The following is a 57,671-nucleotide window of genomic DNA, read 5'->3' as shown; positions in this document are numbered from 1 at the left end:
AACGCCTCCGGCGTGCGCCCGATCACCGCACCGCCGTCGTCGAGGAGCAGGATCGGCCGCTGGATCAGCTCCGGATGCTCGACCATCGCCGCGATCCAGCGCTCCACCGACGTGTCGTCGCGCGGCCAGTCGGCCAGGCCCAGTTCCGCCGCGACCGGCTCACCGAGCCGGCACGCCTCCCACGGCGCCATGCCGAGCCGCCGCAGCACGTCGACGAGCTCGGCGGCGGTGGGCGGCCGGTCGAGGTACGGGCGCAGCCGGTACGGCACCTGCGCCGCGTCGAGGGTCTCGCGGGCGGTGGCGCACTTGGAGCAGGCCGGATTGTTCCAGATCTCCACGCGTCCATCGTAGGTGCCGCGACTAGCTCCAGGGCGGGCCGAAGCCGTCCATGCGTTCGTAGAACGCCGATCCGGGGTCCACATCGGACGGAACCACCGGTCGCCCGCTGAACGCGGCCGCGTAGACGCCGGCGACGAGGCGCATCGTGCTCCGGGCGCCCGCCACGCCGACCGGTAGCGGCGTGCCCGCCCGCACGCCGGCCAGCACCTCGGCGAACTGCGCGCCGTGGCCGCCGCGCCGCCCGTGCTCGCCGGACCGCCACGCGTCGAGCACCGTCGACTCGTGGCCGGGCGCCGGCGTGACCCGCCAATCGTCGTCGCCGAAGCCGGCGCACGATGCGTCGCGCCCGCGCGTCACCTCGACCGTCGCCCGTTCGAAGTCGAACCGCAGCAGACTCTCCTCGCGCGGCGACAGCACGCTGCACACGACGCTCGCCACCGCCCCGCCGGCGAACGTCACGTGCGCGAGCGACACGTCCTCGGTCCGCCCGGGTCGGGCCAGCCGGTGGGCGGACGCCGAGACCTCGGTCCATTCCCCGAGGACGGACATCAGCAGGTCGATCTCGTGCATCCCCGGCCCGAGCATCAGTCCACCGTGCGCCCGGTACCACGTGGTGTGGCACAGGGCGAGGAGCGGCCGGCCGAGCACCCCCGCACCGGCGAGCGCACGCAACCGGCGCGCGCCGGATCCGAACCGGTGCGGGAAAACCGTTGCCACATAAGGGCCGCCGGGTGCCTGGGCGGCGTCGAGGTCGTCGAGTCCGCGCAACGACAGCGCCGGTGGCAGCTCAACGAGGACGTGCACCCCGCCGGCCAACGCGGTCGACGCCGGCGCGAGGCGGGCACCGGAACACACGTGCACCAACGCCGGCCGCGTGTCGACGAGCGCCCGCGCCAACGACGTCCCCGAATAGGGAATGCCGTGCGACGCGCAGAACGCCGCGGCGTGGCCGGCGTCGTCGTCGACGCCGGCCACGATCTCGACCGGTTCGTCGAGGGCACGGAGCGCCTCGACGTGGACGCGGGCAGCGGTGCCGGTTCCCACGACGGCGACGCGCACGGGAACCGGCACCGTTCTTACCGGGAGCGACCGAGCGCGAGCGTCTGCTGGAGGCCGCGGTAGGCCGGCTTCGGCTGCAGGTTGGCGTCGAGCGGCGTCGCCTCGCCCTGCCCGTCGAAGAAGCCCGGGACCCACGAGTACTTGTCGGTGAAGCCCCACACCGTGAACATGACGCACTTCGGGGTGAGCAGGCACGCCTGCAGCAGCACGTTGAAGCTGCCCACCTGGCCGGCGGTCTTGTAGGTGTCGCCGGGCAGGAAGTACCGGACGTCGACCTCGGTGAACGCCGTCTCCATGCCGAGCCGGTCGAAGCGGGCCAGGTTCTCGTTCGCGTCGATCGGAATCGGGTACTGCAGATCGAGGTGACCCTGGAAGCCCATCCCGTGCAGCGGCACCCGTTGGGCGCGCAGCGTCTTCGCGTACTCGAAGTAGGCGGTGCTCTTCGCGTTGACGTTGTCGATCGCGTAATCGTTGAGGAACAGCTTCGCCCGCGGGTCGGCCTGGTTCGCCCACCGCAGCGCGTCGGCGATGTAGTTCTCACCGAGATGCTGGCGGAAGATCGTGTCGCGCAGCACCGGGTTCGCGCCGTCGGTGAACGCCTCGTTGACGACGTCCCACGCGCGCACCTTGCCCTTGAAATGCCCGACCACCGTGCGAATGTGGTCGCGGACGATGTCGCGCAGCTCGGCCGAGTCGATCTCACCGCTGGCGACGCCCGAGGTGAGCCACTCGGGCAGCTGGTTGTGCCAGAGCAACGTGTGCCCGTGCACCTGCTGGCCGTTGCGGCGCGCCTCGGCCACCAACTGGTCGGCCGGGCCCCAGTTGAACTGGCCCCGGGTCGGTTCGAGCTCCGACCACTTCATGACATTCTCGGCGGTGACGGCCGAGAAGTCCGTGCGGACCCGCTCGCGGTACGGGGTGTCCTGGTTGTAGGCGCTCATGTCGACCGCGGTGCCGACGAGCAGGTCGCTGCGTGCGCCGAGCACGCGTAACGGAAGGTCGACGGTGGTCGGCTTGTCGGGACGGTCGGATCCGCCGGCAACTGCGCCCGACGGACCGATCCAGGTCAGTGTGCCGGCGGCGATGACGGCAGCCGCCATCATCAGGGATTTCTTCATGCGCTGGAACCTCTCGTCACAGGGTGGATGCAACGGGGTAGCTCTCGAAACGTTTCCGAAACACTATGCGAGCCGTCAACGCCGGTCAATCCCCGAACAACAAGCGATCAACCGCAGATTCTCCATCGAACGCATTCGAAACTTTCGAGATCGTTCCCAGGTCGCACTTGTCGAACACACGTCTCCGAAAGTTTCGATCCCCTTCGACGCCACCCGATCCCGAGGGCAGCATCGGGTCGCACCCGTCGGATGCAGGAGGAGTTGAGCCGCACGGTCGGCCGCTCCCGAGATCTTGGACTCCCCGCGGGCCTATGACACCGCCAGGAGTCCAAGATCCGCGAACCAGGCCTGCGTCAGCCGCGACAAAGCACGCACGCGGTCACCCGTCGGTCAACGGCAACGACGCCTCCACCCGCCAGCCGCCCGTGCCGTCCGGCCCCGCCACGAGCGTCCCGCCCAGCGCCTCGACCCGCTCCGCAAGCCCCGGCAACCCGAGCCCACCCCGCCGCCCACGACCAGCCCCCAGACCACGACCCGCAAACCGCCCGGAACCCGAATCAACAACGCCAACCACCACAGAAGACCCCCGAAGACCCACCCGCACAAGAACCCGCGACGCCCCCGGCGCATGCCGCCGCACGTTCGTCAGCGCCTCTACCACCACCCGGTACACCGTCGCCTCCACTTCGCGGGGCAACACGAGCTCCGGCGAAAGGTCCAGTTCGACGGACGAACCGAACCGGGCCACCAGCTCGGGCACGTCGGCCAGCCCCGCCGGCAGACCACCGGCACCGTCCAGCATGTGGACGGTCCGGTCGAGGGAGGCCAACGCCTGCAGGCCTGCCTGCTCGATGCGCCGGAACGCCGCGGCGGCGGCAGCCGGGTCGCGCGACGCGAGCAGTTGGCCGGCCTGGGCCTGTGCGAGCATCCCGCTGACATCGTGCGCGACGAAGTCGTGCAGGTCGCGGGCCAGTTGCAGGCGCTGGGCGTGCCGGGCCTCGGTCACCGAGCGCACCCGCGCGGCGTCGAGCCGCCGCAGGTACAGACCGACGGACACGGCGACCACCGCCACCAGCGTCCACGCGGCGAATCCGCCCAGCGCCGGCCCGGTCACCGGTACCCAGCCGTAGCGCAGCAGAAATGCCGGCACCGCGACCGCCGGCAGCACCGACAGGCGCAACCACCACCCGGCCGGCGCGACCCGCACGGCGACAGCCGCCAGCACCAGCAGCACACCGACCTCGGCCAGCACGAGCAGCGAGTCGTCGCCGTAGCGCGCCCCCACCAACGGGAACGCAACCGACACCGCGAGCGACACCGCGCCGGCGATCACCGCCGCCCACCTCACCACGCACCCGAGCGTAAACAGCCGAACGGCACCCTGCCGAACGGCAACTGCACAACGGATCCTGACGCCCGAAGCATGGAGGCATGTATCGAATCACCGCCGCCTTCTCGCTCCTCTACGGCCTCGCCGGCCTCTTCTGGACCTTTGGCGGCGCCGGCTTTCCGTTCGGCGTCGAGCACGATCCCGGCGCGCGGTGGGCGTCCCTTCTGGAGAACGCGCGGCCCGGCACCACCGGGCCGGCGATAGCGGTGGTCGGGCTTTTCGGCGCCGTCCTGGCCATCGTCATGAAAAGAATCGATGACGCACACCGCATGCTCGCCACGACCGCATGGACCCTGGCGTTCACGTTGACCGTGGTCATCCCCGACTACCGTCCGCTGCTCGCCGTGGTCCGGGCGCCGATGCTGCTGGCCGGCGCGCCGTTCGGCTGGCCGGAGGACGTAGGCCTGTCCGACTACCCGCGGCTGTTCCTGCCCTGGCCGGTCGCCAACCAGTTGCTGCTCATGCTCGGCGGGCTGCTCTGGGCCGCCACCGCCCTGGCCTACCAGCGCCGGGTCCGCGGTGCCTGCGGCGGGTGCGGGCGCACCGCGTCCACCAGCGAGGAGGAGACCCGCGCCGCCGCGCTGCGATGGGGCCGCCGGGCGGTCGCCGTCGCGGTGGCGGTTCCGGTCTTCTACGCCCTCACCCGGTGGGCGTTCGCGCTGGGGATCCCGCTCGGCGTCAGCCGGGAGGGCCTGCAGAAGGAGGCCCGGGAGAGCCCGGGCATCTGGCTCGCGGGCGCGATGCTGGCGACCATGGGTGCCGGTGGCGCCGTGCTCACGCTCGGCCTCGTGCAGCGGTGGGGTGAGGTGTACCCGCGGTGGATCCCGTTCCTGCGTGGGAAGCCCGTACGCCCGCGTACGGCGATCGTGCCGGCGTCGCTGGTGGCGATCCTGGTGACGTCGGCCGGGCTGATGTACCTACGGCTGCTGATCCTGGGCCAGTTCGAGATCGAGGCCCAGACGTGGGGGCTCTACGTGCCCGAGCTGTTCTGGCCGCTCTGGGGTGCCGCGCTCGGCGGCGCCGCCCTCGCCTACCACGTCCGCCGGCGCGGGCCCTGCCCGCACTGCGAGCGACCCGCCCTTATTCGCACCATTCGGTGACCTCGCGGCCGCGGAGCATCCGCAGCACGGCGACGTTCACCACCCCGGCCGTGATCGCCTGCGGGATCGCGCCGCTGACCAGCGACAGCACGGCACCCACCAGGTTGATCGAGCACACCACCGTGGCCACCGTGCGGGCCCACGACTTGCCCAGCCACACGAAGACGCCGCTGAGGATCTGCGTGCCGGACAGCACGAACTGGACGAAAACGAGCAGATACACCCAGCCGGGTAGGTCGCCCTCGTCGTTGACGGCGGACAGGAGCAGCATCGCCAGCATCAGGCCGAGTCCGCCGAACACGACCAGCAGGATCGCCGTCCACGTCACCTGACGTGGGCGTTCCCTGATCTGATCGGCCGGCTCGGCCACGGGGTCGGTCATGGCCCATACCTTATGTGGGCATCGTGAGTTGTGCGGAACGCATCGCACGTGACCCATCGACGGACTAGTTTGGCGTGATAAACCGTCACCCACCGTAATCGATCGAGGGGATCGACCGATGGCTCACGACTCCCCCGTCAGCCAGGCAGCCGACGCGAAGATCGACACGAGCATCCCGCACTCGGCCCGCATCTGGAACTACTGGCTCGGCGGCAAGGACAACTTCGAGGTCGACCGCGTCGTCGGTGACGAGGTGAAACAGATCTTCCCGTCGATCGTCCAGGCGGCCCGGAACTCGCGGGCGTTCCAGCGCCGCAGCGTGGCGTTCCTGGCCGGTGAGGTGGGGATCCGGCAGTTCCTCGACGTCGGCGCCGGCCTGCCCGCGCCGGGCAACACCCACGAGGTGGCGCAGGCGGTCGATCCGCGCGGCCGCATCGTCTACGTCGACGACGAGCCGATGGTGATCGCGCACGCGCGGGCGCTGCTGACCGGCACCGCTGAGGGCAGCGTCGCCTACGTCCGGGCCGATCTCCACCAGACCGCCGAGGTGGTCATGGGCGCCTCGAGGACGCTCGACCTCACCGAGCCGATCGGCCTGATGCTCCTCGGGATCGTCGGTCACGTCGCCGACGACGCGGAGGCACACGCGATCGTGCGGCGCCTGGTCGACGCCATGCCGTCCGGCAGCTACCTGACGATGACCGACGGCACGACCGCCTCCGGCGCGGCCTCGGTCGAGTCGATGCGCCGGTACGCCCGGAGCGGCGCCGTTCCGTACCACCTGCGGTCGCCGGCGGCGTTCGCGCACTTCTTCGACGGCCTCGACCCCGTCGACCCCGGCATCGTCTCCCCGCCCGACTGGCGGCCCGGCCCCGACGACGAGCCGGCCCCCGACATCGGCGGCCGCTGCGCCGTGGCCCGCATCCCGTAACGGTCAGGCCGTCTTCGGGCCGTTGTCACGCCGTCTTCAGGCCGCTTCCGGTCAGCGGGACCAGGATCTCCCCGGTGAAGCGCTGCCGGATCTGCCCGAGCGCGGCGACGGCCACCGCACCCGTCGGCTCCACGAGGAGGCCGGCGCCGGCCAGGTCGCGCACGGCGGCGCGGATCGCGGCCTCGGTGACCGTGAACACCGCCCCACCCGTTCGACGCGCCACCCGCAGCAGTTCCCGGCCCCGCACCGGAGCGGCGGTACGGATGCCCTCGGCGACCGTGCGTCCCTCGTCCACTGTGGACGGAACCGCGGCGCCGGACCGCCACGCGGCCGCGACCGGCGCGCACGCCGCGGCCTGCACGGCGACCATGCGCGGCACGCGGTCGGCGAATCCGGCGTCCACAATGGACCGGAACCCGTGGGCCAGGCCCAGGAACAGGTTCCCCTGTCCGACCGGGCACGCCACCACCGCGGGCAGCCGCCGGCCGTGCTGCTCCCAGATCTCCCACGCGCACGTGCGGTGCCCGAGCAGGAACGCCGGATGCCACACGTGGCTGGCGTACACGCCGCGGCGGTCGGCGCGGGCGGCGGCGTACGCGGCCGACCGGGGACCGGGCACCGGCACCACATCGGCGCCCGCGGCCGAGATCTGCCGCACCTTCGCCGCGCTCGCGGTCGCCGGCACGTAGACGCGCGCCGACACCCCGGCGGCGGCCGCGTACGCGGCGATCGACGCGCCCGCGTTCCCGGACGAGTCCTCGACGAGGTGGTCGGCGCCGTGCGTCACGAAGTGGCTGACGGCCGCCGACGTCCCCCGGTCCTTGTAGGACGCCGTGGGGTTCAGCTGTTCCAGCTTCGCGAGCACGGACCCGTCGGGCAGGTGCACCGGTACGAGGGGCGTCGCGCCCTCGCCGAGGCTCACCACCGGCTTCACCGGAAGCATCGCGGCGTACCGCCACATCGACCAGGTGCCGGTGTCGATCGAGCCGGGGTCGAACGGCGCCAGGTCGGTGAACTCCCACGGGCCACCGCAGTCGGCGCAGCACCACGCGAGCGGATCGGTGACGTCGTGCCCCTCGCCGCACCTCATCGGCGTTCACCCTTGACGATCGCCTCGTCCGGTTGGGCGTCGGGGGTGTCGGTGTCGAGGCGGCGCAGCGGCGGGTACGCGTACCCGGCGGCGTTCACGAGGACCGTCAGCACGCCGATCAGCACCAGCAGCAGCCCGACGCCGCGTCCCGGGCCGTCGCCGAGCGGCTCGAAGACGTTGTCCGCCAACGGTCCCGCGATCAGGTAGCCGACCGGCATCGTGGAGAACGCCACCATCTGGTTGATCGCGAACACCCGCCCGTGCAGGTGGTGCGGCACCTTCACCTGGATCAGCACCGTGTAGCAGGCGTTGCTGACCGCGAGCGTCGCCCAGAATCCGAACATCCCGGCCGCCATCGACCACACGCCCCACCCGGCGCCGAGCACCGCGATGAACACGCCACCGGCGAGCGCGTAGCCGAGGATTCCGTTCATCAGCTTCGCCGGTCCGCCCCACAACGTCATCGCGAGACCACCGAGCAACGCGCCCACGCCGCCGGTGGCCATCACCACGCCGAGCGCGCCCGCGTCGCTGCTGCGCAGGACGAGCGGCGTCACCAGCACACCGAGCATCGCCAGCAGGACGTTGCACGCGGCGGCCTGGATCAGCAGCGCCATGATGCCGCGCCGCGCGGTGATGTACCGGAAGCCGCCGGCGATCTCCGCCCGGATCGTCTCGCGCCGCCGCCACGGCAACGCGTTCGGGAACCGCAGCAGCAGCAACGTGAGCACCGACGCCGAGAACGTCACGACGTCGATGAGGATCACACCGGCCAGCCCGATCGTCACCACCAGCGCGCCGGCCACGAGCGGCGCCAGCACCTGCGAACCGGCGTCGAGACTCATCGCGAACCCGTTGGCGCGGGCCAGGTAGCGCTTGGGGATCAGTTGCGGCACGGCGGACAGGTACGCCGGTCGCTGAAACGCCGAGCACACCGACGACCACGACAGCACCACGAACAGGTGCCATGGTCTCAGGTCACCGGCCCAGATCAGGGCGGCCAGCCCGAGCGTCCCGGCGCCGGCGCCGAGGTCGGCGAGCAGCATCACCTTCCGCCGGTCGGCGCGGTCGACGACGGCGCCGGCGAACGGCGACACGAGGATGCTCGGCGCGAGCGCGCAGGTGGCGATCAGGCCCAGCAGCGTCACCGATCCGGTCCGCTGGAACATCCACACGCCGAGCGCGAACGCCGTCATGTTGGAGCCGAGCAACGACACGAACTGGCTCGCGGCGACGGTGGCGAACACCCCGAAGCCGCGCTTCGCCACCGGCTTCTCCACGCGGGTCGACGGTGGCCGCGCCCCGCCGATCACGTCTGCCACCTCGGTGGCGCGGTGCTTGAGGAAGTAGTGCCCGGACCGTTCGAGGACCACGAGGTCGACGCGGTCGCTGAACGACTCCCACTCCGCGACGCGCTCGGCGTGGTACTCGGTCAACGGGTCGCGGTCGCCGACGACGCACACGATCGGGGCGTCGAGTTTCCGGTGGTCCGGGTCGTGGAGGGTGCGGGTGTAGTAGTCCTCGGCGGCGGTCGAGTCGTGCCGCAGGTTCCGGACGATCCGCCGGATCTCGTCGGGCGTCAGCGCGTCGCCGAAGCCGCCCATCGAGCGGAAGAACGTCTGGTAGGTGCGGTCGCTCTGGAACCGGTCGAGCGTCAGGCGGCCGAGCAGCTTGCCGGGCAGCCGGGTGCTCGGGAACGCCGCGGCGACGTACACCGCGTGCACCGGCCGGCCGGCGGTCTCCAGGCGGCGGGCGATCTCGACGGCGAACGCGCTGCCGGAGCAGTGCCCGTACAGGGCGACCGGACCGTCCACCGTGGACATGATCTCGGCGGCGACGGCGGCCGCGACGTCCTCCAGCGGCAGCGCCACCTCGTCGGGTCGGGTCACCTCGTGCCCGGGCAGCGCCACCCCGTACAGCGCGTACCCTGTCGGCAGCGCGGCCGCCAGCGGCTGGAAGCTGATCGGGCTGCCGCCCGCGTACGGCACGCACACCACCGACAGCGTGCGGGTTCCGGGCGGCGTGAGTTCGTGCAGCAGACCGGTGCCCGTGTCGCCGGCATTGAGAACGGCGTCGAGAAGCGCGGCGAGCGCGGCGACGGTCGGCGCCCGGAACAGGTCCAGCACGCGCATCCCCGATCCGACGAGCCGCGCCACCGACACCGCCGCGAACGAGTCGCCGCCGAGGTCGAAGAAGTGGTCGGTGCGGCCGACCCGGTCGACGCCGAGCACCTCCGTGAACGCGGCGACGATCCGCCGCTCGGTGTCGGTCGCCGGTGGCTCGTACCGGGCCGACGCGGCGGGCGCCGGCGGGGCGGGGAGCGCACCGCGGTCGACCTTTCCGTTGGCGGTCAACGGCATCGCCGCGATCTCGACCAGCACGGCCGGCACGAGGTGGTCGGGCAGGCGCTCGCGCAGGGTCGCCCGCAGCGCGTCCAGGTCGAGCCCGTCTCCTTCGAGGTAGGCCACCAGTCGCGGCCCGTCGATCGCCACCACCGCTGCCGCCCGCACTCCCGGCAACTCCCGGACGTGCGCCTCGATCTCCCCCGGTTCCACCCGCAGGCCGCGGATCTTCACCTGCTGGTCCACGCGGCCGAGGAACACGAGCGTTCCGTCGCGGCGCAGCCGGCCCCGGTCGCCGGTCCGGTACATGCGGTCGCCGTACGGGTCGGGACGGAACCGGTCGCCCGTCTGCGCCGGGTCGTCGAGGTAGCCGGCGGTCACGCCGACGCCGCCGATCCACACCTCGCCGGGCACGCCGGGCGGCACCGGCCGCTGCCGGTGGTCCAGCACGTACACGCGGGCGCCGTCGATCGGTCCGCCGACCGGCAACGGCTGGGCCAGATCGTCGTCGAGCTCACCGCCGGGCTCCGCGACGTGGAAGGTCGACGTCATCGTGCACTCGGTCGGCCCGTACTGGTTGACGACCGTCGCTTGTGGACCGAACAGCGCGTGCGCGTCGGCGACGTCGCGCCGGTACATGCGCTCGCCGCTGCACAGCAGCAGCCGGAGCCGGCGGGACACCGGCCGGTGACCGCTGGCGACCATGCCGCGCAGCAGCGTCGGCACCACCGACAGCAGGCAGGTGACGCCGTGCCGGTCGACCGCGGCGAGCATCGCGGCCGGTTCCTTCGCCTCCTCGGGCCGGAGCAGCACCACGGTCGCGCCGACGGTGAGCGGGCCGATCAGGTCGCGCACCGAGGCGTCGAACGCGATCCCGGCGACCTGCAGCACGGTGTCCGATGTGGACACCCCGAACCGCCGCATCACGAACGACAGGTAGTTCACGGCGCCGCGGTGGTGGCAGAGCACGCCCTTCGGGACGCCGGTCGAGCCCGACGTGTGCACCACGTACGCGAGGTCGTCGGGGCCGGCGACGCGGGGTGGGTCGTGCGCCGGTTCGTCGTCGCAGCGCGCCGGGTGCAGGCGCGGCCCGTCGAACGGCACGGGCACGACGGCGTCGGTGAGCAGCAGCGCGGGCCGGGCCCGGTCGAGCACGGCCGCGAGCCGGGCGGCGGGATGGGTGGTGTCCAGCGGGACGTACGCGGCGCCGGACTTGAGCACCCCGAGGACGGCCACCACCAGGTCGACCGACCGCTCGACCGCGACGGCGACGAGGTCGCCCGGCCGGATCCCGCGCCGGCGCAGGGCGTGCGCCAATCGGTTCGCGCGGGAGTTCAGCTCGGTGTAGGTGACCCGTTCGGCGCCGGCGATCAGGGCGACGGCGTGCGGCGTCCGCGATGCCTGCGCCTGCACCAGTTCCCCGAGCGTCGCCGCACCGGCCGTAACCGGAGCGGCGGCTAAAGCCGGGACCTCCACCGGACCCAGCGGCAGGTCGAGCCAGTCCCGGTCCGGGTCCTCGGCGACGGCGCCGAGCAGCGCGACGTACCGGTCCACGAGATCCGACGCGGTGTCCGGGTCGAACAGGTCGGACCGGTAGGTGAGGTGCAGGTCCAGGCCGCCGGGGTGGCGGGTGGCCGTCATCGACAGGTCGGCCTTGGTGGTGGTCAGGTCGGTGCCGGCGAGGTGGTCGACGTCGACGCCGGGCAGCCGCAGCGGCGGACCGTCGGCCTCGATCACGTTGAACATCGCCTGGAACAGCGGCGAGTGGGCGAGGCTGCGCGGCGGGTTCAGCAGGTCGACCAGCCGCTCGAACGGCAGGTCGGCGTGGCTCAGCGCATCGAGCACCACGGCCTTCATGGTTGTCAGCACGGCACGGAACGTCCCGGCCGGCCGCACCCGCAGCACCACCGTGTTCAGCAGGCAGCCGACCACGCGCTGCAGATCGGGGAGGTCGCGGCCGGCGACGGGCGCGCCGACGGTCACGTCGGACCGGCCGCCGAACCGGGCCAGCAGCACGGCGTACGCGGCGAGCAGCGTCATGAACCCGGTGGCGCCCGCGCCGGCGGCCAACCGGTCGACCCGGCCCGACAGGTCCGCCGGGACGCGCCGCCACACGGTGCCCCCGGCCGGCCGCTGCACCGGCGGCCGGGGGCGGTCGGTGGGCAGCTCCAGCACGTCCGGCGCACCGGCGAGCGCCGACCGCCAGTACTCCGTGGCCGCCGCCTCCCGCCCGGCGCCCAGCCGGTCCCACTGCCACGCCGCGACGTCGCCGTGCGCGACGGTCACCGACGGCAGCGGCTCGCCGCCGTACGCCAGGGCCAGCTCCTCGAACAGGATCCGACCCGACCAGTCGTCGGTGATGCTGTGGTGCATGACGAGCGACAGCACGTGGTCGTCGGGCGCGAGCCGCAGCAGCCGCAGCCTCCACAGTGGACCCTCGGCGAGGTCGAACGGCGCCACGATGTCGGCCTGCGCGAGGTCGCGCGCCCCGGCCTCGCCGCGGACGTCGGTGACGACCAACGGAACCGGCGCGTAGGCGGCGATCTCCTGAACCGGCTCGTCCCCCGGGTACCGCACCCGCAGCACCTCGTGCCGCTCCCGGAGCAGGTTCCAGGCGCGCTCCAGGGCGGCCACGTCGAGCGGACCGCGCAGGCGCAGGATGTCGGGGACGTTGAGCACCCCGGTACCGGGCTCCAGCTGGTCCAGGAACCACATGCGGCGCTGGGCCGGCGACAGCGGGGCGTCCACATCGGACGGTCGTCGCGGAACGGTCGGCGCGGCACCGGTGGACGCCGCGCCGTCGACCAGGTCGGCAAGCCCCGCCACCGTCCCCGGATCGAACACCGCGCGGAGCGGAAGCTCCACGCCCAGCTCGCCCCGTACGGCCGCGACGAACCGGGCCGCCAGCAACGAATGCCCGCCCAACGCGACGAACGAGTCGTGCGCGCCGATCCGGTCGACGCCGAGCAGCCGCCGCCAGATCCCCGCCAACGCGCGCTGCGCCGGCCCGACCGGCTCGACGTAGGGAACGCCGGCCAGCTGCGCCGGGTCGGGTGCCGGCAGCGCGCGCCGGTCGACCTTGCCGCTGGCGTTGAGCGGCAGGCGGTCCAGCGGCACGTACGCCGCCGGCACCATGTACCCGGGCAGCCGCGCTCCCACCGCCGTCGGGTCCGGCGGCTCCCCCACCACGTACGCCACGAGTTGCAACTGGCCGGTGGCGCCGGGCCACGCGGCCACCGCGCAGTCGGCGACGCCGGGCAGGTCGCGCAGCACCGCCTCGATCTCACCGGGCTCGATGCGGTGCCCGCGGATCTTCAGTTGGCCGTCACGACGGCCGAGGAGGTCGATCGCGCCGTCCGGGCGGCGCCGTGCGAGGTCGCCCGTGCGGTAGACGCGCCGGCCGGGACGCAGCGGATCGGCGCCGAACCGGCCCGCGGCAACAACGGCGTCCGTGTAGCCGCGAGCCACGCCGTCGCCGCCGACCACGAGTTCACCCGCGACGCCCACCGGTGCCGGCCGGCCGTACGCGTCGAGCACGTCGGCGGTCATGCCGGGCATCGGCCAGCCGATCGGCATCGGCGCGGCCGGATCGCCGGGCGGCACCGGCCCGGCGTAGGCCGTGCTGTCGATCGCGGCCTCGGTGACGCCGTACGAGTTGACGACCGTCGTGTGTGGACCGACGAGCCCGACGAGATCGGCGAAGTCCCGGACGAACAGCTGGTCGGAGCCGACCACGAGGAGGTCGAGCCCGTCGAGCCGGCCGCCCGTCGCGCGCAGGTGTTCGGCGAGCATCCGGGCCACCGCCGGCACCAGTTCCACCATCGAGACGCGGTGCGCGACGATCAGCGCGTGCAGCGCGGCCGGGTCGAGCACCGTCTCCCGTGGACAGAACACGACGGTGCCGCCGCTGCACAGCCCGCGCACCAGGTCGGAGACGAAGACGTCGAACCCGAGGTCGGCCACCTGCAACAGGCGCGGCCGGTTCACCCCGAACTGCACGCGCCAGGCCCGGTACGTGTTGGCCAGGTTGGCGTGGGTGATCCGCACGCCCTTCGGAACACCGGTGGAGCCCGACGTGTAGATGACGTACGCGAGCCGGTCGCCGCCGACCTCCTGGAGCTCCTGCGCGACACCGACGCCCGCGATGTCCACGATGGACAGTCCCGCGGGCAACCCGCCGGCGAGCGCCGCCGATGTCACGGCGAACCGCACCCCGGCGTCGGCGAGTTGCGCCGCGATCCGGGCCGCCGGCGCGATCGTGCTCACCGGCACGAACGCCGCGCCCGCACCGAGCACGCCGAGCACCGCGACGGCCGCCGACGACGTGCGCTCCAGGTGGACGGCCACCGGCTCCTCCGGCCGCACGCCCAGCCGCAGCAACCGCTGGGCGACGCCGGCGGCCCGCCGTCGCAGGTCCCCGTACGTCGTCTCGGTTCCGTCGGGGTCGATCAGGGCCACCACGCCGGCCGGCTGGGCGTTGACCTCCGCCAGCACGGAGCGGGCCGGATCGGTTGGCGCAGGCGGGTTCCACCCCTCGACCGCGCGGCGGTGCTCGTCCGGCGTCAGCAACGGCAGCCGCCCGATCGGGTCGTCGGGTGCGTCGGCCATCGCGTCGAGCAGGGTGCGCAGGTGGGTGGCGAACCGGTGCGCGGTGGCGTCGTCGTACCGGTCGGCCCGGTACTCGACGGTCACCTGCAACCCCGCCGCGACGCGGCTCGCCTGCAGCGACAGGTCGAACATCACGTCGTCGAACTCGTGGTGCCATCGTTCGGCCGCGAGGTCGCCGAACCCGGCCACCGGCCCGGAATCGCCCTCGATCATCAGGCACGCGTACCGCAGCGGCGGCCGGTCCGGATCCTTCACGAGGTCGTACGGCACGTCCTGGCCGCCCACCGCGTCGACCACCGCACCGCGCACCCGCGCCAGCAGGTCGCGGTAGCCGGTTGTCGTGGCGTCGACGGCGCGCACCGGCACCGTCTGCACGAACGACCCGATCAGGTTCGCCAACTGCGGATGCGGCCGGCCCGCCACCACCATGCCGACGGTCACGTCGTCGCAGCCGGTGTAGCGGGCCAGCAGCGCGGTGAAGCCGGTGATGAGCACGTGGAACGGGGTGGTTCCGGCACCGACTGTGCTGCCAACGCCGCGCAGCCGTTCCACGAGCGCGGCCGGCAGCACCGTCGTCAGCTTCGCGCCGCGCGGCGGGCCGCCGGGTGCGGCGGGCACCGCGGCGACGACGGCGTCCGGCCGGTCGCCGGACAGCGCGTCGCGCCAGGCGTCGATCGCGGCGTCGAGGTCGCCGTCGTCGACGCGGCGACGCTCCCAGGCGGCGTAGTCGAGGTACTGCACCGGAAGTGCGGGCAATGGACCAGAACCGCCGGTCCGCCGGGCGTAGTGCGCGCCGAGTTCGCCGAGCGCGGTCGCCAGCGACCACCCGTCGATCGCGATGTGGTGCCACACGGTGAGCAGCAGGTGCTCCCGGTCGGCGGTGCGCGCGGCCACCACCCGCAGCAGCGGTCCCCGGGTCAGGTCGAACCGCTCGCGCCGGAGCCGGTCCGCCTCCTCGTGGGCCCGCTCCGGCGCACCACGGAGATCCACGTCCACAATGGACACGACGACGTCCGGCAGCACGACCTGGTACGGCTCCCCGTCCGTCTCGACGAAGACCGTCCGCAGGATCTCGTGCCGCGCCACCAGATCCTCGACAGCGCCCGCCAACGCCTCGCGGTCGAGGTCGCCGCGCAGGCGCAGCCCGGCGAACGTGTTGAGCATCGGCCGGTCGGGGCTGAGCCGCTCGGCGAGCCACATGCTGAGCTGGCTGAAGGAGACGCGGTGCCGGGCGCCGTCGACCCGCTCCACCACCGGGATCGGCGCGACGACCGCCGGGATCGCCGCGACGGCCGTCCCGTCGAGGGCCGCCGCCAACCCGGCCACCGTCGGGTTGCCGAACACCAGGCCGATCGGCACCTGGCGGCCCAGCGCCGCGGCGAGGTCGGCCGCGACCGCCATCGCCTGCAGGGAATGGCCGCCCGCGGCGAAGATGTCGTCGTCGGCGCCCAACCGGTCCGCGCCCAGCGCGCGCCGCCACGCCGCCGCGACCGCGAGCTCGGTGAGCGTCGCCGGTTCCCGCGACGTGCCGGCGAGATCGGGCGCCGGCAACGCGTTGCGGTCGAGCTTGCCGTTCGGCGTCACCGGCAACCGGTCGAGCACGACGATCGGTCCGGGCACCATCGCGGGCGGCAGTTCCGCGGCGAGGTACGCGCGCAGTTCCGCGTCCGGCGACCGCAGGCTCACGTACGCGACGAGCACCGGATCCCCCGCCGGGTCCGGCCGCACCACGACCGCCGCCTCCGCGACCGCGGGACGGCGCAACAGCACCGCCTCGATCTCGCCCGGCTCGATCCGGTGCCCGCGCAGCTTCAGCTGATCGTCGAACCGGCCCAGGTACTCCAGCGTCCCGTCCGGCCGCCACCGCACCCTGTCCCCGGTGCGGTACAGGCGGGCGCCGGGTTCAGCCGAGAACGGGTCGGCCACGAACCGTTCCGCGGTCAGCTCGGGCCGCCGCAGGTACCCGCGCGCCACCCCGGCGCCGCCGATGTAGAGCTCGCCCGGCACGCCGATCGGTTGCAGGCCACCGTCGGCGTCGAGCACCCACACCACGGTGCGGTCGATCGGCCGCCCGATGGAAACGGAGTCGGGTGAGAGCGGCACGTCCCAACACGTCGACCAGATCGTCGTCTCCGTCGGCCCGTACATGTTCACCAGCCGGCCGACCCGCGCCCGCAACCGCTGCGCCAGTTCCAACGGCAGGGCCTCGCCGCCGACGAGCGCCACGAGGTCGGGCCGGTCGAGTCCCGCCGCGAGCAGCAGCCGCCACGCCGACGGCGTCGCCTGCACGTGCGTCACGCGGTGTCCGTCCACAAGGGACACCACCGCGGCGCCGTCGTGGCCCGCGACCCCGCTCACCACGACCGTGCCGCCCGTGCTGAGCGGCAGGTACAGCTCCAGGCCGGAGATGTCGAACGCGAGCGACGTGCTGGCGAGCCACCGGTGCCCGGCCCCGCCGCCGAACACGCGCCGCATCGCGGTCACGAAGTTCGCCAGCGCGTCGTGCTCGACCACGACCCCCTTGGGCCGCCCCGTCGATCCCGACGTATAGATCACGTACGCCGCATCGGCGCCATCGGGCGCGGGGCCATCCGCATGTTGCGGGCCTTCCGTGGCTTCTTCAATCATGATGACGCGCGCAGCGCCGGCCGGCACTGCCGAATCCGTGCCTCCACACGCGATCACGGCCCGCGCCCCGGCGTCCTCGAGCACCATGGCGGTGCGGACCGGCGGGTACGCCGGATCGAGCGGCAGGTACGCCGCACCGGTCAGCCACACCGCGATCGGCGCGACCGCCAGGTGCTCCGACCGGTCGACGCAGATCGCGACCAGGTCGCCCGGGCCGACGCCGTCGGCGCGCAGCCGGGCCGCCAGCGACCGCGCCCGGTCCAGCGTCGCGCGGTAGGTCAGTTCGGTGTCGCCGGCCACCACCGCGATCGCGTCCGGGGTGGCGGTCGCCTGGAGCAGGAAGCGGTCGAGCACCGAACCGGTGTCGACAGTGGACAGTGTCGTCACGCCCCGGGTCCCCGTCCCCACGCCAGCAGCGTGGCCGTCTCGCCGGCGGGCAGCATCGGCACCGCCGACACCGGCCGGTCGGGCCGGGCCAGCAGGCCGGCGCCGAGCGTCGTCAGATGTCCGGCGAGCGCGGCCACCGGCTCCCGCGCGAACCGCTCGGCCGGATACTCGAACGCGGCCCGCACGGTGCCGTCGTGCACCGGCACCGCGACGAGCGTCAGGTCGAGATCGTCGTGGTCGGCGCTGACCGGCCACACCTCGGCGCCGAGCCCGTGCCAGCCGGCGTGCCCGTACGCGTGGTTGTGGAGGTTGAACGCGACCTGCACGAGCGGCGGCCGGCCGACCACGCGCGGCGGGGCGGCGGCCGCGACCACCGCCTCGAACGGCGCGTCCTGGTGCGCCAGCGCACCGGCGATCGCGGTGCGCACCCGGGTCGCCGCGACCGCGAACCCCGGCCGGTCGGTCAGGTCGGTGCGCACCGCCACGAGGTTGGTGAAGTTGCCGACCACGCCGGTGGTCTCGGCCCGCGTGCGGCCCTCCACGAACATCCCGACCACCTGGTCCCACCGGCCGGTGTAGCGCGCCAGCAGCACCGTGTAGACGGCCAGCAGACCGGGCGCCAGCCCGCCCGGGCGCAACGGCCGCGCGGCCCGCCCGTCGATCGTGAACCGGTGCACGCCCACGGTTCCGGCCGATGGCCCGTCGGGCTTCGGCAGCGGCAGGTCGAGCGGTTCGCCGGCGCCGGCCAACGTCGCCCGCCAGTAGTCCAGCGACCGTTCCAGCCGGCCGTCGCCGAGCAGGTCCCACTGCCACGCCGACACGTCCGGGTACTGAACCGCGTGCGGCGGCAACGGCACCGGGGTCCGGCGGACCGCGGCGGTGTACACGGCGGCCAGTTGACGCACGACGACGCCCATCGACCCGCCGTCCATCACGAAGTGGTGCCCCACGACGACGAGCACGTGGTCGTGGGAGTCGAGCCGCAGCAACGCCACCCGCAGCAGCGGGCCGCGACGCAGGTCGAACCGCTCCCGCCGGACGGCCTCCACCGCGCCGGCCGCCGCTCCCGGGTCCACGTCGAGCCGGCGCACCGTCACCGTCGCGTCGGCCAGCACCCGTTGCCGCACCAGCGGACCGCTGTCGTCGGCGACCGTGCGCAAGCCGTCGTGCCGGGCGACCACGGTGGACACCGCCCGCTGCAGCGCCGCCACGTCGAGCCGCCCGGTCAACCGGATCGCCGTGGTCACGTGCAACCCCGCCGAAGCGGGGGAGATCTCCGCCGCCAGCCACACCCGGCGCTGCGCGTGCGAGCACCCGACCGTCGAGTCCGTGCCGGCGGGTGGACGCGGTGCCGGCGCCGGCGGCTGCTCCGGCCGGGCCGTGCGCTCGGCGAGGCGGCGCATGAGCACGGCGCGCCGCTCCGCGGACAGGTGACCGATCCGGCTGCGCGCGTCGGTCGGGCTCGCCACGTCCGTCATTGCCGCACTCCCGCCCGACGCTCGGCCAGCAGCGCCGCCAGCGCCTTCCGCCGTTGCGGATCCAGCCGGCGCAGTCGCGCCGCCAGGTCGCCGCCGTGTCCGTCCACTGTGGACGGTTCGGCCAAGGTCGCGCCCTCCCGACCGACCCGGCCCGCGACCGCCTCCATCCGCTCGCACGCCGCGGTGGCACCGGCCGCCGCGTTCACGGACGGCGCGAGCTCGCGGACCCGCCGCGCGTATCCCGGATCGTCGAGCAGCCGGCGCAGCACCGCCGCCGCCTCCGCCGGGTCCCACCGCGCCGCCGGCAGCCACTCGCCGACGCCGACCCGCCGCATCCGCGCGGCGTTGTCGGGCCGGTCGACCCCGTGCGCCAGCACCAGTTGCGGCACGCCGGAGGCGACCGCGCGGGCGCCGGTGAGCACTCCGCCGTGGTGCACGACGGCCGCCACTAGCGGCATCACCGTGGCGAACGGCAACGCCGGGAACCAGTGGACGCCCGGCGGCAGGTCGGCCGGCACGAGCTCGCGGTGCCGGCAGACCAGGATGGCCGGCCGGCCCACCCGCACGCACGCCTCGACCGCGACCCGGTACCAGTCGCCGTGCAGCAACTGCCCCGACCCGCCGGTGATCAGGACCGGCTCCGCCCGGAGCAGAGTGTCCACTTCGGACGGTACGGCGCCGGTCTCGGCCTCGTCGTTGAGCAGGAAGCCGGTCAGCGCGACGCCGGCCGGCGCCGGCTCGCCCGCGTCGTCGAACCACCGCGGCCACAGTCCGATGTGGACGTCCGCCGACCGCAGCCAGGTCCCCCAGCGGGTCACCGGCGGCAGCCCGAAGCCGGCCCGCAACTCGTTCACCGGTGCGCCAAGCCCGCGCGGAAAGATCCGTTCGTTGAGCGGCGTCGCCATGTACTGCGTGGGGGCGAGGCCGACCCACACCGCCGGTACGCCGAACGACTCGCGCAGCATCAGCGCCGCGAGCCCCGACGTGTGCCGGGCGACCACCACCACGTCACCCGGGCGGCGGTCGCGGATCACCGCCGCCGCGTGCGTGTACTCGAACCGGATCTGCTCGAACAGGCCGTGCCGGCGGTAGAAGTCGACGAGGTTGTCGATGTCGCCGACCACGTCGCGCAGCAGGTTGTGCGAGTCGGCGATCTGCCGGTCGTACTCGTCGCGCGTGTCGGCGGCCACTACGCGCACACCGGCCCGGCGCGCGGTCTCGGCGTAGAACTCGTGCGTGTACAGCGTGACGTCGTGCCCGCGCTCGACGAGCGCCCGGCCGAGCCCGACGAACGGCAGGACGTCACCGTGGGTACCGCTGGTGCTGAGCAGGAACGTGGTCATCGCTCGAGGTCGAGCATCGCGCGGATCTCGTCGTCGGAGAGCTGGTCGAGCTCGTCGAGGAGATCGGCGAGTTCGGTCTCGCTGGCCGAGTCGAGCTGACGCTGGCGCACCGTGCGGGCGATGTCGGCGACCGTGAACGCCGCGGTGAACAGCTCGTCGATCGCCAGTTCCACCCCGAACTCGTCGCGCACCGCCGTGGCGAAGCGGACGATCAGCATCGAGTGCCCGCCGAGGTCGAAGAAGTTGTCGTGCACGGATCTCGGCGGGAAGTCCAGCAACCGGGCCCAGATCGCCGCGACCGCCGCCTCGACGGGGTCGTCGGTGACCACTGTGGACACCGGAGCGCCGCGGCGCGCGTCGATCGCGGCGAGCACCTGTTCGGCGGTCGCCAACGTCGTCGCGATGTACGCCCAGTCGGTCTCCCGCTCCGCTGCCGCCTCGACCACGGTGACCGCGACCGGTTTCTCTTCATACCGGGGCGTGATCTCGGCAGCCACCGCGAGTTCGAACCGGGCGCCGGTCGCGGTGTCGACGCGGTGCGCCGGCAACGACTCCAGGAACCGCAGCGCGGGTTGGTTGCGTTCCGTCGGCTCGTACGGGAGGACGACGCGGGTGCGCCCCTCCGCCCCGGCCAGCTCCGCGATCGCGGCGAGGATCCGGTGCTCCACACCGCGCCCGAGCACCCGGCAGCTCACCAGGAACGTCTCGACGACCAGGGCGTCCCTCTCGACCCCCGCGACCACGACGCCGACCTGTCCGTAGTCGCCGAACCGGTCGCGCACGTCGACCACGTGGCACCGCAGCCCGGCCGGCAGCGAAGCCAGCTCGGCCGGACCGCGCCGCACCGTGGTGAGGTTGAACTGGTTGGTGCGCCGGGTCAGCTGGGCCGCCCGGGCGAGGTCGGCGTCGGCGAGCGGACGCACGTCGACCGTGAGCTCCAGCGTCGCGAGGAAGGTCTCCAGTGACGGCGCTTGCGTGCGCGCCGCGTCCCGTTGTCTTTCCGCCCGGTACCGGTCGGCGCGCTCCCGGTCCTCGGCCGTGACCTCCGCGATGTCGAGCGGCCAGCAGTGCCGCAGGAACGGCACGACGGCCTCGGCGTCGGCGGGGACCCGCAGCGCGAGCGTGCCCGGGCAGCCGGCTTCCACCTCGGCGCACTCGACCGGGTTGTCGTCGAGGAACACGAAGCTGTCGACGCCCAGCGAGAGTTCGGCCGCGAGCTCGTGCACGTTGGCCGACTTCGGCGCCCAGTTGACGCGCATCGCCGCCAGGTGTCCGGTGCGCAGCAGCATGTCGGGGTGTCCACTGAGGACATCGAGCACGTCGGACTCGACGTTCTTGCTGCACAGGCACAGCAGCCGCCCGGCGGCCCGCTGTTCGAGCAGGAACTCCTGGAACGCCCGACGGGCCGGGCCGACCACGACGCCGAGGGCGCCGTCCTCGCCCACCACGCCGTCCCACAGCGTGTTGTCGGCGTCGACCACGATCACCTTCGGCCGCGGCGTGGCGGCGGCGTGCACGGCGCGCACCGTCACCGTCGCGAGCGCGGCGAACATCGCGGGCGTGTAGGGGACGTGCGCGGTGCTGTTGCCGTACGGGTCGAACCGCGCCGCGACGGGATACTGGCGGCGCACGTCCTCCTCCGTGAGCACGCGCACCCGCGCGTCGCCCGCGAACGCCGCCACCAACTGCTTCTCGGCCAGCCCGTCGCCGACCGCCACATCGGCCGGACAGCACACCACCAGGTGCGGAACCGGAGCGCGATCGGCGCAGGCCCGCACGGCGCCGACGAGATCATTCACCAGGTCGCGGGAATCGGCCTGCCATTCACCGAGGCTGACCAGAATGACATTCGCCCCGGACCGGTTCGTGGCCAGCGGACTATTCTCGGCGAGCAGCGCCTGGAATATCTGATTGTATTCGGCAAATGCTATTTCGGCCGGCAAACTGAGCTGCGACAACCAGAAGCCCAGCGGTTCGGCCAGCGGCTGAGCGGTAAAGTTGGCGGCGACAGCAATGCGCCCGAACAAGGTTTCGACGCCTCCCCCGAAGTCGAATCCGCTTTCCGGCTTCCGCGCTGAAGCCATTCCCACGAACGCCGAATACCCGACCTGGGGAGGCAGATCGGCAGCGGCACGACAAACATAGATTGGTCACATAGACGTGTCAACGGTCGATCGGACCATTGTCCGAAAGCGCAATTCGTTGCCAGGTTACTGAACAAAACAAAGATTCCATTGAATCCGGAAAAAAAGCGGCCAAGCAGTAAATCGACAATGCTCGATTATGCGAGCGCAAGTCGATCTTGCAGTTGTGGTGCCTACCAAAACATGGCAATTCAGTCGTTGTCTGGCACCACAACTGCAAGATCGGCTCCGAGGTGCCGCAACGCCGCGGTCAGCGGGTGGCGTTCGCCAGTGCGGCCTTTACCTCCGCGGCCGGGCCGGGGTGGTCGCGGTAGGGGGTGACGTACACCGGCGTGTCGCGTTCCTGGCGCCAGCTGTCGGCCAGCGTGCCCGCGTCGACCGTGTCGTAGCCGATCGCGTCGAGGAAGGCGGCCGCCGCGGCCTTGGCGTCCGCGTCGTCGCCGGCGATCGGAAGGGCACTGCGGTCGGGGGCGCCGGCCGGGCGTGGGAGCGCCGCGAGATCCACGACGTAGATGTTGTTGAACGCCTTCACCACGTGCGCGTCGGCGCCGAGGTGTTCCTGCAGCAGGCCGCTGGTCGTCGCGGATCCGTCGTCGAGGGCGGCGACCCGGCCGTCGCGCTCGGGGTAGTAGTTGTTGGTGTCGAGGACGACCTTGCCGGCCAGCGGAGCGGCCGGCACCGACCGGTAGGCGTGCAGCGGGACGGTCACCACGACCAGGTCGCCCGCCTCCGCCGCCTCGGCCGGGGTGGCCGCGCGGGCCTTCGGGCCGAGCTTGGCAACCAGGTCGGCGAGCGTCTCCGGCCCGCGCGAGTTGCTGAGGACGACGTCGTAGCCGGCGGCGACGGCCAGCCGCGCCACGGTTCCGCCGATGTTGCCGCTACCGATGATTCCCAGTGTGGTCATGCCGCGGGTAACCGCCGCGCGTGGTCCGCGATTCCTGGTGTGTCACCGGCGTCACACCCGTTCGAGGACGAACAGGGCGCTCGCGTAGTCTCCGCGCAGCACCGGACGCAGCCCGTGCCGCATCAGGAACGCGCCGCCGTACTCCGTTCCGCTGTCGACGTCGCGGTAGCGGGCGGCCGGGTCGAGGCCGCGCAGCCGCACCGGCGGGTCGCCGGCGTCCTGCCGTACCGTGCGGGCGAACACGAACAGCGCCACCTGTGCCCCGTCGGCCGCGACGCAGCACACCGCGAACCGCTCGGCGGGGCCGCCCGACGAACGCGCCGACCCGAGCCGGTACCGGGCACCGAGCTGAACCGTGTCGCGGATCTCCTTGTACCGGGCCACGTAGCCGGCCGCCTCGACCCGCTCCGCGGCCGGCCACCGGTGGATGGTGCCGCCGACGCCGAGGATCCCGGTCATCGCGACGTGGAAGCGGAACCGCAACGGCACCGCGCGATGCGACAGGTAGCCGGGCGAGTCGGTGACCCAGCACGACATCGTCAGCGGCGAGTGGACGAGCGAGTAACCCTCCTGAATGGACAGTCGCTCCAGCGCGTCGGTGTTGTCCGACGGCCACGACAGCTCGAACCGCGACAGCGTGGCGAGGTCGGCCCGGCCGCCGCCCGACGCGCACGTCTCCAACCACAGGTCCGGATGCGCCGCCCGCAACTGGTCGACGACGGCGTGGAAGCCCGCCTCGTGCGCGAGCTGCGCCGCGCCGGTCGCGTCGGTCATCGAACGGTTCAGGTCCCATTTCAGGAAGTCGAGGTTCCCCGCGCGCACCAACCGGTCGAGCGTGCCGACCGCCCAGTCCTGGACGGCGGGGAGGCCGAAGTCGAGGCCGTAGCTGTGCCGCACCGTCGCCGGCTCGCGGTCGGGCCACCGGTGCACCCAGTCGGGATGGTCGCGGAACAGGTCGCTGTCCGGGGTGACGGCCTCCGGCTCCACCCACAGCCCGAAGCGCATCCCGAGCGCGTGCACCTCGTCGGACAGCGCCGCCAGGCCGGCCGGAAGCTTCGCCGGGTCGGGCCGCCAGTCACCCAGCCCGGTCGTGTCGTCGGGCCGACCGGCGAACCAGCCGTCGTCGACGACGAACAGTTCGACGCCCATCTCGCCGGCCAGCTTCGCGAGCTCTACCTGGTCGCCGTGACGCACGTCGAAGAACGTGGACTCCCACGAGTTGTAGAGCACCGGCCGCGGCCGCTCGGGACGCGGCAGCACGAACTCCCGTTCGTACCGGTGCCACCGCGCCGTCAGGTCGGCGAATCCGGCCGCGCCGTAGACGCCCACCGTCTCCGGCGACTCGAAGCGGTCACCGGGCCCGAGCACCACCCGGAGATCGAAGTCGTTGACGCCACCGGTCACGTGCGTGTACCCGTCGCCGGACAGGTCCGCGACGAGCTTCCACGACCCGCCGTGCGCGACCGCGACCGACCAGATCTCGCCGTGCTCCTCGGAGACCGAAGACGCGGAGACCGCGAGCCACGGCTGGTGCGCGTGCCCCGGCACGCCCCGCCGCGACTCGACGACCGCCTTTCCCACCGACAGCGGGAACCGGCGGATCTGGGTCTCCGCGGCGTAGCCACCGGAGAGCGTCGTGGCGTCGTACGTCGCCTGCCACGGCACGGCCCAGGTCGCCGACGCCGCGCGGGTGAGCGTCACCGGGCTGTCGCCCCGGTTCTCGACCGCGACCGACCGGACCAGCGCCGGCCCGCGGACCTCGTACCGGAGCGTCACGGCGAGCGGCCGGTACCGGTCGGTCAGCAGCACCGACAGCGTCGAACCCTCGGTAGAGAACGAGGAGTACGCCAGATCCACCGCGGTGACGCCGTCGGCGAACTCGACGAGCAGCGCACCCTCGTCGAAGCGGCGTCCCCCGTGCGCCACGAACTCCTCGTGGTGGGCCCGCGGCGACGACCACGTGTTGGATCCGATGCGATGGCCGGCGCCGTCGGCGACGAGCGCGGGCACGTCGGCACGGTCGAGCGGGCCGCCCCAGTACAGGTGACGCAGGCCCGCGGTGAACGCGTAGCTGAAGCCGTCACCGTTGAGCAGAAAGGAGTCGGCGACCCGCTCGACCGTCATTCAGATCACTTCACCCAGTAGGAGTAGAGGTCGGCGCCCTGGACGTGGAACTTGAACTTCACGGCCCGACCGGCCAATGTGGACAGTTTCGCGCCGCCCAGCCAGCGGGCCTCGGCCCGGTACTGGTCGCCGACGATCGGCAGCGCCTTCGACGCCTCGAAGCCGGGAACCGGTTGACCCGAAACGGCGTCGAGGACCTCGACCTTGATGAAACCACCGTCGCGCGTCACCGCGTTGAGGTTCAGCTCCCGGCCGGTGAACGTCACCGGCTTCGTGACCACGAACCCGGGGTCGCCGCTGGTGCGGCGGGCGGCGTTGGTGAGGGAGACGAAGCCGTCCCGCCGCCATGTCGCGAGGCCCGTCTGGCCTTTGTACGGCACGGCGTTCGGGTCGGTGGTGTCCTGCCCGCCGTGGCCGGCGTTGAACGCGCCGTAGTACAGCTGGATCTCGCGGTCGGTCACGAGCGCGTTCGACGCGGTGTAGATCGCGCCGTCGTCCCAGGCGCCCGGGTCGCCGGACTCGATGGCCGGATCGCGCACGGGCCGGCTCCAGTTCACCAGGTCGCGGGAGGACGCGATCTGCGGGTTGATCGGGCCGGCACCGGCGCCCGACTGGGAACCGGTGGTGTAGTTGGTGATCAGGAAGACCCACGGCAGGCCGACGTACGTGCTCTCGTACGGCAGCACGGGCATGCCGTAGATCTGGCCCTCCAGCCCGCCGATCGCCTTCGCCGCGCCGGTGTCGGCGTAGTCGCCGCTGACGCCGAGCACGGGCGTCGTCCAGGTGACGAAGTCGGTGCTCGTCGAGACGAACGCCGACCGGTTGTAGATGCCCGGGGTGGCGGCGGTGAACATGCGCTTCTTGATGGTGGCGATGTACCGCTTCGTGCGCTGGTCCCACGTCACGTTGGACACGTCGCCGTCGAGCAGCACCGGCTTGTCGGCGTGGTTGGTCCAGGTGTAGCCGTCGGGCGAGAACATGACGTAGTAGCCGAGGGTGTCGTTGACGACGCCGCCACGGAACTGCAGCAGTGAGAACCGCCGCTCCGGCACGGCCTCCGGGTTGTAGGCGATCGTGCCGCCGCCGGCGACCACGAGGTTCGTCTGCGACGCCGGGATGTCCTTGTACCCGATGGTCCCGCGACCCAGCGGCTTCACCCACCGCTTGCCGTCGCGGCTCTCGGCGTAGCAGAGGTAGTAGCCCGGCGGCACGTCGTTGTTGCAGTCGTACCACATCCGGTAGGTGTCACCGATCTTGAACACCGACCCGTAGATGTACGCCGACGACTCCCACGGGTTGTCCGGCCGGATCACCGGGTCGGCCAGCCTGGTCGCCGGGTGCACCACCCGGCCGACGTCCTTTGTGGACTCGATGCGGTAGTCGTCGAGGAACAGTTCCCGCTCGCCGCCCAGCGCCGGGTCGTACGCGGCCGGCGCCTGGTCGAGCCGCAGGTCGTCCCAGTAGTACTGCCCCACGTCCGTCGGGCCGGCCGAGATGCGCACCGAGACGTTCGCGGTGCGCTCCGGCGCGACGCCCTGGAGCGTGACGGTCTGCCAGTCCAGCAACGGCTGCGGCGTGACCGCGCGGGTGTCGAGCACCTGGTTCTCGAAGCTGGTGAAGACGAGGGACAGCACCGGCGGTGTGCCGTTGCGGCCCTTGGTCTTCGCGGTCACCGTGTACGTGGCGCCCGGCGCGGCCACCGCGCGCGGACTGGTCACCGTCACCGTGCCACCGTCGGCGTTGGTGACCTGCAGCGAGCCGAGGCCCGAACTGCGGAAGGCCGACAGGTTCACGATCGTAGCGCCTGGCACGTTGCCGTCGACCGCCCAGTCGGCCGGGTGGCCGGACCGGTCGCCGGTGTCGAAACCGCCGTTGGGAACGAGGTTCCCGGCCTTTCCCACCACCGGGGACGGCGTGGTCTGACCGGTCGCCGATCCCGCCACCGAGGCGACGACCGCGCCTACGGTGACGGTGACGAGAAGGAGTCGCGCGCGGTTACCGATAAGCGTCATGAGCCCTCCGAAGGGGAACAGCAGAGGTTCACGAGCTTTAATGGAACACCGTTCCATGTCAAGGAAACGTCAGGCGACGCCGGTGTTTCGAAGCTCCGTGAGCACCTCGCGGGCCGCCTCCAGCGTCCGGTCGATCTCCTCCGACGTGTGCGCGCCGGAGATGTGGTTGCGCTTGAGCGACATGGGGAGCATCAGGAAGCCGCGCTCGGTCATGCCGCGGTGGAACGCGACGTACGCGGCGTCGTTGTTGCGCATGAGGTCGCGGTACCCGAGCACGGGCGCCTTGGTGAAGTACAGCGCGAAGACGCCGCCGAAGCCGGCCGGGGTCGCCTCGATCTCCAGTTCGGTGACGATGTCGGCAAGGCCCTGCCGCATCCGCTCGCCGAAGCCGTGCGTGCGCTCGTAGAAGTCGGGGTGCGCCTTCAGGTAATCGATGGTCGCCAGGGCCGCGGCGCAGGCGACCGGGCTGCCGTTGAACGTGCCGGCCATCAGCACGTCGCCGGTGCGGCCGTTGAAATGCTCCATCAGGTCGCGCCGGCCGGCCACGCCGCCGATCGGGAACCCGTTGGCCATGCCCTTGCCGAACGTGGTGATGTCCGGGACGATCCCGAGCACCTCTTGGTAACCGCCGAGCGCGTGGCGGAAGCCGGTGATCACCTCGTCGAACACCAGGATCGCGCCGCGTTCCTGCGTCACGTCGCGCAGGCCCTGTGCGAAATCCTTCGTCGGCACGAGCGCGCCGACGTTGTGGGGGATGGGTTCGAGGATCACCGCGGCGATGCGGTCGGGGTACCGGTCGAACAGGTCCACCACCGAGTCGAGGTCGTTGAACTCGGCGATGAGCGTGGAGTCCACGGCCTGCGCCAGGATGCCCTTGGACAGCGGGTCGCGTCCGTAGGCCTTGTCCGGCGCCGAGATCACGTTGCGGGCGACCGCGTCGTGCCAGCCGTGGAACCCACCCTGGAACTTGATGATGAGGTCCCGGTCGGTGACGGCGCGGGCCAGCCGGATCGCCTGCGCGGTCGCCTCGGAGCCGCTCATGGTCGCGATCATCTGCTCGGCGGAGGGGATGACCTCCACGATCCGCTCGGCGAGCGCGACCTCGAGCTCGGTGACGCCGAGACCGGTGAGGTCGACGCCGTCCATCGCCGCCCGCGCCGCGTCGTTGACTTCCGGGGCGTTGTGGCCGAGGAGGATCGCTCCGAAGGCGGCGTGGTAGTCGAGGTACCGGCGACCGTCCGCGTCGGTCACGTAGGCACCGTCGGCCGCGACGAACGCGTAGGGCTCACCGATGTAGCGGGTGGAGGAGTTCACACCACCGGGGATGACGCGCGCGGCGGCCGCCGCGATCGCCTGACCACGCGGAGACCGCGAAGACTCAGGTGTTGGCATGCTGGCGACGCTAAAGCAGTGCGTCACAACATGGCAAGATGTTCCATGTTTTACGCATCCGCAATCTCCGGACCGCCGGATGACCTTGACACGGCCCGGAGTCGACCACAGGATGGCGACATGGAACCCCGTTCCGTGCTGCCTCCGGACACCGCCGCAGCACAACCGACCCGGCCGGTCGGCGTCCTCCTGGTCGGCGCCGGCTTCATCGCCGGCGTGCACTGCGCCGCGATCGCCGCCGATCCGCGGGCCGAACTCGTCGGTGTCGTCGACGCCGACGGTGGCCGCGCCGCCGCGTTCGCCCGGTCCCAGGGCGGGATCCGGTACGGGTCCGATCTCGCCGAGGCGCTGCGCTGGCCCGGCGTCGACGCCGCGATCGTGTGCACCCCGAACGACACCCACGCGGCCGTCGGCGCGGCGGTCGCCGAGGCCGGCCGGCACCTGCTCATCGAGAAGCCGCTCGCCACCACGGTCGCCGATGCGAAGGACCTGGAGCGCCGGTTCGCCGACGCCGGCCGCGTCCTCTTCGCCGCGCATACCCACCGCGCCTACGACTACGGCCGGGCGGTCAAGGAGACCGTCGACGCCGGCACGATCGGCCGGCCGGTGCTCGTACGGCTGGCGATCCTCGGCGGCTGGATCTGGACCGACTGGAGCGCCTGGGTCGCCGACCCGGAGAAGTCCGGCGGCCACGCGCTGCACAACGGCGTGCACCTGCTCGACCTCGCCACCTGGTGGCTGGGCGACGAACCGGTGACGGTCCGGGCGCGCGGGCGCAAGGAGACGGCCACGGACCTGCGCATCTACGACTACCTCGAGATGGTGGTGACCTACCGGAACGGCGCCACGGCGATCTGCGAGATGAGCCGCGGTCACCGGCCGGCCACGCTGAGCCGGCGCGAGGTGCTCGTGGTCGGCACCGCGGGTCAGCTCGACCAGGACTGGGACGGCGAGTCGGGGCTCCTGCAGACGGAGGCCGGCACCACGCTCGTACCGGCCGCCGGCGGCGACGGGTTCGCCGTCCAGCTCGCCGCGTGGCTCGACGCGATCGAGGGCGCCGGGAAGGGGATACCGCCCGCGATGCCGGTCGCCGACGCCGTCCGCGCGGTGGCGCTGGGCGTCGCGGTCGAGGAGTCGATCGCGTCCGGCCTGCCGGTGGAGGTGGCCGCGTGATGCGCGTGGTGCTGGTGGGGTTCGGCGGGATCGGGATACAGGACCATCAGACGGACATGTACCTACCCGCGTTCGCGAAGCACCCGGCGTTCACGCTCGTCGGCGTGGCCGACGCCGGCGGCACGGAGAAGGCCGCGAAGACCGCGGGCGAGCACGGACTGCGCCATTTCACCTCTTTACAGGAGGCGTTCGACGCGACGGACGTCGTCTGCGTGGCCGCGCCGATCGACGTCCGCGGCACGGTCGTCGCCGACGCGGTCCGCGCCGGAAAGCACGTGCTGGCCGACAAGCCGCTCGCCGCGACCCTGGCCGAGGCGCGCGAGATCGAGCGCCTCGCGGCCGACAACGACGTCGTCGTGGTTCCCGCGCACCACATCCGGCTCGGCGGCGCGCTGCGCTCGACCCGCGCCGCCGTGCGCGCCGGCAAGGTCGGGCTGCCGTGGAACGTGCAGGCCGACTTCCTCGTCGCCGGCGGCGACCCGTCCCCGATCGGGGAACTCGCGAACCTCGCGCTGTACCCCGTCGACGCCGTCTGCTCGATCCTCGGCCTCGACGTCACGCGCGTATGGGCGACCGGTGGCGACACGCTCGTCACCCTGATGCTCGACCACCCCAACGGTGTCACCAGCACCGTCGTGTGTGGACGGACGGCGACCGTGCACGGGATCGCCCCGGCTGGCCTGGCCACGCACCGGTACCGGATCAGCGGCTCGCACGGCGTGCTCACCGTCGACGCCACCCGGCCGGCGCTCCGGGTACGCACCGGCGGAACGCAGGCCACCGCCTGGACCGGCTCCGGCACCGTCGACGCGCTGCTCGGCGTGCTGGCGGCCGGCATCCGCACCGGCCGGCCCGAGATCGGCGTCGCCGACGCGGTCCGGGTGCACCGGATCATCGAGGCCGCTCGACGGTCGATCGACACGGGCGCGCCCGTTGATGTGGAGGGTGATTCCTGATGCGACTCGTCAGCTACCGCCGCGACGGCTCGGTGCGGCACGGCCGCCTCGACGGCGAGTCCGTGGTGGAACTCGGCCACGGCGACCTCGGCGTCCTGATCGCCACCGTGTTCCCGCTGACCGCCGACACCGTGCCCGCGGGCACCGGCACCTACGCACCGTCCGATGTGGAGCTCGTCGCCCCGCTGTCGCGCCCCGGCAAGCTGCTCGCCGCCGCGGCCAACTACCAGGACCACGTCCTGGAGGGCGGCGGCCCGCCGCTCGACAAGTCGACGATCACCCCGCGGCTGTTCCTCAAGCCACCCACGTCGATCGTCGGACCGGGCGCCACCGTGCCGCTGCCCGACATCAGCACGGAGGTCGACTGGGAGGCCGAACTCGCGGTCGTCATCGGCGCGCGGGCGCGCAACGTCTCCGTCGACGACGCCCTCGGTGTCGTCACCGGGTACATGACGTCGAACGACGTGTCGGCCCGCTCGGTCGACGTCGGTGTGCCCACCGACGCCAAGAACGACAAGGCCGTCTGGTTCTTCGAGTGGCTCGCCGGCAAGTGGTGCGACGGCTTCGCGCCGCTCGGGCCGTGGCTGGTGACCGCCGACGAGGTGGGCGATCCGCAGTCGCTGCCCGTCGAGCTGAAAGTCAACGACGTGGTCCGGCAGAACGGGTCCACAAAGGACATGATCTTCTCGGTCGCGGAGCTCGTCTCGCACGCGTCCCGGCTGATGACGCTGGAACCCGGCGACATCATCATGACCGGCACGCCGTCCGGGGTCGGTGCGGCGTCCGGTGAGTACCTCAAGGCCGGTGACGTGATGACGGTGACCGTCGGACCGCTCGGCACGTTGCAGAACCCGGTCGCGTGACGCGACAAACCAACACGGTGGCCTGAGGCCGCGACGTTTCTCCCCTCTCCCCGAATTCCCACAGCCTCACCAGAGAGGTCCACCCATGCGCAGAAAGCTCCTCGCCTGCCTCGCGGCGACAGCGCTGTTGGCCGTCGCCGCGTGCACCGGCCCCAAGGCTGCTGACAGCGGCACCGACACGAACGCCTCGATCAACGTCTACCTGTACCAGGAACCGGCCGGCCTGTTCGGTCCGCTGGCACCCAGCAGCGGTCCCGACAACCAGGTCATGTCGTTCATCAACGAGGGCCTGCTCGGTGTCGACCCGGACTACAAGCTGCAGCCGCGACTGGCCGAGAGCTTCGAGGTCTCCCCCGACGCCACCACGTTCACCTTCAAGCTGCGCAAGGGCCTGAAGTGGAGCGACGGCACGCCGTTCACGTCGAAGGACGTGCTGTTCACCTACAACGCGCTGGCGAACGCGAAGGTCAAGGCCGCCACCCTCGGTTCCTACTCGGGGGTGCAGGGCGTCAAGGAGTTCAACGCCGGCACCGCGCAGACCATCACGGGCTTCTCCGCACCCGACGACAACACGTTCGTCATCAAGGCCGCCGCCGCGAACTACGGTCTCGTGGCGCTGATCGGCATCGCGTACATCATGCCGGAGCACGTGCTCGGGAAGATCGCGCCGGAGAGCCTGGCCGCGGACGCGTTCTGGCGCAAGCCGACGGTGACCATCGGCCCGTACACGTTCGACGAGTACAAGACGAACCAGTACGTGCACGTCGTCGCGAACCCGAACTACCGCAACCCGGCGAAGATCAAGGACGTCTACCTCAAGCCGATGAAGTCCGACGCAGCCACCGCGCAGCTCGGCAACGGCCAGATCGACATCGCCACGTACTCGCCGACCGACCTCGCCACGGTGTCCGGCTTCAAGGACATCACCACGCAGGAGAAGCCCGGCGGCGGGTTCGTGCGCATCGCGCTGAACCAGACCAAGCCCTACTTCAAGGACGCCCGCGTGCGGCAGGCGTTCCTGTACGCCACCGACCGCAAGCAGATCGTGCAGACGGTGCTGAGCGGCAAGGGCGAGGTGCGGCTGTCGGACTTCGCCAAGGCGAACGAGCCGTCGGGCCTCAACGAGTACGCCAAGGACGTCAACAAGGCCAAGCAGCTGCTGCAGGAGGCGGGCTGGGACCCGAACACCACCATCAAGCTCCAGTGGGTGCAGGGTCAGCGCGACCGCGACGCGACCGCGACGATCGTCCAGAGTGAGCTCGCGGCGGTCGGCGTGAAGGTGGAACTGGTGAACGTCCAGGGCGCGCAGATCACCAAGACGTACCAGGAGAAGTCGTACGACATGGTGCTCTACGGCGGTGGCAACTACGCGATCGACTCGTCGTCGATCGCCGTGATCGCCACGTGCGCACAGCAGTACCCGACCGGCGGTAACATCAACTGGTTCTGCAACCAGCAGGTCGACGAGCTGATGAACCAGGCCAACGCGGAGACCGACGCGACCAAGCGGAAGTCGCTGTACGACCAGGCGGCGAAGCTCACGAACGACCAGGCCGACCTGTTCTGGCTGTACTCGCCGAACGGCCTGTGGGGCGTCAACAACCGGATCAAGGGATTCAAGGCCGCCGGTTCGCAGGACGCCGGCTTCTGGGACCCCGCGTCCTGGACCGTGTCGAAGTAACCCGATCGCCGGGTGCCGGGCCTCACGGGGCCGGGCACCCGGCCACACCCTGCCGATATCGAAGCGCAGATCCCGAGAGGAGGGCCATGGGCGCGTTCCTGGTTCGCCGCCTCATGACCAACGTGCTGGTCTTCTTTCTCATCACCGTCGCCATCTTCGTGCTGGTGCACTCCACCCCCGGTGACCCGATCGCGATGCGGATCCCGCCCGATCAGCTCAGCCAGGGCAGCGCCGAGTACATCGCGCAGCAGCGGGCCGAACTCGGGCTCGACGACCCGCTGTACCTGCAGTACTGGAGCTGGCTCGGCGACGCCGTCACCGGCGACCTCGGCGTGTCCCTCCTCAATGGACGGCCGGTCACCGAGCTGCTCGGCGAGCGGCTCGGCCCGACGCTGGAGCTGATGCTCGTGGGGCTCGCGGTGTCGCTGATCGTCGCGTTCCCGTTGGGAATCCTGGCGGCCCGCCGCCGCAACTCCCTCTACGACTACGGCGCCGCGGTGGTCAGCCTCGGCTCGGTGTCGATCCCGATCTTCTTCGTCGCGCTGATCGCGATCTACCTGTTCACGTTGCAGCTGCAGTGGTTCCCGTCGTCGGGCATCTCCGATCCGACGAATCCCGGGCTCGTCGACACACTCATGCACCTGGTGCTGCCGGCCACGATCCTCGGCATCGGCAACTCCGGCGCCTACATGCGCTACGTGCGCAGCAGCATGATCACCGAACTCGGCTCCGACTACGTCCGCACGGCCGAGGCCAAGGGCGCCGGCTCGCAACGGGTCGTGGTGCGGCACGCGCTGCGCAACTCGCTCATCCCGGTCATCACCATCATCGCCACCAACCTCGGCCAGTTGTTCGCCGGCGCGGTGGTGATCGAGCAGGTGTTCGCCTGGCCGGGGATGGGCCAGCTCGCCGTCAGCTCGGTCAACCAGCAGGACTACTCGGTCATCATCGGGTTCGCGTTGATCGTGGCGGTCCTGGTGCTGCTGTCGAACCTGCTCGCCGACGTCCTCTACACGCTCGTCGACCCGAGAGTGAGGCTGTCATGACGGATGTCGCGGCCGCGGCGAAGACGGACACCCAGGCCGGTACCGGCACCGTCGCGCGCACCCCGTTCCGCATGGCGCTCCGCCGCTTCCGCCGGCATCCTGCCGCGCTCGTCAGCATCGGGTTCCTGCTGCTCGTCGTGTTCGCCGCGATCTTCGCCCGCCCGTTGTCGGGCCACGATCCGAACGTCGTCGACCTGCTCGCGGCGCGGCAGGGCCCGTCCGGCGAGCACCTGCTCGGCACCGACCCCACCGGTCGCGACGTGCTCGCCCGGTTGCTGTTCGCCGCCCGGATCTCGCTCGGCGTCGGCATCGCGGCGGCCGCGCTCGCCGTCCTCATCGGGGCGGTCCTCGGCGGCCTGGCCGGCCTGCTCGGCGGCTGGGTCGACGGCGTCATCATGCGCGTCGCCGACATGTTCATGTCGTTCCCGTCGCTCGTGGTGATGGTGGTGCTCGCGGGCATCCTCGGGCCGAGCGTGGTGACGATGGTCGTCGCGATCGGACTCTTCCAGTGGCCGGTCTGCGGCCGCATCGTCCGCGGCGTGACGCTGTCGTTGCGGGAACAGGAGTACGTGCTCGCGTCGCGGGCCACCGGCGCGGGTCCGGGCTGGTTGATGAGCCGGCACATCCTGCCGGCCGCGCTGCCGCCGGTGAGCGTGGCCGCCACGCTCGCGGTCGCGCAGGCGATCGGCCTGGAGGCCACCCTGTCCTTCCTCGGCCTCGGCGTGCAGCCGCCGGCGGCCAGTTGGGGCAACATGCTCACCGACGCGCAGAGCCTCACCGTCATCCGGCAGGAGCCGTGGTTGTGGCTCTCGCCGGGCATCGCGGTCGCGCTCACGGTGCTCGCGGTCAACTTCGTCGGCGACGGGCTGCGCGACGCCGTGGATCCGAGGTCCTCATGAGTGATCCGTTGCTGCGCATAGAGAATTTGTCGGTCACGTTCGACACCGACGGCGGTACCGTGCACGCGGTGTCCGATGTGGACCTGTCGGTGTGGCCGGGCGAGATCGTCGCGATCGTCGGCGAGTCCGGTTCCGGCAAGACCGTCACCGCGATGTCGATCCTGCGGCTGCTGCCGAAGACGGCCCGCGTCGACTGCGGCACGCTCGAGTTCCGCGGCGAGAACCTGCAGGCGATGTCCGTCCGGCAGTTGCGGTCCGTCCGTGGCGGCCCGGTCGGAATGATCTTCCAGGACCCGATGACGACGCTGAACCCCGTGATGACGGTGGGCGAGCAGATCGCCGAGGCCGTGATCCTGCACCAGTCCACAAAGGACAAGCGGGCGGCCCGCGCCCGCGCGGTCGACCTGCTGCGCCTCGTCGGTGTGCCCGACGCGGAGCAGCGGGTGCGCCAGTACCCGCACGAGTTCTCCGGCGGCATGCGCCAGCGGGCGATGATCGCGATCGCGATCGCCAACGACCCCGACCTCCTCATCGCCGACGAACCCACCACCGCCCTCGACGTCACCATCCAGGCGCAGGTGCTGGCGTTGCTCAAGAAGGCGCAGGCGGAGACCGGTGCCGCGACGATCCTCATCACCCACGACCTCGGCGTGGTCGCGGAGATGGCCGACCGGGTCGTGGTGATGTACGCGGGACGCATCGCGGAGACGGCCGGGGTGCGCGAACTGTTCGCCCGGCCGCGCCACCCGTACACGATGGGGCTGCTCGCCAGCCTGCCGCGGATGGACGTCGACGTCGACGAGCTCGACCCGATCCCCGGCAACCCGCCGAACCTGGCCGATCCGCCGGCCGGGTGCCCGTTCCACCCCCGCTGTCCGCTCGCCCGCGACCGGTGCCGCACCGAGCGACCGCCGCTGGAACCGGTGGCCAAAGACCACTACTCGGCCTGCTTCTTCCACGAGGAACTGGCCGGGGTGGACGCCCGCACCCTCTACGGGCAGCGGGAGGTGACCGCATGACGAGCCTCACGAAGGAGGACGCCACCACGACGGCACCCCTGCTGCGGGTGGAGCACCTCAGCAAGCACTTCCCGGTGCGCAAGGGCGTGCTGCGCCGCACCGTCGGCGCGATCCGTGCCGTCGACGACGTCAGCCTCGACCTGCGCGCCGGCGAGACGCTCAGCCTGGTCGGCGAGTCCGGGTGCGGCAAGTCGACCACCGGCCGGCTGCTGGTGCGGCTGCTCGACCCGACCGCCGGTCGCATCGTGTTCGACGGCGTCGACCTCGCCCCGCTGCCGCAGCGGAACCTGCGGGAGGTCCGGCGCGAGATCCAGATCATGTTCCAGGACCCGTACGCCTCGCTGTCGCCGCGGATGACCGTGCACGACATCGTCGCCGAGCCGTTGCGGGTGCAGGGCCGCTACCGCTCCGGTTCCGGCACCGACGGCGCCGACCGCGTCGCCGAACTGCTCGACCTGGTCGGGCTGCGACCCGAGCATGCCCGCCGGTACGCCCACGAGTTCTCCGGCGGCCAGCGGCAGCGGGTGAGCCTGGCCCGGGCGCTGGCGTTGAACCCGCGCCTGCTGGTGCTCGACGAACCGGTCAGCGCGCTCGACGTCTCGGTGCAGGCACAGGTCATCAACCAGCTCCGCTCGTTGCAGGAGCAGCTGGGCGTGGCGTACGTGTTCATCTCGCACAACCTGTCGGTGGTGCGGCACATCTCGCACCGCGTCGCGGTGATGTACCTCGGTTCGATCGTCGAGATCGGCACCCGGACCGACATCTTCACCCACCCGACGCACCCGTACACGCAGGCGTTGCTGTCGGCGATCCCGGTGCCCGACCCGGAGGGCCGCGACGAGCGGGAACGGATCACGCTCGTCGGCGACGTGCCCAGCCCCAGCAATCCCCCGTCCGGTTGCACCTTCCGCACCCGGTGCTGGAAGGCTCAGGATATCTGTGCCCGGGAGAAGCCGGCGCTCGTCGACCGCACGGGGGTCGGTCATCCGAGCGCATGCCACTTCGCTGAGCCATCCGGGGCACCCGGACCCGGCAAACCCCCGTCCACATAGGAGCGCGCACATGGCCCGAACAACCCGGCAGGCCTCCATCGACGACTCCAGACCGGCGTCGGCCAACTACCACGCCAACGCGTTGGCCCGCGGCCTCGCCCTGCTGGAGATGCTGGCGGCGGCGCCGGAACCGCTGACGCTGGGCGAGTTCAGCGAGCGCACCGCGCTGCCGAAGAGCACGCTCGTGCGGCTGCTCTCGGTGCTGGCCGAGATGGACTACGTGGTGCGGGTCGACGAGCGGCCCGCCTACCGGCTCGGTCACAAGGTGCAGGGCCTCGCCGCCGCCTATGTGTCCACACTGGACCTCACGGTGGTGGCCGAGGCGTACCTGCAACCGGTGGCGCTGTCGACCGGGCAGACCGCGAACCTCGGCGTGCTCGACGGCGACCAGGTGCTGCACATCTGCGTCGCCGAACCCGACCGGCCGTTGCGGTTCACCACGAACCTGGGCGCCCGCGACCACACGCACTGCACCGGGCTCGGCAAGGTGCTGCTGGCCGGCCTCACCGACGAGCAGCGGGCGGCCGTTCTCCCGCCGGCCCCGTACCCGTCCTTCACCGAGAACACCCTCACCACGGCGGCCGACCTCCGCAAGGATCTCGACCGGGTGAACCGCCGCGGCTTCGCGCTCGACGACAACGAGCGCAGCCACGGCCTGCGGTGCGTGGCGGTGCCGGTGCGGCTCGACGACCGGTGCCTGGCCGCGGTGAGCGTCTCCGGGCCCGCGGGCGAGTTCACCGCGGCCAAGCAGCAGGAGTACGTCGCGGTGCTCGACGCGGTCGCGAAGTCCATGGCCGGTGACCCCGACCTCGCGACCGCGCTGCGGATCGTGCACCGGTCGCTGCGCCCGGCGGTGAAGCCCGCCGTGAACGCATGACGCCTGCGCTAACCGACGTGGGCGATCACGTCGATCTCGACCCGCACGTCGGGGTGGCCGAAGGTCACCACCACGGTCGTGCGGGCCGGCGGCGCGTCGCCGAACCGGCGCCTGTAGACCTCGTTGAAGGGCGCGAACAGGAGCGGGTTCGACAGGTACGCGCCGACCTTGACCACCTGGTCGAGCCGCGCACCGGCGGCGGCCAGCACCAGTTCGACGTTGTCGATGGTGAGCTCGACCTCGCGCTCGAAGTCACCGATGTACACGCTGCCGTCGGGCAGGTTGGCGACCTGGCCGGACACGAACACGAAGTCGCCGGCGCGGGTGGCGGGGGACAAGGGGACGGGCGGCAACGGCCGGCCCTCGGGGTGGAAACGTTCAACCATGGCCGTATGGAACCACATTCCACATCGAGGTGGCACGAAAGTGGCCCGTGATCTCCTCCTCACCGGCGGCCTGGTCGTCGACGGGACGGGCGCGCCGCCACGGCACGCCGACGTCCTCGTCCGCGACGGCCGCGTCGAAGCGATCGGGTCGCCCGTCGCTGATGCCGACGAACGCGACGTGACGGGCCGGGTCGTGTGCCCGGGGTTCGTCGACATCCACACCCACTCCGACCTGACGCTGCTCTCCGATCCCCGGGCGCTGAGCAAGGTGCACCAGGGCGTCACGACCGAGGTGGTGGGCAACTGCGGGCTGGGTGTCGCGCCGCCCGGCACCGACATCGAGGGCCTGCGCGGCGCGGTGAGCTACCTCGACCTCGACCCGTCGGTCGGGTGGCCGTGGCGCGACCTCGCCGGCTACCTCGACGCCGTCGACGCGGCCTGGCCGGGCGTCAACGTCGCCGCGCTGGTGGGCCACCTGCCGCTGCACGCGGCGGTGTGCGGGCTCACCGACCGGCCGGCGTCCACTGTGGACCTGGACCGGATGACCGGCCTGCTGGGCGACGCCCTCGACGCCGGTGCGGTGGGGCTCTCGACCGGGCTCGTGTACGCGCCGCTCCCCTTCGTGCGCGAGGAGGAGCTCGTCGCGCTGGCGCGCGTCACCGCGTCCCGGAACAAGGTTTTCGCCTGGCACATCCGCAACTACGACGACGACCTGATCGACTCCGCGGCACAGGCGGTGCGGGTGGCCCGGGAGACCGGCTGCCGCACCCAGATCTCGCACCTGCAGGCGGTCGGCCCGCGCAACTGGGGCGGCGTGCGGCACGTGCTCGACCTGGTCGACGCCGCGCTCGCCGACGGCTTCGACGTCGGCGTCGACGTCTACCCGTACCTCCACGGCAACGCCCCGCTGGCGCAACTGCTGCCGGCCTGGGCGCAGGACGGCGGCCAGGCCGCGTGGATGCCGACGCTGCGCGACCCGGTGGTGCGCGACCGCGTCCGTACACAGTGGACCGACCGCGAGTCGCGCTGGGACGAGATCACGATCAGCTGGACGGCCGGACCCGCACCGGCTCCCGAGCTCGGGCGCACCGTGGCGGACCTGGCGGCCGAGCGCGGCACCACGGGCAGCGAGGTCGTGCTCGACATCCTCGCCGAGCTCGGCATGGGCGTGATGATGACGGCCGGCGGGCGCAGCGAGACCGATCTGCTCACGGTGCTCGCCCATCCGGCGAGCGTCGTCGCGTCCGACGGGCTGGCGCTGGACCCGAACGGCGTCACCGGCGCGGGCCTGCCGCACCCGCGCAGCTACGGCACGTTCCCGCGCTACCTCACGAGATACGGCAGGGACGATCTGGCCGACGCCGTACGCCGCTGCACGAGCGCGCCGGCCGCACGTGTCGGGCTGACGGACCGGGGCGTACTGAGGCCCGGTGCGCCGGCCGACGTGGTCGTGTTCGACCCCGCGACGCTCACCGACACGGCGACGTTCACCGCGCCGCACCGCTTCGCCGCCGGCATCGACCTGGTGCTGGTGAACGGGGTGTCCACCGTGGACGGTGGCCGCCACACCGGCGCCCGCGCGGGAAAGGTCGAAAGGAGACACTGATGCTCGACGTCCATACCCACTGCCACCTCCCCGAGCACTGGGGCTGCGAGTGGTCGAAGAACTGGCAACCGGTCTACGGCCACGAGTACGCCGAACGCACGCCGGAGCAGTACGACGAGGCGATGGCCGCGGCCGGCGTCGACCTCGCGTTCGTGTTCGGCATGCGGGCCACCCGCGCGGGCGTCATCACGCCGAACGAGCACGTCGAGAAGTTCTGCACTGAAACTTCGACGCCAACTCTCGGTTTCATGGCGCTCGACCTCTCCGACCCCGACGTGCTCGACCAGCTCGCCGACGGCGTCACCCGGGGCCTGCGCGGCGTGAAGCTGTACCCGATCCTGGCCCACTTCGACGCCCGCGACGAGGCCCACGACCGGTTCTTCGCCGCCGCCACCGCCGCGAACCTGGTGGTGCTGTGGCACATGGGCGCCACGCCCAGCCCGGAGGGGCGGCTGGAGCTGAGCAACCCGTTGCTCGTCGACGACGTGGCCCGCCGCCATCCCGAGCTGACCCAGATCATCGCCCACATGGGACACCCGTGGCAGCGCGAGACGATGGTCGTGCTCCGCAAGAGCCGCAACGTGTTCGCCGACGTGTCCGCCGCGTGGGCCCGCCCGTACGACGGCCACCGGGCGCTCCTCCGGGCGCAGGAGTGGGGCGTCGTCGACAAGCTGCTGTTCGGGTCGGACTATCCGATGTGGACACCGGCGGAGGCGGTGGCCGGCCTCCGTGCGCTCACCGGTGTGGGTCCGGGCATCGAACCGGCGACAATCGAGTGGCTGGTCGACGGTGACCCGCGTGCCGCTCTGGGAGTCAATCGATGAAGTTGGAAGAACTGCCGACCCCGTCGTTGCTGGTCGACCTCGATCGGATGGAGCGCAACATCGCCGCGATGGCGGCCACGTTCGCCGACGCCGGGCTCGCGCTGCGTCCGCACGTGAAGACGTCCAAGTGCTGGGAGGTGGCCCGGCGTCAGCTCGACGCGGGCGCCGTCGGCTTCACCTGCTCCACCCCGGCCGAGGTCGCGTGGCTGCGCGGGCAGGGCGTCGCCGACCTGTTGTGGGCGCACGCGCCCGTGGGTCCCCGCAAGGTGGAGTTCGCGGTGTCCACCGCGCGCGACGGCGGTCTCACCGTCGCCCTCGACTCGCTCGACGCGGGCCGGCCGCTGTCCGACGCCGCGGCCGCCGCCGGCGTCACGGTCCCCTTCCTGCTGGAGGTCAACACCGGCCACGCGCGGCTCGGCGTCGACCCCGACCGGGCCGTCGCGACCGCGGCGGGCCTCGCCGCGCTCCCCGGGCTCGCCCTGCGCGGCGTGATGACCCACGAGGGACACGTGTCGCTGGAGTCCGACCGCGGGTCGCTCGAACGCGCCGGCGCCGCGGCCGGCGCGCTGCTGGTGAGCGTCGCGGAGGCGCTGCGGACCGCCGGCCACGAGGCCGCGCTCGTGTCGGTCGGTTCGACGCCGGGCGTCACGTCGGCCCCGTTCGCCCCCGGGGTGACCGAGGGCCGGCCCGGCACCTACGTCTACTTCGACGCCAACCAGACCCGGCTGGGCAGTTGCACGGTGGACCAGTGCGCGCTGACCGTGCTCGGCACGGTCCTCACGGTGCGCGACGACGGGCGGGTCATCACCGACGCCGGCGTGAAGGCGATGAGCTCCGACACGATCGGCGCGATCGGGTCGGTCGGCGTCGTGTGCGACCTCGACGGCGTGCCGCTGCCCGGCGTCACGTTCTTCGACGGCAACGAGGAGCACGGTTTCCTGCTCGACGACGAGCGGCGGCTGTCGGTCGGCGACCTCGTGCGGCTGGTCCCCAACCACGCCTGCGGCACCACGAACATGTGGAGCCACGTCGTGCCGGTGCGTGACGGCGCCGCGGTGGGCGAGTGGTCTATCGCAGCCCGCCACTGACGGTTGACATGGAACACCATTTCACGTGTGCTGTTCCAGAGGAGGAAACACCGTGGCCACACATGTGAAGTCACCGGCGGAGAAAAGCAGCGCCGGCCCGGAGGGCGTCCGGGAGACCGTCGCGGCGGTGATCGCCGACGTCCGCGACCGCGGCGACGCGGCGGTGCGGGAGTACTCGGAGAAGTTCGACAACTGGTCGCCCGCGTCGTTCCGGCTCTCCGCCGAGGAGATCGACCGGATCGTCGCCACCGTGCCGGTTCAGGCGATCGACGACATCCGCGCGGTGCAGGCGCGCGTGCGGGCCTTCGCCCAGCGCCAGAAGGACTCCCTGCACGACTTCGAGGTCGAGACCGAGCCCGGCGTCCGGTTGGGACAGAAGAACATCCCGGTACGGGCCGCGGGTGCCTACGTGCCCGGCGGCCGGTACCCGCTGGTCGCCTCGGCGCACATGACCGTGGTCACCGCGAAGGTCGCCGGCGTCGAGCGGGTCGCCGCGTGCACGCCACCGATCCGCGGCGAGATCCCCGCGGCGACGATCGCGGCGATGCACCTGGCCGGCGCCGACGAGATCTATCTGCTCGGCGGGGTCCAGGCCGTGGCGGCGATGGCCGTGGGAACGGAGACCATCGGACGCGTGGACCTGCTCGCCGGTCCCGGAAACGCCTACGTCGCCGAGGCGAAGCGCCAGTTGTACGGCGAGGTCGGCATCGACCTGTTCGCGGGTCCCACCGAGATCCTCATCGTGGCCGACGACGCCGCCGATCCGTTCGTCGTCGCCGTCGACCTGTTGAGCCAGGCCGAACACGGCCCGGACTCGCCCGCGGTGCTCATCACCGACTCGGCCGCGCTCGCCCGCGAGGTGATCGACCTCGTCGACCGGATCCTGGTCGACATGCCCACCCGCGACTTCGCCGGTCCGGCCTGGCGCGACCACGGCGAGGTCGTCCTCGTCGACGACCTGGCCCAGGCGTACGCGCTCGCCGACGACTACGCGTTCGAGCACGTGCAGGTCCTCACCCGCAACCCGCGCGAGGCCCTGACGGCGATGCGCGAGTACGGCGCGCTGTTCCTCGGCGAGAAGACGTGCGTCTCCTACGGCGACAAGGTGATCGGCACCAACCACACGCTGCCGACAAGGAAGGCGGCGCGGTACACGGGCGGCCTGTGGGTGGGCAAGTACCTCAAGACGGTGACCTACCAGGAGGTCACCAGCCAGGCGGCGAGCGCCGAACTGGGCCGCCTCTGCGGCCGGGCCGCCCGGTTGGAGCTGTTCGAGGGTCACGCCCGCTCGGGCGACGTCCGCGCCCACAAGTACGAGGGCGACCCCCTTCCCTGGGCCCCGTAGCGCCGCCCGGCGCTTGACGCGGGGGCGCGCATCGAAGAAGCTGCATGGGTGAGAGAGCGCTCTCTCACCCACCTGACCACCGCCCATGGCAGGAGCCTCCGATGTCCGCTTCCATCCGATCCGTCCGCGCCGCGGTCCTCGCGGCGCTCGTCCTGCTCGTCGCCGGGTACGCGGCGGTCGTCGCGTCGAACCGGGCCGAGGCGGCCGGCGCGCTGCTGTCGCAGGGCCGGCCCGCCACCGCGTCGTCGGTCGAGAACGCCACGACCGCCGCCTCCTACGCCGTCGACGGGAACGCCGCCACGCGGTGGTCGAGCGCGTTCGGCGATCCACAGTGGATCCAGGTCGACCTCGGCGCCACCGCCGCGGTCGACCAGGTGGTGCTCACCTGGGAGGCCGCGTACGCGACCGCGTTCCAGATCCAGGTCTCGGCGAACGCGTCCACCTGGACCACGATCTACAGCACCACCACCGGAACCGGCGGCACCCAGACGCTCGCGGTCAGCGGCTCGGGCCGCTACGTCCGCATGAACGGCACGACCCGCGCGACCCCGTACGGCTACTCGCTCTGGGAGTTCGGGGTCTACGGGACGTTCGGCGGCGGCACCGGGTGCGGCACCGCGAACGTGGCGCAGGGCCGGCCGGCCGCCGCGTCCACCACCGAGAGTGCCGCCTACGCCGCCTCGTACGCCGTCGACGGCAACACCGGCACGCGGTGGTCGAGCGCGTTCGGCGATCCACAGTGGATCCAGGTCGACCTCGGGGCGTCGACGTCGATCTGCCAGGTGGTGCTCGCCTGGGAGGCCGCCTACGCGTCCGCGTTCCAGCTCCAGGTCTCGGCGAACGCGTCCACCTGGACCACGATCTACAGCACCACCACCGGAACCGGCGGCACCCAGACGCTCACCGTCTCCGGCACCGGCCGCTACGTCCGCATGAACGGCACCACCCGCGCCACGCCGTACGGCTACTCGCTGTGGGAGTTCGCGGTGCGCAGCGGGTCCGGATCGAGTCAACCGCCGTCGAGCCCGCCGCCGTCGAATCCGCCGGGCGACTTCTGGGGTGACACGAGCACGATCCCGCCGGCGCAGAACGTGGTGATGGTGAAGGTTCTCAACCGCACCAACGGCCGCTACCCCGACAGCCAGGTGTACTGGAGCTACAACGGCGTGGCCCACTCGATCGCCGAGCAGCCGTACTTCGACATGCCGGTGAACACCGCCGGCCGGATGTACTTCTACCTCGGCTCCCCGAACAGCCAGTACTTCGACTTCATCGAGTTCACCGTCGGGCCGGCGCAGTTCAACGGCAACACCACGCGCGTCGACGCGTTCGGCCTGAAACTCGCGCTGCGCCTGCGCGCCCGGGACGGGTATGACGTGCAGATCGGTGAGGACCAGGCGACGTTCGCCGAGACCCGCGACGCGACGTTCCAGCGGTTCGTCAACGAGGTGCCGGCCGAGTTCAAGCACCTGGCCCAGATCCAGGCGCCGTACCGGATCCCGGCGCCGGGCAGCAGCCCGCAGTTCCAGCCCGGCGGCCAGTACGCCGGCTACTACTCGGCCTACACGTCACAGGTGGGCTTCAGCGCGACCGCGCAGCAGATCTTCGGCTGCTCCGGCCCGCTGGCCGAGAACCCGGGCATGTGCTCGGCGCTCAACCGCCACGTGGCGCACCTGCCCCAGTCGAGCTGGTCGAACCCGGCGCTGTTCTACCAGACCGCGCCCGCCAACTACTACTCGAAGTTCTGGCACGACCACAACATCAACCGCCTCTCGTACGGCTTCCCGTACGACGACTACGCGGAACAGTCGAGCTTCATCGCGCACGCCAACCCGCAGTGGCTCCTGGTCGCCGTCGGCTGGTAGCGGAAGGGCGGCGCCCCGTCCGGGGCGCCGCCCTTCGCCCGGATCAGAAGCCGGTGCGGCCGGCGCCGTAGGGATACAACGGGTTTCCGTAGGTTGTCGGCACCGGGCGGCCGGCGTCGATGTGGCCCCGGATCTCGGTGCGCTGGGCGGCCGTGGCGCCCAGGTCGTAGGGCAGGTCCCACGCCTCGGTGGCGTCGGCCGGGATGTCCGTTCCGCCGGGGCGGAGCACGTCGGACAGGGCGCGCGGCAGCTGCCACGGCAGTTTCCCGCTGGGCGCGTAGTCGCCGAACAGGAGGCTCGCCAGCGCCGGTCCCATCTCCTCGCCGCCCCGGTACGTCACCACGATCGCGGCGGCGAGGTCGTGCCACTCCGTGATGACGTAGGGCCTCGGCAGCACGAGCGCGACCACGACGGGAATGCCCTGCCGTTGGAAGTTCTGGATGACGGCGAGCTGGTCCGGCGGCAGGTACGGCTGTTCCTTCACCCAGTTCGTGCCGTGCGTGTAGGACGCCTCGCCCGCGGCCACGATCGCCAGCTTCGGCGACGGGCCGCTGTCCTGGTACACGTTGACGCCGGCGGTCGCGGCGCGCGCCCGCACCGCGTCCACTATGGACCGTGATCCGTACTCCTGGTGGAAGTACGACGTCCAGACGCAGCACGCGCCGCCGTCGGCGGCGCGCGGTCCGGCGACGACGATGTTGTCGCCCGCGGCGAGCCGCAGCGGCAGCACGCCGGTGTTCTTCAACAGCGTCATCGCCTCACGCGAGGCCTGGTTGATCAGGCCGGTGTACTCCGGCGTGTGCTGCCGGTACGGGCCGTTCACCGGGTCGCCGTACGGGTTCTCGAACACGCCGAGCTGGAACTTCAGCCGCAGCACGCGGCGCACGGCGTCGTCGATGCGCGCGGCCGCGACGTTCGCGGTGAACGTGGCCATCGAGAAGCCGGCCGCGCCCGGGTCGGCGCCGCCCATCACGTCGGAGCCGGCGTTGGCCGCGCCGACCCACGAGCCCGACGGCAGCCAGTCGGTGGTGATGAGCCCGGTGAATCCGAGGTTCTGGCGCAGATAGCGGAGAATCGGAGCGCTGTCGCCGCCGCCCGGGCCGCCCGGGTCGAGGAGCGAACTGCCGGCGTAGCCGGGCATGATGTTCACCGCGCCGGCCTCGATCGCGGCCCGGAACGGGATCATGTGGTACTTGATGGTGACGGCGTCGTACACGATGAGCGCCTCGCCGCCGGCGCCCTCACCCGGCCAGTGTTTCACGGTCGCGAGCACCGACCGCGGGTTCAGCTCCGGCCCGCCCTGTAGCCCGGAAACCAACGCGCGCACCTGCGCGGCGGCCACGTCGGCGTTCTCGCCGTTGCCCTCCTGGATGCGCGGGTACAGCACCTTCGTGCCCACCTCGGCGAGCGGCCCGAGCACGCCGCGGGTGCCGACCTCCAACTGCTCCTTCCGTTGCATGTCACCGAGCTTGTAGTCCAGCGCGTAGTTCTTCGCCGCGGCGAGCGCGCTCTGCGTCGGCCAGCTTGTCTGGTAGCCGTGGATGGTGTCGCCGGCTGACACGAACGGGATGCCGAGGCGGGTGCCGCTCGACGCGATCAGCATCGCGTGCAGGTCCGGCGCCTGAGCCGGTCCGAAATGCCAGCCGCTGCGCGGGAACGCCTGCGCGTTGTAGAACATCTGGTACGCCTTCTCCTCCAGGGTCATCCGCCCGAGGAGATCGTCGACGCGCGTCTCGACCGGCTGCCGCCAGTCCTCGTAGGGTTCGATCGCGCCGTTGCGGTTGAGGTCTCTCGCACCGTTCACGATGCCGATGCCGTCTGGTACGGCCTCCACGGTCGGCACGTAGACGCTGAAGCTTCTGATGTTCGAGGTGACGGTTCCGGTTGTGACGTACCACTTGTAGGTCCAGCGGTCCGTGATGTCCCAGGTGGGTGTGTAGCTGGTTCCGGTGGGTTCGGCGACCTTCGTGTAGAGGTCGATGAGGGCGCCCGGCTGGGTGAAGTCGTAGTCGGTGCGGCTGATGTTGAGCCACACCTGGTAGCGGGTCGCGCCGCCGACCGCGTTCCACGACAGGGTCGGGCGCCGGGCGGTCGTCACCATCGCGCCGTCGGCCGGCGCGGCCAACGCGAACTGGTTCACCGTGGACGGTGGACGCGTCGGCGGCGACAACATCGGCGGTGTGCTCGACGCCGTGTCGACGCTGCCGAACACCTGGAACTCCCACAGCGAGTAGCCGTAGCCGGTGGCGCGGGCGGTGCCGTTCATGCGGATGTAGCGCCCGGTGCCGGTCACGTTCAGGGTCTGCACGCCGCCGGTTCCGGTGGTGGTGCTGTAGATCGTGGTCCAGGCGTTGCCGTCGTTCGACAGCTGCACCTGGAACGCGGTCGCGTACGCCGCTTCCCAGTTGAGGATCACGCGGTTCACGGTGGCGTTGCCGCCGAGGTCGACGCGGATCCACTGTGGATCGCTGAACTCGCTCGACCACCGGGTGGTGGTGCGTCCGTCGAGCGCGGCGGCGGGCGCGTTGCCGCCCTCGTACGACGACGCGGTGACGGGCTTGAACGCCGAGATCGTCCCGCCGACCGGTCCGGTGCCGCCGGTGGTGCCGAACACCTGGAACTCCCACAGCGAGTAGCCCCAGCCGGTGGCGCGGACGGTACCGTTCACGCGGACGTAGCGCCCGCTGCCGGTCACCGCGAGCGTCTGCGTGCCGCCGGTGCCGGTGGTGGTGCCGTAGATCGTGGTCCAGGCGCCGCCGTCGGCCGACGTCTGGATCTGGAACGCGGTGGCGTAGGCCGCCTCCCAGCTGAGGATCACCTGGTCGATCGTTGCGGTGGCGCCGAGGTCGACCTGGATCCACTGTGGATCGCCGAACGCCGACGACCAGCGGGTGCCTGCGTTGCCGTCGACGGCCGCGCCCGCGGGGAACGCGGCCCCCTCCGACGACGACGCGGTGGCCGGCTTTCCCTGCGACAGCAGCGCACCGGCGGCCCGCGCCTCCCTCGCGGCGACGGCGGTGTACGAGGCGACAACGACGATCATCAAGGCGAGCACGGCGACGACGGCACGCGGCCGCCAGCGCACGGCAAGGGGTGGGGACATGGGGGCGCTCCAGGGGGCAGCACGAGGACCGGCGACCCGTTCCTCGATCGATATTCGGGCGGGTGAGAGCGCTCTCTTACCCAGAGAGCGTCATCGATTTCCGACGCCCCGTCAACCCGTTCCCCCGGCACCCTTCACGCCCCCCACGCGTTGATCTTGCAGTTGTGGTGCCAGAATCGCCCCGGTTCACACCGGTCTGAGAGGCACCACAACTGCAAGATCGACGGGGGTCAGGGGGCGGCGTTCATCAGGTCCAGGGCAGACTGCTGCCTCGCGGCGTCCGTCTTGTCGACGGGGCCGGCCCAGCGCAGGCCGTACGTGTCCAGCGGGGTGCGGTCGGCGGCGTAGGCCGTGTCGGCCTGGCGGCGCAGGTACGTCGTGTAGGGGTGGTCGGGCAACGCGGCGTTCAACGCCGCCAGGCCGCGGACGTCGGCGCCCTTGAACGTCGGGCCGTCGGCGCCGCAGTCGCCGGACTCGCAGGAGTCGCGCAGGATGCCGCCCGGGTTCAGGCCGGCGTTCGTGGTCGACGCGTCGGCGATCTGCCTCGCCTTCGCCAGGACGGCGGCGTCGCCGGTGGCGCGGTTCAGTTCGGTGAGCGCGGCCACCAGGACACCCTGGTTGTACGACCACACCGCCGGATTGCCGGCCCGGCAGGTGGAGAGGCTGATCCCGTCGACGACGAGGTTGCGCGCGTCGACCATGCCGGTGCCGGCGTACCAGGTCCACCCGGCCCGCGCCCGCTGCAGGTACACCGAGTCGCCCGCGATCCGGTTGTGCAGCGCGGCGTTCACCTGGATGTACAGGCTGTTGGTGATCGCGTTCTTGTACGAGCGGGCGGTGCTCCACCACACCCCGCCGCCGCACACGCCGTCCCAGTAGCGGGCCATGTAGTCGGCGCCGGCCCGCGCGGTGGTGAGGTACCGCGCGTCGCCGGTGAGATCGTAGGCGTCGATCCAGGCCATCGCCCACCAGCCGGTGTCGTCGACGTAGTCGTTGGTGAAGTTGCCGAAGTGCGCGTTGATGTTGCGCGTGTACGTGTTCTCGATCGCGTACCGGTAGCTGTTCATCCCGCTGCGGCGGATGTTGTCGATGACGGCCGTCAGCGCGTTCGCGGAGTTCCACCACCCGGTGGTGGCGAACAGGCCGGTGTTCTGGTCGTAGAACTGCATGAGACCGGTGGCCGCCGCCGTGCGCCGGTCCCAGGCGTTCCAGGTGCTGCGCGCCCACGGCGTACAGGCGATTTCGGGACGGTCACCCGCCTTGCCGCACGCGCGCAGCGCGCCGACGCCGCGGGCGGTCCAGTCGTCGACGTTGTACTGCGCGGTGCGCCAGCCGCGTTGCCCGGCCGGGATCGCGGTGACGCCGAGGCGGCTGCCGTCGGACCACGTGCGGCCGCCGTCGAAGGAGCGGTCGAGCCACACCTCGTCGCCCGGGTTGCCGGTCTCGACGGACGCCCACCCCATCGCGTCGGTGTCGTTGATGTGCAACACGATGCCGCGCCCGTAGACGCTCGCGCGGACGGGAATCCGTTCGGCCGGCGCGAGTCCCGGGTCGCGCGCGTCGCAGTACCGGTTGCAGACGATCCGGTTCGCCATCGTGGTCGGAGCTCCGGGAGCGGGTGCCATGGGCGCGAGCAGCACGACGGCGAGAGCGAGATGGACGGTGATCACGGCGGCCTCCCCTTGCTCGGGTGGGATCGTCGTTGTAGCAACCGGAATCGACTTCTGTCAATTGACAGATTCCGATCGATCCGCGATTATCGGTGACACTTGGAGAGCGCTCTCAGACTCCCCTCCCCGCCGAAGGGAGCCCTCTGCCGTGTGGTCGTTCCGCCGTGTGCCCGGCCGCGTCGCGGCCGTCGCTCTCCTCGCCGCGTCCGCTCTGTCCATAGTGGACGAACATCCGGCGACCGCCGCGCCCGCGCTCGCCGCCACCGTCTGCGACCTCTACTGCGACACCCGCGACCCGTCGCTCGCGCGCCAGGAGATCTTCCCGGTACCGCAGAAGCTGCAGAACAACCGCCGCATCGTGCTGCACGTGTCCGATGTGGACGGTATGGCGTGGGGCAGCATCGACGACGGCACCACCGGCAACTCCGTGTGGCTCGACCGGTCCTGGGACGGCGGATCCACCTGGGAGGGCCTGCTGGGCAAGGCGAGCATCCCCGGCACGTGGACCGGCACCCGCACCCTCATGTACAACGTCTCCGACGTGCCGCACCACCGCCGCGGCGTCATCCGCGCCTGCGGTGACGCGAACGGCGTCGCCTGCACCGACTGGGTGTACCCGCGGATCTGCGTCACCGCCTGCGACGGCGCGCCGACGCCGACCGGTGCCGGCGACACCGAACCCGTGCCCGCCACCACGATCGGCGGCCGGCGCGTCGCGCTGCACCTCGACACGAACGGCATGGCCTGGGGCACGCTCGACGCCGGCCGCGCGGGCGACGAGATCTGGCTGGACCGGTCGTGGGACGCCGGCGCCTCCTGGCCGGGCGGCTCCTCGCTGGGCAGAACAACCGCCACCGGAAGCGGCGCGCGCACCACGGCCTTCAACACCCGCGACCCGCGCGCCCGTCTCGCGGGCGGTGCCGTGCGCGCGTGCGGCCGCGCCGTGGAGGGCGCGAGCGGCAGTTGCACCGCGTGGGCGCGGCCGGTCGCCGGAACCCGCGCCGACACGGCGGTCGACGCGCTGATGTGGTGGTACGACCCGTACACCGCGTGGTGGCCGTCGAGTTGGTGGAACTCCGCCGTCGCCGTCACCACCGTCATCGACTACCTCGTCGCCGGTGGACGCACCGACTACGCGTGGATCGTCAACCGCACCTTCGTCGTCAACCGGGTGCCGTTCCCCGCCGGGCAGCGCTCCACCGATCCCGTCGAGGGCAACTTCATCAGCCGCGCGATCGACGACGCCGCCTGGTGGGGCCTGGCGTGGATCCGCGCGTACGACCTCACCCGCGACCCGGTGTACCTCACCGAGGCGCGCACCATCGCCGCGTACGTCCACGGATTCTGGGACACCTCGACGTGTGGCGGCGGCGTCTGGTGGGACCGCGAACGCACCTACAAGAACGCGGTCACCAACGGTCTTTACGTGCGACTGGCTGCCGCGCTGCACAACCGCACCGCCGGCGACACGCTCTGGCTCGACCGCGCCCGCACCGGATGGAACTGGTATGTCGCAAGTGGACTGATCAACTCCGCCGGGCTCGTCAACGACGGCCTCACCAACACCTGCCGCAACAACGGCCAGACCGTGTGGACGTACAACCAGGGCCTCGCGATCGGCGCGGGCGTCGAGGTGTGGCGGGCCACCGGTGACGCCGCGGCGCTGGCCACCGCACGCCGTCTGGCCGACGCGGCGATCGCCTCGCCGACGCTCGTGCGTAACGGGATCCTCACCGAGTCGTGCGACTCCGACACCACTCTCTGCGACGACAACCAGAAACAGTTCAAGGGCGTCTTCCTGCGCTACCTGTCCGACCTGAACGGCGTCACCGGTAATGCCTACCGCGGTTTCGCCGTCACGCAGGCCGACGCGATCTGGTCCACCGACCGCGACCCGCTGAACCGGCTCGGGCAGCGGTGGTCGGGCCGCAACCCGGCCGGTTATCCCAACGCGCGGGACTGGCGCACGCAGGCCAGCGCCATCAGCGCACTGCTGGCAGCGGCATAGCGCAAAGATCACACCAAAGGGGGACCCCGACCGCGCGCACCTGCGTACCCCAGGGTGGCGCGGCAGGGGGCTGCGCGGCCGACACCCGCGCGGGGAGGGTACTACACCTTGACGTTGTCAACGGACCTTCCCACGTCCATACCCGAGCAACGCACGTCGACGGAGACGATCGAACCGGGAGAACCGGAGGCACCACGGAACCGGCGGCGCTACGTCGGCTGGGGACTGACCGTCCTCGCGGGTGTCATCCTCCTGTTCACCCTCGTGCTGCCGAACGAGTTCCGGAACTTCACCCCGGCCTGGTTCCTGCGGATCCCGGTGGAGGCGTTGCTCGGCACGGCGATCGTGCTCGCGGTGCCACGCCGGTTCGGCCGGATCGCGGCGGTGCTCGCCGGTGTCGCGGTGGGAATCGTGACGATCCTCAAGGTCATCGACATGTTCTTCATCCTGTTCATGCTGCGGTCGGCGGACCCGGTCCTCGACTGGACGCTGCTGGGCAACGGGATGGACTTCATCACCGAGTCCTACGGAAAGGCAGGGGCCGCAGGCACGGTGCTCGTGGTCGCGCTGCTCATCGGCGCGGTGCTCGCGGTCACCATCTGGTCGACGCTGCGGCTGACCCGGCTCGTGGTCACCCACCGGCGCAACGCCGCCGTGACCGCCCTGGTACTCGCCGTCGCGTGGGTGCTGCTCGCGGTCACCAATATCGAGATCGTGCCCGGCGAGCCGGTCGCGGCGAAGAGCGCGACCGGATACACCTACTACCGCGCGCTTCAGGCGCGAAAGAGCATGCAGGACAAGGAGACGTTCGCGCGCGAGGCGGCGGTGGACGCGTTCGCCGGCGTCCCGTCGACCGACCTGTTGACCGGACTGCGCGGCAAGGACGTCGTGTTCGCGTTCGTCGAGAGCTACGGGTTCAGCGCGGCGACCGATCCGCGCTACCAGTCGGAGATCGGCGCGGTCGTCGACGAGGGGCAGAAACGGTTGCAGGCCGCGGGATACGCGTCCCGGAGCGGTTTTCTCACCTCGCCCACCGCGGGCGGCGGCAGTTGGTTCGCGCACGCCACGTTCCTGTCCGGCCTGTGGATCGACAACCAGCAGCGGTACAAGTCGCTCGTCTCCAGCAACCGGATGACGCTGGGAAAGGCGTTCCAGAAAGCGGACTGGGACACCGTCGGCGTGATGCCGGGCATCATCCGGAAGTGGCCGGAGGGTGAGTACTTCGGCTACGAACGCGTCTACGGCAAGGAGGCGCTCGGCTACCGCGGGCCGCGCTTCGGTTTCGCGCCGATGCCCGACCAGTACACGCTGGCGCAGTTCCAGAAGCAGGAGCGCGGAAAGTCGGGCCGGTCGCCGCTGATGGCCGAGATCGAGCTGATCTCGAGCCACACCCCGTGGGCGACGCCGCCGAACCTCGTCGACTGGAACGCCGTCGGCGACGGCTCCCGGGGCTTTCAGCCGCCGTCGGGCGACGACGGCGGGTCGTTGCTCGGCGGCACGGCGCAGGCGCGCGCCGCGTACGCGAAGACCATCGGGTACTCGCTGCGCTCGCTGATCTCGTACGTCGAGACCTACGGCGACGACAACCTGGTGCTCGTCTTCCTCGGCGACCACCAGCCGACGGGCAACGTCACCGACAACAGCCGCAACTTCACCGTGCCGATCACGATCGTCGCCAGGGACACGGCGATCCTCGACCGCACCGCGTCATGGGGCTGGCAGGACGGGCTACGGCCGCGCCCGGACGCGCCGGTCTGGAAGATGAGCGACTTCCGGGACCGCTTCCTCACCGCGTTCGCCAAATAACGCCCGCATCGCGACCGCGACCACCCGGCGGAGGTCGGCCGCGTCGGCGCCGTTCGCGGCCTGCGCGGCGATGCCGTCGCACACGGTGGCGACATAGTCGGCGAGGGTCGCGGGGTCGGCGTCCGCCGGGAGGTCACCCTGGTCTTTCGCTTTTTCGAGACGGTGACGCACGGCATCGCTGCTCGCTCTCCGCCGGGTGACCACCGTCTGGCGCACGTGCTCCGAGGCCGGTGCGCACGCCTGGGCGTTGCCCGAGTGCAGGCACCCCCGCCCCACCGTGAGCTCGACCGCGCCGAGCATGAGCCGCTCGACCACCTCGCGGGCGGTGGGCAGGTCGAGAGCCGCGGTGGCGTAGGCGGCGGGCCCGTGGGCGTACCGGTCGAGCACCAGCTCGAACAGCCGTTGCTTGTTGCCGAACGCGGCGTACAGGCTGGGCCGGTTGATGTCCATGGCCACGGTGAGGTCGGAGACGGACGTGCCGTCGTACCCCTGCCGCCAGAACACCTCCATGGCCCGTTCGAGGGCGAGTTCCGCGTCGAACTCGCGGGGCCGGCCGCCGGGCATCGCCCACCTCCCTTTTTTACCTCTCGGTACATTACCCCTTGACGCCCACGGAACCTTTCGGCTAATTTTTTACCGCTCGGTACACAACATGGGGGGTCGCATGATCAGGGTTGGGCTCGTCGGTGCGAACCCGAACGCGGGCTGGGCGGGCACGGCCCACGTCCCGGCGCTGGTGGCGGCCGGCGGATACGAGATCACCGCGGTGGCCACCCGGCGCGAGGAGAGCGCGCGGGCGGCCGCCGAGGCGTACGGGGCGGGCCGGTGGTTCACCGGCGCGGCGGGTCTGGCGGAGCATCCCGAGGTCGACCTCGTGGTGGTGGCGGTGCGCGCCGCCGCGCACGTCGAGGCGACCCGGGCCGCTATCGCCGCCGGCAAGCACGTGCTCGTGGAGTGGCCGCTCGCCGTCACGGCCGACGCCGCCGCGGGCCTCGCGTCGGCCGCCGACGGGGCCGGGGTCGTGCACGCCGTCGCCGCGCAGTCCTGGCACTCCCCCGGCGCCCGGTTCGTCGCCGACCAGCTCGCCGCCGGGCGGATCGGCACGGTCGAGGCGGTCAGCTTCGTGGGTTCGGGCGACCCGCACGGCGGGAGCCGGGTCGCGCCGTTCCTCACCGATTCGCTCACCGCCGAGGCGGGCAACAACCTGCTCACCATCATGGGTGGGCACACGCTGGCCGCGCTCGACCGCGTCGTCGGGCCGGTTCTCGGCCCGCTCACCGACGTGTCGTCGGTCATCGCGCGGCCGGGAAAGGTCACCCTGATCGGCGGCGGCGATGAGCTGGCGAACGGTGTCGCCACGCACCTCGCGTTCGTGGGCCGGTACGCGGGTGGCGCCGTCGGCTCGGTGAGCGTGCACGGCGGCAACCGGCCCGGGCCGGCCGGCTTCGAGTTACGGATCACCGGCAGCGACGGCGCGTTGATCGTCACGCCGCGCGCGCCGGGCGAGTACGTCAACTGGGCCGACTGGCACGTGCGGTTCGCACCCGTCGACGGCGAGCCGTCGGTCCTCGAGGTGCCGGCGTCGTACGGCACCGGCGGCGGGGTGTCGTCGAACCTCACGCACCTGTACCGCGACCTGGCCGCCGCGATCACCGGGGGCCGGCCGGCGACGCCCGACTTCCACGCGGCGGTGCGGGTCCAGCGGATCCTGGCCGCGGTCGAACGCTCGGCGGAAACCGGAACCCGGCAGGTGCCCTGACGGTCGGGGCACCTGCCGGGCTACCTCAGGTCGTGACGCGGCCCGTCCCCGCGCCGCCGCTGACGATGCTGTTGATCGAACAGGCCGTCTGGACGGTGAAGGCGTACGGCGGGTTGCTCACGCTGCCGCCGGTCTCCCCCGATCCGGAGTTGACCAGGCAGTTGTTCCGCGCCACCAGCCGGCCGGGGCCCGACGAGGCCTCGCCGAGGTGGTACGGGTCGTCGACGTTCAGGAAGTAGTTCCCCTCGACGATCACGCCGGCGTCCATCGTCGAGGCGACGCCGTAGTTGCCGGTGTCGTTGTAGTAGTTGTTGTAGACGTGCACCTGGTCACCGAACCGGACCCGCGGGTTGCGCTGGTTGGTCGAGTCGAACCAGTTGTGGTGGTAGGTGACCTTCAGCCGGCCGACGTCCTGGGCGTCGTCCCCGTCGTCGCGGCCGAGCAGCGCGGTCTTGTCGGTGCCGTCGAAGTGGTTCCACGAAGCGGTCACGTAGCTCGACCCGCGCTTGATGTCGAGCGACCCGTCGGTGGCACCGGTGAAGTAGTTGTGGTCGATCCATACGTGATGGGAGAACATCTGGACGTTGATGCCGTCGTCGTCCGACTCCACGATGCGCAGGTTCCGGATGATGACGTTGTTCACCGCGTTCGCGGGCGGCGACGTGATGTTGTCGTCGATCGGGATGCCCACGTTCAGGCCGCCGCCGGAGATCCCGGAGTTCGCCCCGACGCCGACGATCGTCTTGTCGGAGGTGACGTCGTGCATCGGCCCGGGCAGCGACAGCATCCCGCTCACCCGGACGACACGCGGGCCGGCCGTCGCGATCTCGGCCAGGAACTGCGCGGCGGTGGTGACGGTGACGGTCGGCCCGCCGGCCCCACCGGTGGTGCCGTTCTGGCCCCACGCGTTCACCGACGCCCACCCGTCGGCCAGGTTCGGGCCGGGGTCGACGGGCGGCGTGCTCGGACCGGAGCTCGACGGCGTGCCCGGTGACGACGGGGTACCGCCGCCGACGGTCTCCACCACGACGTCGTCGAACGACGCGGTGGCGTTGAACGTCGCCACGCCGATCTGGCCCGAGCCGAACTGCGAGTCGGTGGCACTGGTGGCGGCGCCGCCGTTGACGGTGCCGCGCAACGACGTGCCCGACACCTCCAGCCGCAGCGTGTACCAGGTGCCCACGGTGACGGTCACCGACGCCGTGGCGAGCGTCGTCGACGAACCGTTGACCAGCTTCTTCAGCTCCACCGTGTTGTTCGACCGCAGGGCCAGGTAGTAGTAGCTCGTGTTCGACTGGGCCCTCGCCAGCACCGCCACGAACCGGTTGCTGCCGTTGAACGCGGTCGGCCGCACGCGCGCGGTCACCGCGTAGTCGGTCCAGCTCGCCGTGCCCGCCCGGGCCCGGGCGTCCGAACTGGTGCCGGCCTGGCGCAGCACACCGCTGCCGTCGGTGACCACCGACCAGCTCCCGCCAGCCGTGGTCCAGCCGGCAGAGTTACCGTCGTCGAAGTTGTCGCTGAACAGGGTCGCCGCCGACGCGGACGACCCCGTTCCCACCAGATAGGCGACGGCGAGTGCCACCACCGCACCGACAATGGCGCCAAGACGCAGGGCCCGGGGTGGCCGGGCCAGAACAGGGACGGTCATCAGGGTGACGTCCTTTCCCGCTGGGGTGTGAAACAGGCGGGGAAAGCGCTTTCCTGGGCCGAAAGCTACGCTGCAACAAATTGCAAGTCAATCCAACGACGCCCTTCGATCTCTTTTGCTCGACCTCCGCTCTCCCGAGCGGACGGCGCCGACGCCGCGACCACCTCCGCGTCGACCTTGCAGTTGTGGTGCCCGATAGCGCCTTATCTGCCCCGTTTGATAGGCA

At 71.7% G+C, this 57,671-nt stretch carries 39 protein-coding genes (1 of these 39 running past the window's edge); 20 read left to right on the top strand and 19 right to left on the bottom strand.

Features of this window, described 5'->3' with window-relative positions:
* The 4 genes from Vau01_RS41870 to Vau01_RS41855 all read right to left on the bottom strand — a co-directional run.
* Positions 1-338, bottom strand: the 5' portion of a protein-coding gene (locus Vau01_RS41870; RefSeq protein ID WP_204005523.1) for an ArsC/Spx/MgsR family protein. Its footprint begins 49 nt before the window's first position; the window shows 338 of its 387 coding nt (coding positions 1-338); the start codon lies at positions 336-338; the stop codon falls past the left edge of the window.
* A 22-nt stretch (positions 339-360) separates the two neighbouring features.
* Positions 361-1,398 (bottom strand): Gfo/Idh/MocA family protein, encoded by a 1,038-nt coding sequence (locus Vau01_RS41865; RefSeq protein ID WP_204005522.1) that lies wholly within the window; start codon positions 1,396-1,398, stop codon positions 361-363.
* Between the two features lie 17 nt (positions 1,399-1,415).
* The gene (locus Vau01_RS41860; protein WP_239152285.1) at positions 1,416-2,516 is read right to left on the bottom strand and encodes an endo-1,4-beta-xylanase; all 1,101 of its coding nucleotides are present in this window, start codon (positions 2,514-2,516) and stop codon (positions 1,416-1,418) included.
* 379 nt (positions 2,517-2,895) lie between these two features.
* The gene (locus Vau01_RS41855) at positions 2,896-3,867 is read right to left on the bottom strand and encodes a sensor histidine kinase (protein ID WP_204005521.1); all 972 of its coding nucleotides are present in this window, start codon (positions 3,865-3,867) and stop codon (positions 2,896-2,898) included.
* 80 nt (positions 3,868-3,947) lie between these two features.
* Between Vau01_RS41855 and Vau01_RS41850 the strand changes: the two genes are divergently transcribed.
* Entirely contained in the window at positions 3,948-5,006 is a 1,059-nt protein-coding gene (locus Vau01_RS41850) for a hypothetical protein (protein WP_204005520.1), read from the top strand.
* On the opposite strand, the gene Vau01_RS41845 is transcribed toward Vau01_RS41850, so the two are convergent.
* Positions 4,987-5,388 (bottom strand): hypothetical protein, encoded by a 402-nt coding sequence (locus Vau01_RS41845; RefSeq protein ID WP_204005519.1) that lies wholly within the window; start codon positions 5,386-5,388, stop codon positions 4,987-4,989. The genes Vau01_RS41850 and Vau01_RS41845 overlap by 20 nt on opposite strands.
* 118 nt (positions 5,389-5,506) lie before the next feature.
* Here Vau01_RS41845 and Vau01_RS41840 point away from each other — a divergent pair, with 118 nt between their 5' ends.
* Positions 5,507-6,319 (top strand): SAM-dependent methyltransferase, encoded by an 813-nt coding sequence (locus Vau01_RS41840; RefSeq protein WP_204005518.1) that lies wholly within the window; start codon positions 5,507-5,509, stop codon positions 6,317-6,319.
* Positions 6,320-6,344: 25 nt separating this feature from the next.
* Here the strand turns inward: Vau01_RS41840 and Vau01_RS41835 are convergent, their stop codons facing one another.
* The 5 genes from Vau01_RS41835 to Vau01_RS41815 are packed head-to-tail and all read right to left on the bottom strand — an operon-like array spanning position 6,345 to position 21,913.
* Positions 6,345-7,409 carry a pyridoxal-phosphate dependent enzyme gene (locus Vau01_RS41835; RefSeq protein ID WP_204005517.1) on the bottom strand — a complete coding sequence of 355 codons (1,065 nt, stop codon included), beginning with the start codon at positions 7,407-7,409 and terminating at the stop codon, positions 6,345-6,347.
* Complete coding sequence (locus Vau01_RS41830; protein ID WP_204005515.1) at positions 7,406-17,395, bottom strand: non-ribosomal peptide synthetase; 9,990 nt, start codon at positions 17,393-17,395, stop codon at positions 7,406-7,408. Before Vau01_RS41830 ends, Vau01_RS41835 begins: the two co-directional genes overlap by 4 nt.
* The gene (locus Vau01_RS41825) at positions 17,371-18,852 is read right to left on the bottom strand and encodes a condensation domain-containing protein (RefSeq protein WP_204005513.1); all 1,482 of its coding nucleotides are present in this window, start codon (positions 18,850-18,852) and stop codon (positions 17,371-17,373) included. The genes Vau01_RS41830 and Vau01_RS41825 overlap by 25 nt, the downstream gene beginning before the upstream one ends.
* Positions 18,849-20,195 (bottom strand): glycosyltransferase, encoded by a 1,347-nt coding sequence (locus Vau01_RS41820; protein ID WP_204005511.1) that lies wholly within the window; start codon positions 20,193-20,195, stop codon positions 18,849-18,851. The genes Vau01_RS41825 and Vau01_RS41820 overlap by 4 nt, the downstream gene beginning before the upstream one ends.
* On the bottom strand, positions 20,192-21,913 hold the full coding sequence (locus Vau01_RS41815) for an HAD-IIIC family phosphatase (RefSeq protein WP_204005509.1): 1,722 nt from the start codon (positions 21,911-21,913) through the stop codon (positions 20,192-20,194). Before Vau01_RS41815 ends, Vau01_RS41820 begins: the two co-directional genes overlap by 4 nt.
* A 24-nt stretch (positions 21,914-21,937) precedes the next feature.
* On the opposite strand from Vau01_RS41815, the gene Vau01_RS41810 reads away from it, so the two are divergent.
* Entirely contained in the window at positions 21,938-22,273 is a 336-nt protein-coding gene (locus tag Vau01_RS41810; protein ID WP_204005507.1) for a hypothetical protein, read from the top strand.
* Positions 22,274-22,589: 316 nt separating this feature from the next.
* Here the strand turns inward: Vau01_RS41810 and Vau01_RS41805 are convergent, their stop codons facing one another.
* From Vau01_RS41805 to Vau01_RS41790, 4 genes are all read right to left on the bottom strand, one after another.
* Complete coding sequence (locus tag Vau01_RS41805) at positions 22,590-23,243, bottom strand: NADPH-dependent F420 reductase (RefSeq protein ID WP_204005505.1); 654 nt, start codon at positions 23,241-23,243, stop codon at positions 22,590-22,592.
* Positions 23,244-23,294: 51 nt separating this feature from the next.
* Complete coding sequence (locus Vau01_RS41800; protein WP_204005503.1) at positions 23,295-25,367, bottom strand: alpha-galactosidase; 2,073 nt, start codon at positions 25,365-25,367, stop codon at positions 23,295-23,297.
* Between the two features lie 5 nt (positions 25,368-25,372).
* Positions 25,373-27,379 (bottom strand): glycoside hydrolase family protein, encoded by a 2,007-nt coding sequence (locus Vau01_RS41795; protein ID WP_204005501.1) that lies wholly within the window; start codon positions 27,377-27,379, stop codon positions 25,373-25,375.
* A gap of 69 nt (positions 27,380-27,448) precedes the next feature.
* Positions 27,449-28,771: an aspartate aminotransferase family protein gene (locus Vau01_RS41790; protein WP_204005500.1), complete on the bottom strand. Its 1,323-nt coding sequence runs from the start codon at positions 28,769-28,771 to the stop codon at positions 27,449-27,451.
* 120 nt (positions 28,772-28,891) lie between these two features.
* Here Vau01_RS41790 and Vau01_RS41785 point away from each other — a divergent pair, with 120 nt between their 5' ends.
* The 9 genes from Vau01_RS41785 to Vau01_RS41745 all read left to right on the top strand — a co-directional run bounded on the left by Vau01_RS41785 (position 28,892) and on the right by Vau01_RS41745 (position 38,337).
* Positions 28,892-29,944 (top strand): Gfo/Idh/MocA family protein, encoded by a 1,053-nt coding sequence (locus tag Vau01_RS41785; RefSeq protein WP_204005498.1) that lies wholly within the window; start codon positions 28,892-28,894, stop codon positions 29,942-29,944.
* Positions 29,944-30,900 (top strand): Gfo/Idh/MocA family protein, encoded by a 957-nt coding sequence (locus Vau01_RS41780; RefSeq protein WP_239152294.1) that lies wholly within the window; start codon positions 29,944-29,946, stop codon positions 30,898-30,900. Before Vau01_RS41785 ends, Vau01_RS41780 begins: the two co-directional genes overlap by 1 nt.
* Positions 30,900-31,763: a fumarylacetoacetate hydrolase family protein gene (locus tag Vau01_RS41775; protein ID WP_204005494.1), complete on the top strand. Its 864-nt coding sequence runs from the start codon at positions 30,900-30,902 to the stop codon at positions 31,761-31,763. Before Vau01_RS41780 ends, Vau01_RS41775 begins: the two co-directional genes overlap by 1 nt.
* A gap of 85 nt (positions 31,764-31,848) precedes the next feature.
* A complete protein-coding gene (locus tag Vau01_RS41770; protein WP_204005493.1) occupies positions 31,849-33,444 on the top strand; it encodes an ABC transporter substrate-binding protein in 1,596 nt (531 codons plus the stop codon).
* Between the two features lie 86 nt (positions 33,445-33,530).
* Positions 33,531-34,490: an ABC transporter permease gene (locus tag Vau01_RS41765; protein WP_204005492.1), complete on the top strand. Its 960-nt coding sequence runs from the start codon at positions 33,531-33,533 to the stop codon at positions 34,488-34,490.
* On the top strand, positions 34,487-35,389 hold the full coding sequence (locus tag Vau01_RS41760; protein WP_204005491.1) for an ABC transporter permease: 903 nt from the start codon (positions 34,487-34,489) through the stop codon (positions 35,387-35,389). Before Vau01_RS41765 ends, Vau01_RS41760 begins: the two co-directional genes overlap by 4 nt.
* Positions 35,386-36,408, top strand: a complete 1,023-nt coding sequence (locus tag Vau01_RS41755; protein WP_204005490.1) for an ABC transporter ATP-binding protein — start codon at positions 35,386-35,388, stop codon at positions 36,406-36,408. Before Vau01_RS41760 ends, Vau01_RS41755 begins: the two co-directional genes overlap by 4 nt.
* Positions 36,405-37,460, top strand: a complete 1,056-nt coding sequence (locus tag Vau01_RS41750) for an ABC transporter ATP-binding protein (RefSeq protein WP_204005489.1) — start codon at positions 36,405-36,407, stop codon at positions 37,458-37,460. The genes Vau01_RS41755 and Vau01_RS41750 overlap by 4 nt, the downstream gene beginning before the upstream one ends.
* A 10-nt stretch (positions 37,461-37,470) precedes the next feature.
* Positions 37,471-38,337, top strand: coding sequence for an IclR family transcriptional regulator (locus Vau01_RS41745; RefSeq protein ID WP_204005487.1), 867 nt, complete (start codon positions 37,471-37,473; stop codon positions 38,335-38,337).
* Between the two features lie 8 nt (positions 38,338-38,345).
* Here Vau01_RS41745 and Vau01_RS41740 read toward each other — a convergent pair whose 3' ends face one another.
* Entirely contained in the window at positions 38,346-38,723 is a 378-nt protein-coding gene (locus Vau01_RS41740; protein WP_204005486.1) for a RidA family protein, read from the bottom strand.
* Between the two features lie 40 nt (positions 38,724-38,763).
* Here Vau01_RS41740 and Vau01_RS41735 point away from each other — a divergent pair, with 40 nt between their 5' ends.
* The 5 genes from Vau01_RS41735 (at position 38,764) to Vau01_RS41715 (ending at position 45,451) form a co-directional block, all read left to right on the top strand.
* A complete protein-coding gene (locus tag Vau01_RS41735) occupies positions 38,764-40,329 on the top strand; it encodes an N-acyl-D-amino-acid deacylase family protein (protein ID WP_204005485.1) in 1,566 nt (521 codons plus the stop codon).
* The gene (locus Vau01_RS41730) at positions 40,329-41,153 is read left to right on the top strand and encodes an amidohydrolase family protein (RefSeq protein ID WP_204005484.1); all 825 of its coding nucleotides are present in this window, start codon (positions 40,329-40,331) and stop codon (positions 41,151-41,153) included. The genes Vau01_RS41735 and Vau01_RS41730 overlap by 1 nt, the downstream gene beginning before the upstream one ends.
* Positions 41,150-42,241, top strand: a complete 1,092-nt coding sequence (locus tag Vau01_RS41725; protein ID WP_204005483.1) for an alanine racemase — start codon at positions 41,150-41,152, stop codon at positions 42,239-42,241. The genes Vau01_RS41730 and Vau01_RS41725 overlap by 4 nt, the downstream gene beginning before the upstream one ends.
* Before the next feature lie 52 nt (positions 42,242-42,293).
* Positions 42,294-43,586 carry a histidinol dehydrogenase gene (gene hisD, locus Vau01_RS41720; RefSeq protein WP_204005481.1) on the top strand — a complete coding sequence of 431 codons (1,293 nt, stop codon included), beginning with the start codon at positions 42,294-42,296 and terminating at the stop codon, positions 43,584-43,586.
* A gap of 101 nt (positions 43,587-43,687) precedes the next feature.
* A complete protein-coding gene (locus Vau01_RS41715; protein ID WP_204005480.1) occupies positions 43,688-45,451 on the top strand; it encodes a galactose-binding domain-containing protein in 1,764 nt (587 codons plus the stop codon).
* A 43-nt stretch (positions 45,452-45,494) separates the two neighbouring features.
* Here the strand turns inward: Vau01_RS41715 and Vau01_RS41710 are convergent, their stop codons facing one another.
* Together Vau01_RS41710 and Vau01_RS41705 are read right to left on the bottom strand one after the other, a co-directional pair.
* Positions 45,495-48,554 carry a discoidin domain-containing protein gene (locus Vau01_RS41710; protein ID WP_204005479.1) on the bottom strand — a complete coding sequence of 1,020 codons (3,060 nt, stop codon included), beginning with the start codon at positions 48,552-48,554 and terminating at the stop codon, positions 45,495-45,497.
* A gap of 230 nt (positions 48,555-48,784) precedes the next feature.
* Complete coding sequence (locus Vau01_RS41705) at positions 48,785-50,224, bottom strand: glycoside hydrolase family 76 protein (RefSeq protein WP_239152284.1); 1,440 nt, start codon at positions 50,222-50,224, stop codon at positions 48,785-48,787.
* Between the two features lie 148 nt (positions 50,225-50,372).
* Here Vau01_RS41705 and Vau01_RS41700 point away from each other — a divergent pair, with 148 nt between their 5' ends.
* Together Vau01_RS41700 and Vau01_RS41695 are read left to right on the top strand one after the other, a co-directional pair.
* Positions 50,373-52,232 carry a glycoside hydrolase family 76 protein gene (locus Vau01_RS41700; protein ID WP_204005478.1) on the top strand — a complete coding sequence of 620 codons (1,860 nt, stop codon included), beginning with the start codon at positions 50,373-50,375 and terminating at the stop codon, positions 52,230-52,232.
* 108 nt (positions 52,233-52,340) lie between these two features.
* A complete protein-coding gene (locus Vau01_RS41695; RefSeq protein ID WP_239152283.1) occupies positions 52,341-54,038 on the top strand; it encodes an alkaline phosphatase family protein in 1,698 nt (565 codons plus the stop codon).
* On the opposite strand, the gene Vau01_RS41690 is transcribed toward Vau01_RS41695, so the two are convergent.
* Positions 53,961-54,602: a TetR/AcrR family transcriptional regulator gene (locus Vau01_RS41690; RefSeq protein ID WP_239152282.1), complete on the bottom strand. Its 642-nt coding sequence runs from the start codon at positions 54,600-54,602 to the stop codon at positions 53,961-53,963. The genes Vau01_RS41695 and Vau01_RS41690 overlap by 78 nt on opposite strands.
* A gap of 100 nt (positions 54,603-54,702) precedes the next feature.
* Here Vau01_RS41690 and Vau01_RS41685 point away from each other — a divergent pair, with 100 nt between their 5' ends.
* Positions 54,703-55,797, top strand: coding sequence for a Gfo/Idh/MocA family protein (locus tag Vau01_RS41685; protein WP_204005477.1), 1,095 nt, complete (start codon positions 54,703-54,705; stop codon positions 55,795-55,797).
* A 25-nt stretch (positions 55,798-55,822) separates the two neighbouring features.
* Here Vau01_RS41685 and Vau01_RS41680 read toward each other — a convergent pair whose 3' ends face one another.
* Positions 55,823-57,445 (bottom strand): pectate lyase family protein, encoded by a 1,623-nt coding sequence (locus Vau01_RS41680; protein WP_204005476.1) that lies wholly within the window; start codon positions 57,443-57,445, stop codon positions 55,823-55,825.
* Positions 57,446-57,671 lie beyond the last annotated feature (226 nt).

It is taken from the genome of Virgisporangium aurantiacum, assembly GCF_016863635.1.
Classification (GTDB): domain Bacteria; phylum Actinomycetota; class Actinomycetes; order Mycobacteriales; family Micromonosporaceae; genus Virgisporangium; species Virgisporangium aurantiacum.
The sequence above is the reverse complement of the archived record's forward strand: the minus strand, read 5'-3'. Positions and strand labels throughout refer to the sequence as shown.

What these genes read in the sequence shown, in the direction of transcription:
- Vau01_RS41780 (WP_239152294.1), top strand. Translation starts at nt 29,944, where the DNA reads ATGCGCGTGGTGCTGGTGGGGTTCGGCGGGATCGGGATACAGGACCAT.
- Vau01_RS41765 (WP_204005492.1), top strand. Translation starts at nt 33,531, where the DNA reads ATGGGCGCGTTCCTGGTTCGCCGCCTCATGACCAACGTGCTGGTCTTC.
- Vau01_RS41845 (WP_204005519.1), bottom strand. Translation starts at nt 5,388, where the DNA reads ATGACCGACCCCGTGGCCGAGCCGGCCGATCAGATCAGGGAACGCCCA.
- Vau01_RS41775 (WP_204005494.1), top strand. Translation starts at nt 30,900, where the DNA reads ATGCGACTCGTCAGCTACCGCCGCGACGGCTCGGTGCGGCACGGCCGC.
- Vau01_RS41820 (WP_204005511.1), bottom strand. Translation starts at nt 20,195, where the DNA reads ATGACCACGTTCCTGCTCAGCACCAGCGGTACCCACGGTGACGTCCTG.
- Vau01_RS41850 (WP_204005520.1), top strand. Translation starts at nt 3,948, where the DNA reads ATGTATCGAATCACCGCCGCCTTCTCGCTCCTCTACGGCCTCGCCGGC.
- Vau01_RS41840 (WP_204005518.1), top strand. Translation starts at nt 5,507, where the DNA reads ATGGCTCACGACTCCCCCGTCAGCCAGGCAGCCGACGCGAAGATCGAC.
- Vau01_RS41860 (WP_239152285.1), bottom strand. Translation starts at nt 2,516, where the DNA reads ATGAAGAAATCCCTGATGATGGCGGCTGCCGTCATCGCCGCCGGCACA.
- Vau01_RS41750 (WP_204005489.1), top strand. Translation starts at nt 36,405, where the DNA reads ATGACGAGCCTCACGAAGGAGGACGCCACCACGACGGCACCCCTGCTG.
- Vau01_RS41790 (WP_204005500.1), bottom strand. Translation starts at nt 28,771, where the DNA reads ATGCCAACACCTGAGTCTTCGCGGTCTCCGCGTGGTCAGGCGATCGCG.
- Vau01_RS41760 (WP_204005491.1), top strand. Translation starts at nt 34,487, where the DNA reads ATGACGGATGTCGCGGCCGCGGCGAAGACGGACACCCAGGCCGGTACC.
- Vau01_RS41680 (WP_204005476.1), bottom strand. Translation starts at nt 57,445, where the DNA reads ATGACCGTCCCTGTTCTGGCCCGGCCACCCCGGGCCCTGCGTCTTGGC.
- Vau01_RS41715 (WP_204005480.1), top strand. Translation starts at nt 43,688, where the DNA reads ATGTCCGCTTCCATCCGATCCGTCCGCGCCGCGGTCCTCGCGGCGCTC.
- Vau01_RS41785 (WP_204005498.1), top strand. Translation starts at nt 28,892, where the DNA reads ATGGAACCCCGTTCCGTGCTGCCTCCGGACACCGCCGCAGCACAACCG.
- Vau01_RS41770 (WP_204005493.1), top strand. Translation starts at nt 31,849, where the DNA reads ATGCGCAGAAAGCTCCTCGCCTGCCTCGCGGCGACAGCGCTGTTGGCC.
- Vau01_RS41730 (WP_204005484.1), top strand. Translation starts at nt 40,329, where the DNA reads ATGCTCGACGTCCATACCCACTGCCACCTCCCCGAGCACTGGGGCTGC.
- Vau01_RS41740 (WP_204005486.1), bottom strand. Translation starts at nt 38,723, where the DNA reads ATGGTTGAACGTTTCCACCCCGAGGGCCGGCCGTTGCCGCCCGTCCCC.
- Vau01_RS41745 (WP_204005487.1), top strand. Translation starts at nt 37,471, where the DNA reads ATGGCCCGAACAACCCGGCAGGCCTCCATCGACGACTCCAGACCGGCG.
- Vau01_RS41805 (WP_204005505.1), bottom strand. Translation starts at nt 23,243, where the DNA reads ATGACCACACTGGGAATCATCGGTAGCGGCAACATCGGCGGAACCGTG.
- Vau01_RS41710 (WP_204005479.1), bottom strand. Translation starts at nt 48,554, where the DNA reads ATGTCCCCACCCCTTGCCGTGCGCTGGCGGCCGCGTGCCGTCGTCGCC.
- Vau01_RS41795 (WP_204005501.1), bottom strand. Translation starts at nt 27,379, where the DNA reads ATGACGCTTATCGGTAACCGCGCGCGACTCCTTCTCGTCACCGTCACC.
- Vau01_RS41725 (WP_204005483.1), top strand. Translation starts at nt 41,150, where the DNA reads ATGAAGTTGGAAGAACTGCCGACCCCGTCGTTGCTGGTCGACCTCGAT.
- Vau01_RS41755 (WP_204005490.1), top strand. Translation starts at nt 35,386, where the DNA reads ATGAGTGATCCGTTGCTGCGCATAGAGAATTTGTCGGTCACGTTCGAC.
- Vau01_RS41690 (WP_239152282.1), bottom strand. Translation starts at nt 54,602, where the DNA reads ATGCCCGGCGGCCGGCCCCGCGAGTTCGACGCGGAACTCGCCCTCGAA.
- Vau01_RS41800 (WP_204005503.1), bottom strand. Translation starts at nt 25,367, where the DNA reads ATGACGGTCGAGCGGGTCGCCGACTCCTTTCTGCTCAACGGTGACGGC.
- Vau01_RS41835 (WP_204005517.1), bottom strand. Translation starts at nt 7,409, where the DNA reads ATGAGGTGCGGCGAGGGGCACGACGTCACCGATCCGCTCGCGTGGTGC.
- Vau01_RS41685 (WP_204005477.1), top strand. Translation starts at nt 54,703, where the DNA reads ATGATCAGGGTTGGGCTCGTCGGTGCGAACCCGAACGCGGGCTGGGCG.
- Vau01_RS41825 (WP_204005513.1), bottom strand. Translation starts at nt 18,852, where the DNA reads ATGACGGACGTGGCGAGCCCGACCGACGCGCGCAGCCGGATCGGTCAC.